The following is a 54,705-nucleotide window of genomic DNA, read 5'->3' as shown; positions in this document are numbered from 1 at the left end:
ACGAATCAAAGCAAAACTAAAAGGACTTAGTCCTGTGCAATACAGAACTAAATCCCTTCAATAAATATAGTGTCCAACTTTTTGGGGTCAGTACACCTCACTAATGAAGCTTAAGAGCTTTTTCTTATCGCTGATTCATGCTTTTCATCACACGTTTAATATCACGATCTTGGTCTCGGCGTTTGATGGACTCACGTTTATCATAATCGTGCTTCCCTTTAGCCAATCCAATGAGCACCTTAGCAAAGCCATTTTTCAAATAAACTTTGAGGGGAACTAAGGTCATGCCTGTCCCTTTGAGCTCGTTTTCTAATCTCGCGATTTCTCTCTTTTTGAGAAGGAGTTTACGCGTTCGCTCTGGCTCTTGATTCCAAATATTGCCTTGTTCAAAAGGAGCAATATGAACATTCACAAGCCAAGCTTCACCGTTTTTTATCTGAGCATAGCCATCCTTGAGCTGAATCCGAGCAGCACGGACAGACTTGATTTCTGTCCCTGTCAGCACAATACCAGCCTCAATGGTATCAACAATGCTGTAATCATGTCTGGCTTTCTTATTTTGCGCCAGAAGAGTGTCATCATGTTTAGGCATGGAAATCCTCCAATCCTATCTTGATTTTTTCTTTTGCGAACGTTTAGCAGCGTCTTTGTAGAACGGTTTCTTACCTTTTTTCTTAGCATCTCCATACGACTGTCTATCACGTGAGGATTGGTTACGGTCAGAAGAGGACTGATCACTTCGACGTCCTTTTCCGTTACGGTCACGATCATTTCGCTCCTTGCGACGATTGTTATCACCACGATCACCTCGAGAGCCACGACGTTCTTTGTTACCCTTGTCATCTCGACGTGGTCTGCCATTTCCACGAGGTTTGCGGACAAGAGATTTATCAATCTTTTCGATAATATCAAAGTCGCTTGGGAGATATTCAAAGTCAATATCTCCTGTCTCTTTATCGGCACGAACAAGTTTAATACGGATTGGTTGACCAACTTTGAAGACCTTACCTGACTTCTCACCTTGGAGACTCATCGTGCGTTCGTTATAGTTGTAAAACTCTGGCAAGGTTGTGATATGAATGAGACCCTCGATGGTATTTGGCAACTCGATAAACATACCGAATTTGACCACGCTGGCAACGACCCCATCAAACTCCTCACCCACATATTCTTCCATATATTCCGCTTTTTTCATAGCCTCAACCACACGCTCAGCATCAATAGCACGGCGTTCTAGAGTTGAAGATGAGGTTGCCAATTCTGGAATCACTTGAGCAAAGTGGTCTTGCGTTTCCTGAGAATTATTCTTAGTGTACTCACGAATCATGCGATGTACCAAAAGGTCAGGGTAACGGCGGATTGGACTAGTAAAGTGCGTATAGTACTCTGCGGCCAAACCATAGTGTCCATGGTTGTGCTCAGAATAGCGCGCTTGTTGCATCGAACGTAGCAACATCATATTGAGGACTTCACTTCCAGGCTGACCTTCGATAGTCGCCATGAAATCCTGCAAGGCTGATTGACTGAGTTTATTAGCTGTTCCGTGAACCTGAACACCAAATAAAGACGCATAGTCGATGAATTTCTGTAACTTCTCAGCCTTAGGCTCTTCGTGAATACGATAGATGAATGGCATTTTATTTTTGGCAAAATGCTGGGCGACGCACTCATTTGCTGCGAGCATGAAGGATTCAATCATACGCTCAGCTGTTCCACGTTCACGCAAAACGATATCAACTGGCATCCCTTTGTCGTTCACAATGATTTTCGCTTCTGCCGTGTCAAAATTAAGTGCCCCACGACGCACACGCATCTTCTCTAAAATCGCATGCAATTCTGACATGTTGTTAACCGCATCAACAATCGGAGCATACTCAGCAAGAGCCTCCTCATCACCAGCCAGCATGTCATTGACACGAGAATAGGTCATACGGAAGGTGGTATTGATAACTGACTGGCAAATTTGGTAGTCAACCAGGCGGCCTTTATCATCAATCTCCATGATAGCTGATTGGGTCAGGCGATCAACATTTGGATTTAATGAGCAAATACCATTTGACAAACGCTCAGGCAACATTGGTACCACACGGTCAGTAACGTAAACAGAAGTTCCACGAGCAACCGCTTCACGGTTAAGAGCAGAGCCTTCGGTCACGTAGTAAGAAACGTCGGCAATATGAACGCCTAGTTCAAAGTTGCCATTGTCCAAACGTTTGATATGGACCGCATCATCCAAGTCCTTAGCATCAGCCCCATCAATGGTAAAGGTCACTTCGCCACGAAGGTCCACACGACCAATCAAGTCCTCTTCAGAAGGAGCATCTGGCACGGCATTTGCTTCAGCCATAACATCCTCAGGAAATTCTGAGACGATATCCATAGACTCCAAAACTTCCAAAACATCGATGCCGACATCACCTTGATGACCGATAATATCACGGACATTTCCGACAAAGTAGTCGTGGTGACGGTTTGGGTATTTTTCGATATCAACCTTGATGATTTCAGTACCATCAAGGACAACAGGTTCTTTCTTGATATAGATTTTCTGTTGAATTTTTTGATTCTTAGACTTGATATAGCCAGCATAGTTAGGCTTATCATCATCTAGGATAAACTTGCCGACCACTGTTTTTAAGGCGTGGTCAACAATATCAACCACACGCGCTTCTGCTGCAGTACCTTTTAGACGGTCTGCTGGTTTTTTAATAACAACTTCAACAGTATCGCCATCAATGGCATGTCCCACATCGTTACGTCCAATGAACATATCATCTTCATTGTCATCAACAAAGAGAAAACCAAATCCTGCTTTATTGGCACGAAAAACACCTTGAACGGTGATTTGTTCCTGCTTGTCACGTTTCGGTCTCAAGGCAATACTGCCGTCATCTGAAAAACGCAACTCACGTTTACTCTCCATTTGAGAGATCGTTTTAATCAACTGTGGAAAATGCTCACTGCCTGCCATACCGAGGCTAGCTGCCAAATCATTGATGTTTGACTTACCATTTTCCTTTAAATAAGTAATAATTTGTTTTTTCATTTTTTGAGGCCAGATTAATCCAGCACTCTCCTCTCTTAATAATGTGATACTCATAGAGTATTAGCTTGGTGTTTCAACACCTGAGGTAGTAATCATAAAAAAAGAAGCCTGACACCATGGGTCAAAGCTTACTTTAGTTACTTGATAAAATTGCAAGCACTAGGGCAATTGCTAACCAAAAGAAAACTAGAATTGCTGTAAAACGTTGCATAAAAGCTTCGAAACCACGAGCTTTTGTACGTTCAAAAAGTGCTTCTGAACCACTGCTATCAAATACATTACTACTTGGATTTTTTTGAGGTTGCATAAAAATCGCAATCACCAACAAAACTGAAATCACAAGAAGAACTGTTAGTAGTAAGTTATACATGATTTTTCCTCCACCTAAGTCAGTACCATTTTACCATAATCGCTACTAGGATTCAACATGTAAGGTGACTTTTCTCTCTTTGGGGCAATATTTGGGAACCTGAATCTTATCAGGATGCGTCGCTTTATTTTTACTGGTCAGGTAGTTTTTACTACCACAATCACTACATTTTAAATTGATTTTTACTCTCACACGATATCCTTACTTGTTAAATACTGTCTAAAATTTAAGAAACTCCAAATAAAATTGCTAAACACAATAGCGCTTGTCACAAAGAAAACCCATCGATAGCCTAGCCCTGTCGCTACAGCCGAACCAATAAAAGGTCCTACCACTTGGCCAAGGTAACTAAACATCTGATTGTATGAAAAAATACGAGAAAGCCCTTCTTTGGGACTAATCTTAGTCAAGAGCGAATTCACGCTAGGCATCAAGGCACCTGTCCCAAACCCGTAAAGAAAGCGTAAAAGTCCCAATTGCCAAGGGGTCTGCGCTAAACCGCATAAAAAATACATGGTAAAACTGTAAGCCAAGGCTAGTAATAACAAGCGATGATTGCCTATCTTGTCTCCTACTTTCCCTAGCCAAGAACTAGACAAGAGACTGGAGAAGCCCATAGATGACACGATAAGACCAGATACAAACATGAGATTCTCAGTCTCTCCTAAATGCCTAACATAGAGAGCCAATATAGGAGACACTGACTGAGCAGAGATATAGATGATCATACTCGTCACAAACAAGCCTAGCAAGATTTTCTTATCTTTAACTTGACCAATAACCTGCCTTGTCGGCATCACTTCTTCGTTGTCTAACGGTTGGAAATCTTCTTTTACCATAAAGATGGTCATGAGATTACAGATTAATAATAGAATACCTACCAGCAAAAAAACATTTCGCATGCCCAGCCACTCTGCTAAGGTTCCTCCGATAAGAGGACCTATCAAAGTCCCTGCTGTCACACCTGTTGCCAAGGTTCCAAGGGCGTAGCCTGACTTCGACTTGGGAGCTTGACTGGCTACCAAGGCCGTTGCATTGGGAACATAGCCAGCAAATAAACCATTCAACAGACGTAACAATAAAAGCCAGTAAACATTTGAAATAAAGGCAAGCCCTCCCATGGTAAAAGCCATGACTAAACTAGCTCTAATCATCATAGGCTTTCGTCCATAACGATCAGCTAATTTTCCCCACAAAGGTGACACCAAAGCTGAAGCCAAGGCTGATAGGGCAACCGCCAGACCAGCCATAAAAGCAACCTGATTCTTAGGAGTGCCTAACTCCTCCACATAGAGTGCCATAAATGGCATGACAAGTGAAAAGCTTGCCCCGGTCAAAAAATTACCAAGCCAAGCTACACGTAAATTCTGTTTCCAATTAATGCCGTTGATAACAAGTCATCTTCTTTCTCGAATAATATGTTTTATTATAGCATATTTTTCAAAGAAAGACAGAAAAAGCTTGACTTCTTCTCCTTTACTCAGCCTTGCAATAAGAGATCAATCTGCTGATAAGTCTCATCCAAACTCCCGCTATTATCAATCACATGACTGGCTTGCTTTTTCTTCTCAGCTGTGGGCATTTGGCTATCGATTCGTTTCTGAGCTTCTTCTCTAGTATAGCCATTTCGTGCCATCAAACGCTGCAACTGCGTCTCTTCATCAACTGCTACCAACCAAATCTGGTCAAACCAATCCACGTAGCCCTGCTCAATCAAAAGAGGAATATCCATAAAAATAAGTGGATCCGTTTCAGCTAGCTCATCTCTCCTTTTTGCCAATTCTTGCCGAATAATTTCTCCTTGTAAGACAGCAGATTTTTCTAAATTCTCCTGACTGGAAAAAATCATTTCTGCCAAGACAGGACGGCTGAGCTGACCTGTCTCATCTAAGATACCATCTCCCAGCCAATCTAAAAGAGCCTGGTAGAGACGCCTTCCCTTTGCCTGCAAGTCATGAACTACCTGATCGGCATCAATAACGGAGAAACCTTTTTCTCTTAGATAATTGGTAACGGTTGACTTTCCAGAAGCGATACCTCCTGTTAGACCGATTATACGACTCATAACTTCTGACACTTAGGACAAAAATGACTGCCCCTACCTTTCAACTGTATTTTAACAATCTCGCACCCACACCTCGGACAAGGCTGACCTGTCTTGCCATAAACCTGGTGATAATCCTGCATAGTGCCGTCTTCTCCCAAGGCATTCTTATAGGTTCGAATGGTTGAGCCACCCTTTTCAACAGCCAAGGCTAAGATACGAATCGTCTCCTCATGAAGTCGCTTAATCTCCGCTTTCTTAAGACTCGAACTAACACGAGCAGGGTGCACACGCGCTGCCCACAGGACCTCATCCACATAGATATTGCCCAGGCCTACAACCAGACGCTGCTCCAAAAGATAAGGCTTAATGAGTTTTTGGGAAGATAGCAGAGCTTCTTCGAAGTCTTTTAGCTTAAAGGCTTCCTTGGTAGGCTCTGGACCTAATTTTTTCTTGCTAAAGAAGACTTCCATTTCAGATTTTGGCATGAGCTCCATGGTCCCAAATTTTCTAACATCCTGATAAACCAGAGTCGAACCATCTGCAAAGGTGATAAAAGCATGGTAATGCTTATTAGTAGGAACCTGATCTAAAAAGAGTAAAAACTTTCCTTCCATTCTCAGATGAGAAATCACTACTTGCTGTCCAAAATCAAAAATCAGGTATTTCCCACGACGCCTCATCTTTTCGATAGTCTGTCCTAAAAGAGCCACTTCAAATTCCTCAGCTCCCGTTAAAACCAATCTAGGGTAGCTAATCTTAACGTCTTTTATACGTTTGCCGACAATCAGCTTTTCTAAGCCACGTCTGACCGTCTCTACCTCAGGTAATTCAGGCATAATTTTTCTCCTTTCCTACCGTTTGCCATAGTTTGCGATAATAAATAGACAAGATAAATGATACAACTGCGATAATCAAATGTAAAATGACCCTGCCTTCACTAACAATATAACATAGGAGTGAACGCCTCATAACTTGGTCTTTCATCTACACTTTTAAGAATAGGAAAGTGTTCCAACATACTTAGCAATATACAAAGCAGTAGACCAAATGTAAAAACACTCCAAAATATAATAGCGCCCTCCGTTCCATAAAAAATACAATAATCAGCTAAAGCAGAACTCAAAAGATAATATGGTTATCAGTACAAACACCTGATATTTCTCTTTCATCATTCCTTCTTTACCAGACCATCTCAAATCAAACTTGAAAGCAGTAAGAGCTATCATGATCAAGTTTGAAACAAATAGGATATCACCTTGTCTTCTTCTCAAAAAGATTGATAGACTCGATAGACAGGCAATGCTGCCCCTCAAAGGTCAAACAGACTAGCCACGGCATCAAGCCTTTTATCTTCTCAAAATCAACGTAAGAAAAACTAGGGTCAAAATAATGGATAATGGTGCTGAGAGCTGTTCCGTGACTACCGATGACAAGCTCTTGCCCTGCAAAATCCACCAATAATCGCTCCAAGGCTCGAATATTTCTCTCCTGAACCTCGCTCAAACTTTCGCCACCTTCTAGCTTGTAAGAAAAATCTTGCCATTGCTGTTCTGAAAAGCTTTTAAAATCAGCAATCCATTGGTCTGTGATACGACGTTCCCTAAAATCATCATCAACCTGAATTGATAACCTCCTACTCTCCGCAAAGGGTCTAATCGTCTCAACTGCTCTGACATAAGGACTGGAAAAAACAGCCGTGATAGGCTTGTCCTTCAAAAAGTCCGAAACCAAGTGTCTATCTAACAAACCTTTAGCTGACAATTCGCGTTCGTAGTCGTTGTGATTATCGTAGTTAGGATCCGCATGCCTGACAAAATAAAGTTTTGTTACCATTTTCCCTCCTAATGTCCTAAGGCAAAGCTATCAGCAAAATACTCTGTCAACATCAGGCGATGCTTATCACTGATAGTGACTTCTTTAGCAATCGCCTCTTCTGAGAAAAAGCTCAGTTTCAAAGTTTCTTCATTTTGAAAACCGATAATATCGACCTCTTCCAAGGCTCTCATCTCATAGATGACAACCAAAGTCTGAACCTGATCACCGTTCGGATAGACTTCATCAAAATGACTATAAATATTTAGCAAACGGATAGCCTCCACCTTGATGCCAGTCTCTTCAAAAAACTCTCGCTCCGCAGTTTCCTTGCTTGACTCCCCCAATTCCATAGCGCCACCTGGAACAGCCCAGGTTTTCTTATCGCCACGTAATTGAAGAAGGACGCATCCTTCCTGATCAGCCAAAATACCACCTGCAAAAGCTAGTAAAACCTTGTCATGACCAACTTTTGAACGAATATAAGAAATGTAATCCTGTGTCATCTGGTCTCCTTAAAAGAAAAATGTCTGCAAAATATCAGCTGTATCACGCTCATAAAAGAGTTCCGATACCTTCTCCTCAAAAAAGATAGGGAACGTATCCTCCATACCATCTGCCAAGTCAATCAAACCAGCATCAAGCTCCGCCTTGGTCACCCCTTCCTCTGATGAGGTTAGCTCACCAGTGAAACGATTGGCACGATAAAGAAAAACCAAATAACGGATGTTATCCTTTCTGGTATAAAAATGTTTGATCCCCATTAACTTGGGGTTAGAAATACTAAGTCCAGTTTCTTCACAAACCTCTCTGACAACAGCAGCATGCAAGCTCTCTCCGTCTTCGATATGACCACCTGGAAAAACAGCTCCTGCCCAATCATATCGCTTAGGGTCACGGATTTGCATGACAAAACGCCCTGCTTCATCCTCTATCAGGCACATGTTGGTTAAAATCACTTCTTGACTACGTGACATTGGGTTCCTCCTAAGACAAAGAGACTGTCAATCAGTCTCTTTTCATGTTATATTTCGAAAGCAGTCCACTGGACCTACCTCGCCTTTGGTTCGGCTTAAAAAGGTCTCCCAGACCTTCTTCGCTCTCTTATATCCCTAGCTCAGACCTAAAACAGTCCACTGGACCTACCTCGCCTTTGGTTCGGCTTTCAAGGTCTCCCAGACCTTTCTTCGCTCTCTTATATTCCTAGCTAAGACCTAAAACAGTCCACTGGACTTACCTCGCCTTTGGTCCGGCTTTCAAGGTCTCACAGACCTTTCTTCGCTCTCTTATATTCCTAGCTCAGACCTAAAACAGTCCACTGGACCTACCTCGCCTTTGCCTCGGCTTAAAAAGGTCTCACAGACCTTCTTCGCTCTCTTATATTCCTAGCTCAGACCTAAAACAGTCCACTGGACTATTTTAGTACTCTTTCTCGTTATAGCCAAAGTCGGCGAGGTCGAGTTTTTTGTCACGCCAGTTTTTCTTGACTTTGACCCATGTTTCAAGATAGACTTTATCTCCTAGCATGATTTCAATGTCACGGCGGGCCATTTTTCCAATCTTCTTGAGCATGGCTCCTTGCTTACCGATAATGATCCCTTTTTGGCTGTCACGTTCCACCATAATTGTCGCACGGATATGAACCTTATCAGTGTCAGCATCACGTTTCATGGAATCAATGATAACAGCAACTGAGTGAGGCACTTCCTGCTCCGTCAACTTGAGAATCTTCTCACGAATCATCTCTGACACTAAGAAACGCTCTGGATGGTCAGTAATCTGATCCTCTGGGAAATATTGGAAACCTTCTTCCAAATTCTCTGTCAAAATACGCAACAAGGTGTCCACATTATTGCCTTGCAAGGCTGAAATTGGGATAATTTCCTTAAAGTCCATCTGACTACGAAAATCATCAATCTGCTCCAAAAGCTGGTCAGGATGCACCTTGTCAATTTTATTGATAACCAAAATAACTGGGATTTTAGCAGCCTTCAAACGCTCCATAATCATGTCATCGCCCTTACCACGTTTCTCATCAGCAGGCACCATGAAAAGAACCGTCTCTACTTCACGCAAGGTTGAGTAGGCAGACTCCACCATGAAATCACCAAGAGCCGTTTTAGGTTTGTGAATCCCTGGTGTATCGATGAACACAATTTGCTCATTTTCAGTTGTGTAAATCCCCATAATCTTGTTACGAGTCGTCTGAGCCTTATCAGACATGATAGCGATTTTTTGTCCCATCACGTGGTTCAAAAAAGTTGATTTCCCAACATTTGGACGGCCTAAAATAGCCACAAATCCAGATTTAAAAGACATTCCATCTCCTTCATTTTAAAATAGCAAAGCCCACACCTTGGGCACAAAAATAATCATACCAACAATCAGTGCCAAAATCGAAACCATAAGCACAGCTCCTGCTGCCATATCTTTAGCCTTCTTAGCACGCATGGAAAAATGATAGTCACTGGCTAGATCAACAACATTTTCAATTGCCGAATTGACGATTTCAAAGGTAATCACCAAAAAGACACACATGGCTAGTAGTATCCACTCTAGTGCTGAAACCCCAAAAACAAGACCAGCTAAAACAACCAAAAGAGCAGAAACAGCATGCTTTCGCATATTACGTTCTTCAATAAAGGCAGTTTTAATCCCCATGACAGCAAATTCAAAGCTGTTTAAGAAGTTGGTATTTTTCCACTTTTTCTTAGCCTCTTTAGGTTCAATTTTCCCTGATTTTTCGTAAATCTTAACCTTATTCTCTTGTAAGTCCATAGGCAGTCAATATCTCTTCTTGTAAACCAAACATTTCTTTTTCTTCTTCTGGTGTGTAGTGGTCGTAGCCATTGATATGAAGAAAACCATGAACAGCTAAAAAGCCCATCTCACGTTCAAAAGAATGACCATAATCTTCTGCCTGCTCCTTAGCTTTATCAATAGAAATAAATAGTTCACCGATATAGCTATCAAACTCATCCATCATCTCAGCCAATTCAGGATTTTCCGCCAAATCCTCTTCATCAAATAAAATTGGTGTCTCTGGCTTGTACTCCAGACTGATCACATCCGTCGGACGGTCTGTGTCTCGGTATTCCAAATTCAATTCATGACTACGTTCATTTGTGACAAAGGTCACTGCCATTTCCTTGTCTTCCTTACCAGTCTTTTTCGCTGCAAACTCCAAAAGGTCTAGCGTTTGTTTTTTTATTTCCTCAGAGACTTGACCAGTCTCATCAATCATTTCAACATACATACTTTTCAATTAAGGAGACTCTCCAAATAGATTGCCCCTTTCTGTCCTTTCTCATCGTTTATACGCTGTCATCTAATAGCTTACTAGTCATATTATAGCATAAAGAAAAGGAATTAGCTTGAAGAGACAAGTAATCCCTTTGACTATCATTCATTCTCATTATTTTTCTCTGGCAAATCTCCAATGACTTCATAAGAAGTCAAGCCAGAGGCTTTTTCAGCTATTTCGGATACTTCTTTTTGGAAAATAGCTGCGCGATCATCTTCATAGGCCTTGATGATTTCAGCGACAACCGGATGACGCACGACATCCTTAGCTGAAAAATGCACAAAATCAATGGCTTTGATGCTCTGCAATTTCTCAACAGCATCAATCAAACCTGACTTAACCTTACGAGGAAGGTCAATCTGACTGGTATCCCCATTGACAATCATCTTGGAATTAAATCCCAAACGCGTCAAGAACATCTTCATCTGCATAATGGTCGTATTCTGAGCCTCATCTAAGATGACAAAAGCATCATCCAGGGTACGTCCACGCATATAAGCCAGCGGGGCAATTTCAATAATCTCACGCTCCATGAGACGAGTCGTCTGCTCCTTACCTAAAATCTGATAGAGGGCATCATAAACAGGACGAAGGTAAGGATCAACCTTCTCTTTCAAGTCACCAGGAAGAAAGCCCAAGCTCTCACCAGCTTCAACCGCAGGACGTGTCAAAATAATCCGTTTAACCTGTCCACGCTTGAGTGCAGTGACCGCCAAGGTAACCGCTAAGAAGGTTTTCCCTGTCCCTGCAGGTCCAATCCCAAATACCACATCATGAGACTTGATACTATCAACATAAACCTTTTGCCCAAGGGTCTTAACACGAATAGGCTTCCCAGAATTATCCTTGATAATTTCTTCTTCATAGAGGGCGATAAATTGATCAATCGTACCTGATTGAGCCATTGATAGGGCTGTTACGACATCCGAAGTATTAACAACCATGCCGCGCCCCACTAAAACTTGTAGAGCCTGGATGGTTAGTCTAGCCTCCTCAACCGCCTTCTCGTCATCACCAAGAACTTGCACCCTCTCTGTCCTTGCATGGATAATCACCTCAAGATTATCCTCGATAAGTTTGAGATGACGCTCGTTACTCCCAAAAAGAGCCAAAACATCATCTGGATGATTAAGTGTAATATCAACAGAATACTCTTGCAAATAGAGTTCCTCTTTCTTTCATCTTTTTAAAACCATTATAGCAAAAAATCACGCCCTTGCGTGATTTTGCTATCTATTAACCATTAAATGATACGTGAACGTGGTCATAGTGATTTTCTGTCACACTACCACGGTCTGGCATTGGATTCCAAGTATTAGCTGGACCATAGATATTATTGTATGGTGAGTAGAATCGTTGCTTCCAGATGATGTATGAAATACCTGCTGATGACATGTTATCAATAGCGTATTGAGCAACTTGATCACCTAAAGCTGAGCTTTCAGGCACCATCACGTCAACTGCCAAACCTTGTCCGTGATCTTGTGGATCACCTGCTCGGTAACCACCGATATCAGAGATGCCAAAAGTATTGGCAACTGATTGTGCAAAGGCTGCAGCTGGAGCCTGCATATTTTGAGTATTGATAGAAACATCACTTGTTGTTTCTGCAGTTGTTTGAGCTGCTTCACTCGCTTCAATGACTTGATTGATAGCTTCTGTCACAGGTTCTGTTGTTTCTGCATAAGTTGATGCTTCTGTTGTTTCACTGACAATCGCCTGTGTCAACTCTTGTACTGTTGTTTCTTGAGGCGCTTCTGTTTGCTCACTTGTCTCTGATGGAGTAGCTTCTGTTGTTTCTACTACCTCTTCAGAAGCAGCAGTCGCTTCTGTTTGCTCGCTTGTTTCTGCTGAAGTAGCCTCTGTTGTTTCTACTGCCTCTTCAGAAGCAGCAACTTCACTTGTCGCTGTCTCTGAAGTTGCTGGTGAAACAGTTTCTTCTACTTGAGATGAAATTTCTGTTGTTTCAGTAGGTGCTACCTCACTTGTTGCAGTTTCTTCTGCCACTTGTTCTGGTGCCTCTGTCACTTCCGAAGTTACTTCAGTTGCTGGTGCTTCTGTCGTTTCGACAGTTTCTGTACTAGCAGCTGTCTCTTGAACAGCACTTGTTGCTTGGTCTTCTGAGCTTGCTTGCGTATCAGTAGCTTGTGCGATAGCATCTTCTACTGGAGTTGTTGTTTGAGCATAAGCTTCCTGCTCCTGCGTTGTTGTATCAACAATTGCTTGAGTCAAATCAGCTACGCTAACTGTTTGATCTTCAACAACAACTTGATTTGTCTCCAAATCCGCTGTTGCTTTAACAGTTTCATTTGATTGAGCTGCTACTGGTGTTTCAACTTCAACAGTAGCTACTTTGTTATCTTCACTATAGGTAGCTGTCAATACAGTCTCTGGGAAAATTAAGTTAATATCTGTAATTTTATTAAGATTTCCTAAGACATTAACATCAATATTCATTGCTTGTGCAATCGTGCTAAGCGTATCACCATATTGAACAGTGTAGGTCACTTTGTTTCCTTCAGTGATAAGACCTGCTTTGATTTCTTCAACAGAGCGTGGTTTCCATGATGACTGCTCATCAGCATTGGCATGACCTGCAGCAAACAATGACAAGGCCACTGTTGAGTAAAGCAAGGACTTTTTACTAATTTTTTTCGATATCATATCTCTTCCTCTTAAAGTTTTATGTACTACTATCATATCATAAAATACTTATAAGGAAAGGATAATTTGACTTTTTAAATAAATTGCTATTTTTGGTAGCTAGTCGTCAATTTTGTCATCAAATACTAATAATTGTCACATACTGTCATTTTCAACCCTTATGGGTCTGACAAGTGATCTGATAATTCCTTAATGTCCCAAATAATCTTCCCAAATCCGGTCAAACTGACCCAGATTAAAAGAAAAACTGGCTTGGTCTTCTAAATAACGACTAATTTCCTCAAAATCATCTGTGTGCTTTGGAAACATGGTCTCCTCAAAAACTAAATCCGCCAAGACAGCAACAGGTTCATTTGATTTAGGATTACGCTGGGTCATCAACCAAGTATAAAATGATTTTCTCATTGGTCTTTCTCCTTCCAATACTGTTCTAAAAACTGATGTCTGAGTGCACTACTTTGAGCATAGCGATTGGGATTTTTACGATAAAAGGCTTGATGATAATCTTCTGCCGGATAAAAAAGGCTGAGCCGGCTCAATACGGGTCACGATTGGCTTAGTAAAACGACCTGATGCTTCTAAAGAAGCTTTTGATTGCTCGGCAATATCTTTTTGAACATCATTTGCATAAAAAATAATAGGACGGTAATTGTCTCCACGATCCTCGAATTGCCCAAAAGCATCCGTTGGGTCTGTCTGAGCCCAATAAATTGTTACCAGGTCTTGATAGGTTATTTTTTCAGGATCAAAAATAATTTCCACCGCCTCTGTATGCCCTGTTGTTTTTTGGCAGACTTCCTCATAAGTCGGATTTGGAACATGTCCAGCCGTGTAACCAGATAAGACTGATAAGACACCATCTCGTTCTTCAAAAGGCTGAACCATACACCAAAAACACCCACCCGCAAAAATAGCTCTCTCCATGTGACACCTCCTAGTGGTCCTGACAGGATAACTGGCTAGCTGCTTTTTTCCGTAGGTAGGATAATTCTTAACCGACTTCAGCCATCACACCATATAACTGTCAATTAGTACAAATCAATATGCTACATTGTATCAGAAAAAAAGATACTTGTCGCTTAAAAATCCTCTAAAAAAGAACCTGAAGCTAAGCTTCAAGTTCTTTTAAGATTTGTCAAAAATTATCTGTAAGTAATACCGTTACGGTTGACATAGATACGGGTACCATCTGCTAGAGTTGCCCATGAGTTGTAAACACGGCTACCTGAGTCAGCATCATAGTAAGCGTACATGCCGTTACCAAGAGAAACAAAGTCACCTTTAACTTGTTTACCATCAGTTCCGAAGTACAATTGTTGTCCGTAGATCGTTTGAGCACCTGTTACAGCAGCACCATCTTTTCCAAGATAGTACCAATCATTGTCGCCAACACGAACAAACTTACTTACGACCATTTCACCTGAATTGGCATCGTAATAGTGAGTTTTACCTGATTCGTCCGTAGCAACATTACCTTTAACTTGTTTGCCGTCTGCTGCAAAGTAAAGGTGTTGACCATTGATCACTTGTGCACCACGTACCACATTACCATCTTTATCTGCATAGTACCAAGCACCTGCTACTGAGAAGAAGCGTTCTTTAACTTGAACTCCTGATGCTTCAAAGTAAAGATTTTGACCGTTGACAGTTTGGAAACCTGTTACAGCGACACCTGTTGCACCAAAGTAGAACCAACCTTGGCCATCGATGTACACAAATTTATCAGTAACAAGAACACCTGAGTTAGCATCGTAATAACGAACACTTCCTTTGGCATCTTTAACAGTTACACCTTTAAGTTGTTTACCATCTACTGCGAAGTAAAGTTCTTGACCTTTAATACGTTGAGCACCTGTTACAACGTAACCTTTAGCATCTGCATAGTACCAATCATCTCCTACTGAGAAGAATTTATTGATAGCTTTGACACCTGAGTTAACGTCAAAGTAGCTGATCTTACCAGAATCATCTGTCAAGAAGCCTTTAACTTGTTTACCGTCTGCTGCAAAGTAGTAAGTCTTACCATCTTTTGTCAATTGACCTGTTACTTGCTCACCACGTGAGTTGAAGTAATACCAGTTGTTATCGCCAGTAGTGATAAATTTAGAGTAAACTTTGTTACCAGATTCTTTATCGTAGTAGTTTACCTTACCATTTGCATTTGTCACAAACTGACCTTTAACTTGAACACCGTCATTGTCAAAGTAATTAACGTTTCCGTTGATAGTTACTTCACCTTTAACAGCTACTCCTGTCTCATCAAAGTAATACCACTTGTCACCATCATTAGCAAATTTATTGGTTACCATATTACCTGAATCAGCATCAAAGTAATAAAGGTTACCTTTGGCATCCGTGATAAAGCGACCTTTTACTTGGTTACCGTTAGCAAGGAAGTACTTAGTCGCACCATCAATTTCAGCGAAACCAGTTGCTAGAGATGAATCTTCGTAGAAGTAGCGCCAGTTAGATGTTGTTACTTTCTCACCAAGTTCGTTAACACTTGTTTCTTTAACTTCTTTCCAACCAACAGCTGTGCTACGTTTACCTGTCTTACCATAGTAGTATGTTGTACCATCTTCTTCTGTCACAGTAACATCAGTAAGAAGGATACCATTTGGCAAGAAGTAATAGTTAGCACCATCAATTGTTTGAGCACCTGTTACGATATAACCATCTTCATTGAAGTAGTATTGGTTACCGTTGAAAGTAACAAATGATGAGACTGCCTTGTTTCCAGATAGTGAATAGTAAGTCATACCAGTTCCATCATAGTAGAAACCAGTCTTAGCATTTTCAGCACCTGTCAATTGAGCAGGAAGGAAGACACCGTCTTTTGTAACTGTGAAGTATTGGTTAGTTCCTTCATCGCTAAGAACATAGCCTGAACCACGGTTAAGGATGTTAGTACCGTTGAGGTATTCTGCTTTCCACTGTTTGATTTTCACTGATGGGTCAATGGTTTGACCTGTTGACACCATGATGTCAGTGAAGATACTTGGGTAAAGTTTTTGAAGTGTTTCTAAGAACTCACCACCGTATTTAGCTTGGAAATCAGTACCTGAAGATTTCGTATTAGCAACGTAAAGTTTGTTGACAAAGTTAGTGTCTTCTGTTTGATCACCATAGTTATCAACACGTGTTGCAGTTACAACTTCTTTACCTGGCAAAGCATACAATTGGTCTGGAACCCAGTCAGCAATAACTTGCACACCAGCTGCGTGAAGGGCCTTGATAGCGTCACGAAGATCCTCTTTAGAACCGTATTTGTTATCCTTAGACATCGCTAAGTCATAACGGTCTGTGAAGGCATAACCATTTTGAATGATAGAATCAAGGAAGCTACCATCTGTAGATGACACATATTGCGGTGCAATTTCAAATGATGTAATACCCCAAGATTTAAAGAGTTCTGCATTTTCAGCAATCAATTTATTAGTGTATTGACTTGGAGTCTGTACAAAATCTTGGAAGTTTGAGAAGCCTTCGTAGATAACTTGTGCTTCTAAAGCTGCACTTGATGTGTAAGTTGCTTCACCATTTGTTTTTTCTTCAGTTGAAGCTGCTGCAAGAACGTATTGTGTATCTGTTGCACCTACTGGAACCCATACAGAAAGGTAACCACTCATATCTACAGTAGAGAAGCCTTTGATTTCATCTGCAGTAAATGTCAAGTAACCTTCAGCATCTGTTGTTTTAATCACAGTTGTATCAGCATCTGTCAATGATGATACAATACCATCTTTAGTTCCTAACAACAATGGACGGTAGTTTTGGTTAGCGTGGGCTGCACCCATGTTAACTCTAAGGACTGCATCTGATTTAAGCTCTAACTCAGGGTTATTTGAAATCAATGTCAACATACCTGAAGTACGTCCATATTGACCACCGTCTGTATCAGTTGAAGACATCAAGTCTTGTCCATAACGAACAGACACATAAACACCATTGTTATTGCTTGCTACATTACCATCTTCGAGGCTAGCATTGGCATCCAAGTAGCTAATGTAAGATGTTTGACCACCTGCTACGTATTTTGAACGTGCTTGAAGAAGTGTTGTGATTTGGTCATAGTATGGTGATTTTGTTGCCATATATTGACCGTCATCAGTGTACAAATCTCCATAGTAGACACGTGTTGCAACCCCCATTGTTTGCAACATCAAAGCGTAGGCTGCTGGAATATTGTAGTGAGTGTATTTTTTAGTTACACTTCTCATGTCTTTGTTGTATTCTGCAAAGGCATCAGCCAACTCTTGTGTCGTATAAGTGTAAAGTGAGTGCTCAGGATCACCTGACATATCTTTTACAATTTGTCCGATAATAGTTTGCACCTCTGAGTCATGGGCACGAACAAAAACATAACCTGCATCATTAAGTTGGTCATAAGATGTCACATTTGAACGGTCTGAGAAACCATAGTAGCCACCGTTGATAAGGTCACTTAATGAAGCTGTACGTGTTTCACCACCAGTGCTTGATGTCACCGGACGTGTCAAAGCATAAAGAAGTGACAAACGTAATCCGTTATCCATTGACAATGCTGCTGTATTGTTATCTTTAACATAACCTGGGTCATTTTGTGACCAAGCTTCCAAGATTGAGATATGAGCTAGAGCATTGGCTTCTGACTCATCAACTTTGAATGCTGCACGATAGTAGTTCGTGAACAATTGAAGCATGTCTGCATCAACATTATCTACCGCATCAACACGGATACCATCGAAGTTAGCATCATCATCACCAAAGACGATAGAACCCCAGTTTGCAAAGTAGTGAAGTTGGTTTAGCATTTCAGCTTGAACAACTGGATTTGAGTTATCAACGTCATTTGATAGCAAGAACTCATATCCGCCTCGTCCACCGTTATCGTTACCCTTAGTGTATTTAATCTCACCAGTTACCTGTGTCGGTGTGCGGTTAAGAAGACGGTAGTCAGAGTTAGCCCATTCTGTTAAATCGCTATTAACATACAAAAGAGCTCCATCTTGCAAATGGCTATCAGATGGTGATTCTGATTTTTTATTCCAACGATCTTGAGTTGTGACAAATGAATTGATCACTTCACGTAACCAAGTTGTTGTTTCTTTGGCAGTGATTGTTTGTTCAATCTTAACTTGAATTGCTTTTGCTGCCGTGTTAAGAATCACTTGTTCTTGGTCAGCAGTGTAATTTGCGTCCAAACCAAAGTAATCAGACATTTGGTTCAAGTAAGCAACTTGTGTGTCAACATCTGGCCACCATGACATCAAAACTGGACGGAAATCATTTTCAGTTGATTCAACCCAAGTTGTACCATCTTCAAGAATTGATGCTGGACGATACCAGCTATCAGCAGTCAAATAACCATCAACCAATTCAAAACTCTTCTCAGAAGAATCATAAGCACGGTTGTTGCTTGTAAAAGCATCTGTAAGATTTGTCAAACCTTGTGTGAATGAGTAAGTTGATGCACTTGTCAATGCACCCTCTTCATCAAAATACAAGAGTTGACCGTTAACAGTGATTGCAAAGTTCTTCTTATAAGAACCATCCTCTTGAACATAGTAGTATTTACCATCAACAAGCTTGATGTTACTCAATGACAAAGCTGCTTCTTTTTCTTTATCAGAAATCGCTGTTGTTGTTTCAGTAGTCGATGCTGCTTCAGTTGCTGTTGTTGCAGTTGTTGCAGCTTCTGAAACTTCTGAAGTTTCCTCTGATGTCGTTGCTTCTGAGGTAGTTTCAGAAAGTTCTTGACTTGTTTCTGAAGCAAGTGTTGTTGCAGCTTCTGATGTTGCTGTTGTCGTTTCAAGTGCTGCGGTCGTTGAAACGCTCTCTTCCGTTACTGTACTAGTTGTTGACAGGTCATCTGCTACAAGTGTCGTTGTTGAGTCAGTATCTGATGTTACTGATTCTGCAGATACTGTCGCTGGAGCTCCACCGACAATTCCTGCGAACGCAACTGTAGCTACGCTAAGAGTTACCCAATGTTTTTTAACTTTGTGTAACTTAAAACGAACTTTTTTCTCCATTTTTAGCCTCCTATAGTCAATAAAGATGTAAACTCAATAATGGTTTTCTTAAAAAACACCCATTATCTTAACTATAGATTATATAGGATATTAGTCACACTCTTTATTTCTTTGCCTATATGGGACAGACTAAAGTTTTTGCAAATCTTTTTCTAATGTTTCTACTACCGAATAACACTCTAAACTCTTCAAAACACTCAAACATTCTTGAATGTCAGACATAGCATTAGAATAACCTAGTCGGTAAGAATAGAATGCTCTGTTAAATTTAATCAATATTTTTTCATACACATAGGTATCTGGAATATCGATATGTTCTAAATAGGTAATGAATCGTCTTGCTAATTGAAGGTTGTCATCTAGAATACAAATTCTAATCACCTTTAACAACATGCGTTGCACAATGGTTCTATTTTCTGGAACATTTGAGTAAAATTGTGTTCTTGCCAACATTTCACTAGCAAAGACATCCAACATATCCGCTTGGAAAAAATCAACACAAACCGTAAACAAATTCAACTCGTAACTTCCCCACTCATCAACAGAAAAAAGGTAATCCGTTAAAAATTGTAGTTCTGTTGCCTTTAACATTCTATTATCATGTAAAAACAGATAATGGGCTTTAGCAGCAGTCAAATTTAATTGGTATTTTTTGACATTAGGATTTTGCTTTTGAAGATTTTGACAGTGACTGACAATCGTTTCCAACTTAACAATATTATGACTCTCAATAGCTTTCGACAAATTTTCAAAAAACTGCAAATCATCTGAAAGGTTGTAGTTTTGACTAATCAATAAAAACTCATTGACAGTCGTATTCATCCTATTGAGGCATTCATAGAAGATATTGATAGTGACGTTACTGATCCCTCTCTCGAATCGTGACAACTGTGACACTGATACAATACCTTCTGAAACCTCTTGCAAGGACATATTTCGTGATAATCGAATTTCTTTAAAAATTTTTCCAAAATCTTGATGTAACTGTTCTTTTGTTTGCATATACGCTCTCTCTCCCCTATGCATTTATTAAATAGTTTTATCAATTGATAATTTATTACATTTACGACGCTTTAATAATCTCTCCTTTTCTAAAACATGATTTCCTTTTATTTTAGCACAAATATTAGTCTCGTCAAATCATTTAATTGAACAAAGTTCTTTATTGTTATATCAATTCTATCATAACACCTTCTTTTATGTCATCAAGTATTTTTAGATCTTCTCTCTAATTTTTTATTCATATTCTCATCAAATCAATAAAGATGATTTTTATAAAAATTGAAATGAAAAAGTAATATCACTTACATCAGTGTTTTCAAGCTTTCATGATATTATATTGCATATCTGAATATTTTTTGCATTAAAAAAAGTTAAGAATGAAACATCCATTCTTAACTTTTCCATATTAGTTCCGAGAAGCAGTCAATTCTGTTCCAAATTGATCTTGCTTAATTTTTTTAGCTTTCATCAAGCCACCGAGTGCTTTTTTAAACTGACCTTTAGAAATGCCGAAAGTTGCCTTGATATCTTCTGGAGATGATTTATCGTTCAGTGTCATAAAACCACCATTTGATTCTAGGTAAGTCAAAATCATCTGAGCATCATTTTCTAGCATTTCAAATGAACGTGGTTTAAGAGAGAGGTTTAGCGTGCGGTCAACCTCTCTAAAGCCGATGACACGAGCATCTAATACCTGACCTAGTCTTGGCTCACTGTAACGTTCAGAAGGATGAATAAAACCAAGCATATTGTTCTCAGGTAGGTAAACAAAAGTTCCTGTCAGTTTGAGGCGATAAACGACGGCAGGCCAATTTTGATTTTGCATGTTGTTGTAAGCAGGACCAGCCATCTTTTGGAAGACCTCTGGCTCTGCTGGAATGCCCCAGATGCGGTCTTTTTTATCGATATCTAGTCGAATGTAGAGCTTATCACCTTTCTTTGGCCAAAGCTCCTTAAGTTCAGGTAGAACATCTAAAGAAACAACAATTTCCTTGTCTGGAATGCCTGTATCCACAAAAACACCCAAATCACGACGAACATCAGTCACCGTTCCCCAACCGTAAGAGTCTTGCTGACTCTTGATCTCTTTGGTTGTCAAGCGTGGTTTTTGTTTTTGATCCGTGTAGGCAAAGCCTGTCACCATATCACCGAGTTGGTGTGCTCCCTCTTCCTTTGATAAGGCAAATGTAACACCATCTTTTTGAACAAAATAGAAAGATGCATTTTCATCTGTCACCAGAGCTGTAATCGTTTGTCCTAATAATTGATTCATTTTATTTCCTCTTAAAAAGGGAGTGGATGCCCACTCCCTACATCAGTTGCTTAAACTTAGACAGTAAGCAATTCTTTTTCTTTTTCTGCTGTCATGCTGTCGATTTTCTTAACAGCATCATCAGTTGCTTTTTGGATATCTTTTTCAAGAGTTTTCAATTCATCTTCTGTGATTTCTTTGTCTTTCTCTTGTTTTTTAGCGTCATCCATAGCATCACGGCGAATATTACGGATCGCAATTTTGGCATTTTCACCAACTTTTTTCACTTCTTTAGCCAAGTCCTTACGTGTTTCTTCTGTAAGTGCTGGGATAACCAATCGAATCACTGAACCATCATTTGCTGGGTTGATACCAAGATCAGATTCGTTGATCGCACGTTCAATATCTTTAATTGAACCTTTATCGAATGGTGAGATCAAAAGAACACGTGCTTCAGGAACTGTGATTGAAGCCAATTGGTTAAGTGGCGTTGGTGCGCCATAGTATTCGACCTCAATACGGTCTAAAAGACTCGCATTGGCACGTCCTGCACGAATTGATGCAAACTCACGTGCAAGTGATTGGTGTGATTGTTGAAAGCGTTCTTGCGCTTTTTCGATAATAGCGTTAGCCATTTTAGTAATTCTCCTTATGTATGATGTAGTAAGAGACCTAAACTCACTAGATAAACTAGCTAAAAAGAAAACAGACATAAAAAGTCTAGAAGAGTCTCCCTTTTTGGTATGGTCTCTAGCTCTATTCTAATCAATGTTAGTAGATAACTTAGTTTGATTTATTTGAAACAGTTGTACCGATTTGCTCACCGAAGACAACACGTTTGATATTACCTGGTTCGTTCATATTGAACACCACGAGGTCAATATCATTATCCATTGATAGGGTAGAAGCTGTTGCATCCATGATTTTAAGACCACGCTTGATCACTTCCACGTGTGTCAATTCATCAAATTTAACAGCATCTGCATTTTTACGTGGATCATCATTATAGACACCATCAACACCATTTTTCGCCATAAGAATAGCATCTGCTTCGATTTCAGCTGCACGAAGAGCTGCTGTTGTATCTGTTGAGAAGTATGGTGAACCGATTCCAGCACCGAAAATAACAATACGTCCTTTTTCAAGATGGCGAAGAGCACGACCACGAATGTAAGGCTCAGCAACATTATTCATCGCAATTGCTGTTTGCACACGAGTATCAATATTCAATTGATTTAAACTGTCAGCCATAACAAGGGCATTCATAACAGTTCCTAACATTCCAGTGTAGTCTGCCTGAACACGATCCATACCTGCTTCTGCTGCTGGCTCTCCACGCCAAAGATTACCACCACCGATAACAAGGGCAATCTCTACACCAGAAGAAGCAACTTCTGCAATTTCTTTGGCCATTGCTTGAACAGTTGGAAGGTCAATTCCGACACCACGTTCACCAGCAAGTGCTTCACCTGATAATTTAATTAAGACACGTTTGTACTTAGGTTGTCCCATTTTTAACTCCTTTTTTAATTTTACAGATAGTATAACATCTCCGACGAGTTACACATCATTTCTATCCCTACTATTTTATCATAAAATAGCTCAATCACCTAACAAAATGAAGAAGCCTTCTAGAGAATTTCATAACGTTTCAGTAGGAAAGCAAAACCTTGACAATAATTTCCAAACACTCAGAGTACCAACTATAAAACCTTGAACACGTAGTTGATAGTACTTGACTCCTGGTCTTAGACATAGCATTCTTCTCAAAAATCTGTTAACTCTTATAGGATAACATCAAAAAAATCTAAGACCTAAGTCTTAGATTTCTTTTATAATAAACTACTGATTAAAGTGAGTTTGTATCAACTTTGATACCTACACCTTGTGTAGTTGTGATTGTAAGGCTTTGGATGTAAGTTCCTTTTGCAGTAGCTGGTTTAGCTTTAACGATAACATCGTTGAAAGCTTTGAAGTTTTCAACCAATTTGTCTGCGTCAAATGAAACTTTACCAACGATAGCTTGAACGATACCAGCTTTGTCAGCACGGTAAGTGATTTTACCACCTTTAGACTCTTCAACTGCTTTAGTAACATCCATAGTTACTGTACCAGTTTTAGGGTTTGGCATCAAGTTACGTGGTCCAAGGACACGTCCAAGACGACCTACAACTGCCATCATATCTGGAGTTGCGATAACCACGTCAAAGTCCAACCAACCGTCGTTGATTTTTGCAACAAGTTCTTCTTCACCAACGAAGTCTGCACCAGCTGCTTTAGCTTCTTCAGCTTTAGCACCACGAGCAAATACAAGAACGCGTTGAGTTTTACCTGAACCGTTTGGCAATACCATTGCACCACGGATTTGTTGGTCTGCTTTACGAACATCAATGTTCAAGTTGTAAGCAACTTCAACAGTTGCATCAAATTTTGCAAAGTTAGTTTCTTTTGCAAGAGCTACAGCTTCTTCTACGCTGTAAAGTTTTGTGCTGTCGATTTTTTCAAGAGCAGCACGTAATTGTTTGCTTTTTTTAGCCATTTTAAAATTCTCCTTGTAATGTGGTCTTAACGATTTTCATCTCCCACGTCACTCATCAAATTACGATGAAGTCTTGCGGGTAATAGGGGTTTCTTACTGATTAGTCAGTAACAGTGAATCCCATAGAACGAGCAGTACCTTCGATCATACGCATTGCAGACTCAATGTTTGCAGCGTTCAAATCTGGCATTTTAGTTTCAGCGATTTCTTGTACTTGTGCACGAGTTACTGAAGCAACTTTAGTTGTGTTTGGAGTACCTGAACCTTTTTCAACACCTGCAGCTTTTTTCAAAAGAACAGCAGCTGGTGGTGTTTTACAGATGAAATCAAATGATTTATCTTCATAAACTGAGATAACAACTGGGATGATCATACCAGCTTGATCAGCTGTACGAGCGTTGAACTCTTTTGTGAATCCCATGATGTTGATACCTGCTTGACCAAGAGCTGGACCAACTGGTGGAGCTGGTGTCGCTTTACCAGCAGGAATTTGAAGTTTTACGATGTTTTCGACTTTTTTAGCCATTTTATAAAATCCTCCTGTTGTGGTTTTGGCGGTAATTGAAAATTTTTACCTCCCACAAGTATGCTTTAACACATACCCTTACTATTATACAAGATTCAAAATAGAAAGCAAGGATTTTCTATTCTTTTTTCCTTAAAAAGTTTACAAGTTTTTTAAATAGAGATAAAATAAGGGTATGACTATTTATACTATCATCGCAATTTTATTGCTATTCTTAACACCACTCTTTGTGATTGCTATCATTCGCCTCTTTAACCTGACACAGTACGGTATCAAATTTCCTGATCTCACTCTTCCTCTTTATGCCGTTGAGATTATTTCTATTTCTACCCACTTCTTTGCGAATAGCGTTATTTTCTATTACCTTATGGTAATGGCTGTACTTGCTAGTGGTATTGCCCTTGGATTAAGCCGAAAAAAACGCATCCTTAGTTACCGTCGTTGGCTCAAAATCTTCTGGCGTTCAGCATTTTTAACAACTACTCTCTTTTATATCGTAACCCTAATCCTCAGTTTTATCCTCTAATGCAAGCAAAGCCCCACTCTAAAGTAAATAGAGTGGGGCTTTTTTGTATGGAGAGAGGCGTCTTGACAACATTCATCGAGATAAAGATGAAAGCTCAAGAGTTCCTATATATAAAAATAATATGCCTCCAAACAAATAGCTTTTCTATCTGCAATAAAGGGATTGACGTTCCAATCTCAATAAAATTGTGCTTGTTTTTCTAAGCATTGGTCATAAGGACTTTTCGTGGTTTGGTTCCTTCAGCCGGTCCGATAACGCCTGCCTCTTCTAGTTCTTCCATCAATCTTGTCGCGCGATTAAAACCGACTGAGAGGCGGCGTTGTAGCATGGAGGCGCTAGCTTTTTGGGTTTCAAGCACAAGCGCTTTAGCTTCTTCAAAGAGGGGATCTCCCTCGTTAGCCCCGCCATTACCAGAAGTTGAAAAATCACTCTCTGTTACTTCTCCAGGATCAAAAGCATCATCGTACTGGGCATCTGCCTGGCTCTTGATAAAGCTTACGATGCGCTCTACATCATCGTCTGAGATAAAGGAGCCTTGGAGGCGGACTGGGTGATTTTCATCGATAGGCTTAAAGAGCATATCTCCTCGACCGAGGAGTTTCTCAGCGCCATTTTCATCCAGAATGGTACGGCTGTCCGTACCAGAAGAAACGGCAAAAGCGACACGAGATGGCACGTTAGCCTTAATCAAACCTGAGATGACATCAACAGAGGGACGTTGGGTTGCAAGAATCATATGAATCCCAGCGGCACGCGCCTTCTGTCCCAAACGAATGATGGCGTCTTCAACTTCTTTAGAAGCGACCATCATCAAATCAGCCAACTCATCTACGATAACTACAACAAGCGGTAAGGGAATTTGCTTTTCTTGGGACTGGCTGTTCCACTCCTCCACCTTAGCATTATAACCTGCAATATTACGGACACCAAAGTGGCTAAAGAGTTCATAACGATTTTCCATCTCATCAACAACCTTTTGTAGTGCCTTAGCTGCCTTGCGAGGATTGGTCACTACTGGAATGAGAAGGTGCGGAATATCATTATAGACAGACAACTCAACCATTTTGGGGTCAATCATCAAAAATTTAACCTGATCAGGTCGTGCCTTCATCAAAATCGAAGAAATAATACCGTTGACCGCAACTGATTTACCAGAACCTGTCGAACCTGCCACTAGCAAGTGGGGCATACGCGCCAAATCAAAACTACGAGCTGAGCCATTAACAGCTTTACCCAACGGCACTTCCAAAAGTTTATCTGGATCTGTTTTTGATTGTTCCCAGAGCTCTCGAAAGGACACGGTAGCAATCTCAGAGTTGGGAACCTCGATACCCACGAGAGATTTACCTGGAATCGGTGCTTCAATACGAACATCCTTGGCGGCCAAAGCCAGTGCCAAATCATCCGCTAGATTTGAAATACGATTGACACGAACGCCAACAGCTGGCTTGATTTCATACTTGGTGACTGACGGTCCAATCTCTGCACGTTCTACCTTGACACTAATCCCAAAACTCTTGAAGGTGTCTTCCAATATCCGAATGTTATCGCGAACAATTTTCTTTTCTTTAGACTGGTTTTTAGGTTTGTCAGGTGCAAAGAGGTCAATAGATGGCAACTTGTACATGAGCATCTGCTTGACTGTGAAATCAACCGAAACAGACCCACTATCAGTTTGCATGCTATCATCAAACTGATCAATGTTGATTTCTTCTGGGTAAGCAGGCTCATCGTAAACAGGGAAATCCTGTTCTGGATATCTAGACGCTGCTGGTATCTCTGGCTCATAAGCGAGAATCTCTGGTTCCTGATAGGTCTCAGGTAAATCCTCAAAATGAACTGGATCATCCACTGCCTTATCATAAAGAATCTCACCGGTCTCATCATCCACAACTAATTCTTCCAGTCGTCTAGCTTCTTCTGCTTTGGCTTTTTCCTTAGCTTTTTGCTCTTCCTCTGCCTGACGGAGTTCTCGCTCAGCAAATCGTTTTTGCCTTCGTACTTCCATCTCGTCACCCAGCGCATGCCATTTTTCAGAAAAATAAGCCATCAACTCCTCGATACCGTATGGGCTCATCACAAAGGCACCAAATCCAATAAACAAAAGACCTATCAAGAAAGCACCGATATTAGTGAATAAGAAAGCGGTTGGTTTGTAAAGGATGGCTCCCATCATACCACCACCCAAAAAATGACTCACCTTAAAGCCAATCAAATCATCTATAACCAATCTCATGCTGCTTGATAAGACTTCTTGACCGGACAATGTCGTAAAGGTGAAAAGATAAGCATGGTATTCTAAAAGAAGACCTATCGCCGATAAGAAAAGGCCTGTCCCTAGACCCTGTACTTTTTTAAATAGACGAAAGGCAAAAAGGTAGAAAAGCCAAACTGCAATCACTGGATAAGCTAGACTACCCACAAAGAAACGTACCATATTATAAACTGTCACCCCAAAAATCCCCAGTCGGATCACTCCGAAAAAGAGGACAAAAGTAATCGAAAGAGCTGTCAGCATCCGATTAAGAGCTTGTCGTTTTTCTAAATCTGCCTTAGTTGGGCGCTTTTTTCCTGTCGCTGCCCGTTTTTTTGTATTTTTTTTAGCCATAATGCCATTATACCATTTTTCAAATGAATGCCGATTGAAAATCATTCTTTTCAAAAGTCAACTGAAATCTTAGCCTTCAATAGGAAAAACTGGAAGGCTTATGATAAAATAAAAGAAAAACTAAAGGAGTTACTATGAAAAAAATCACCCTTATCAGCCTTGCAAGCATTGCTTTACTAGGACTTGCTGGTTGTAGCAGTCTGACTCGTGCCATCAAAGGTGACCAATACCAAGCATCTAAAAGTGTGGCTAGCTCAAGCAGTGAGACAACTCAATCAACGGATGAAGCCTTGCAAAAAGCTCTCAAAGCCGACAGCTCTGCCTTTCCACAATTGTCTTCAACCGTTGCAAGCGATGAGGCACAAGTGACCCTTCATACTTCTAAAGGAAGTATTAGCATTAAGCTCTTTCCAAAGTACGCTCCTTTAGCTGTTGAAAACTTCTTAACCCATGCGAAAGAAGGCTACTACAATGGCTTGACCTTTCACCGTGTTATCGCAGACTTCATGATTCAGTCTGGCGACCCTAACGGTGATGGTACTGGTGGACAGTCTATTTGGAAGGGGAAAGATAGCAGCATTGACTCAGGAAATGGCTTTAAAAACGAGACAACACCCTACCTCTACAACCTGAGAGGTGCTTTGGCTATGGCAAATGCCGGTACAGATACCAACGGGAGTCAATTTTTCATCAATCAAAATAAGACAGACCAGTCTAGTAAACTGCCAGATACTCTATTTCCTCAAGCCATCATTAACGCCTATAAACAAGGGGGAAACCCTAGCCTAGATGGTGGCTATACTGTTTTTGGCCAAGTCATCTCTGGTATGGATGTCGTTGATGCCATCTCATCTGTGGCGACTGATAGCAACGACAAGCCTACAAGCGCTGTCACTATTAGTGACATCACCGTCGATAAAGATTATAGCTTCAAGTAATCAAAAAACGAGATTCAGAACGAGAAAGCTTACCTCAAGAGCTTAGTAATAAATTAAGTCTTGGAAAGCTTTTGAGTGTTCTGGTCTCTTTTTTGAATCTTTTTATAATATCTTCTAACAGACCTAATGATCAAATTAAGAGGGGTAAGCTCTTGTTTTTAGCAAGTATTTTTGAGATTTTTGTTATAATAGAGTCTAGTATTAAGGAGAAAAAATGACACCTAATAAAGAAGACTATTTAAAATGTATCTATGAAATTGGTGAAAGAAAGGAAAAAATTACCAACAAACTCATCGCAGAGATGATGCAGGTTTCTGCTCCTGCTGTGTCTGAGATGGTCAAAAAAATGCTGGCGCAGGATTGGATTTTGAAAGACAAAGTTGCTGGATACCTCCTAACTGACAAAGGGCAACTCCTTGTCACCGACCTTTACCGTAAGCACCGCTTGATCGAGCTATTTCTCATCCAGCATCTCCACTATTCAACTGATGAGATTCATGAAGAGGCTGAAGTGCTCGAACACACTGTATCAGATCATTTCATCGATCGCCTAGAGATTTTACTAGGGCATCCAGATTTTTGCCCACATGGGGGAACTATTCCTAAAAAAGGACAGCCCTTGATTGAAATCAACCACCAAACACTAGCAGAAACACAGCAAACCGGTAACTATAAACTCGTTCGCTTTCACGATAATTTCCAATTGCTCAAATACATGGAAGAACATGGGCTTGAAATCGGTCTGGAATTTGAACTGACAGAAATTGACCCTTACGCTGCCACCTTCACCTTAGCTTACAACGAAAAGAACCTCGCCATCCCCAAGCTCATCGCAAAAGAAATCTATGTCTTAGCACGTTAAAAGGCCTGACGATAATACGTCAAGCCTTTTTCTATTAGCCTTAAGCTAAGACTTCCAAGAAACGTAGCAAGATAGCTGCAGACTGTTTGCCTGCTTGAATGATAAATTCATCAAAGGTGATATTGGCATCATGTGCTGCTGTATCACTCATCGCACGTACAACAATGAAAGGACGTCCAGTCGCATAAGCCGCTTGTGCAATCGCTGCGCCTTCCATTTCAACGGCTAAAACCTCTGGAAAGGCAGCTTTGATCGCGTCAATCTTTTCTTGACCTGCAATAAATGAATCACTAGTTGTGATAAGACCAATTTTACTGTCCTGATGAACTTCTGCTAAAACAGCCTGAAAAGTCTCAACAAAGCGACTATCAGATTCAAAGTAAAGAGGCTGCATAGACATTTGACCAAAGTCGTAGCCAAAGGCTGTCAAGTCGACATCGTGATAGGCTAGTTTATCAGCCACAACAACATCTCCAATTTTTAAACCACTAGCGACAGCACCTGCAGAACCTGTATTGATCAGGGCATCTACAGCAAAGTGGTCCACTAAAATAGCTACTGACATAGCTGACATGACTTTACCAACACCTGATTGTACGAGGACAACTTCGTGATTGCCCAACTGACCAGAGTAATAGGTATGATTCAACACAAGTTCTTGTGTCTTATGCTCCAAATGCTCAACCAATAGGTTGAGTTCTTCTTCCATGGCAGCAATAATTCCAATTTTCATAGATTTTGTTAACTTCCTTTAAAATTTAAAAACAGCCCAAATGAGTAATATCACCAAGAGAATCACAATCACCAAAACACGGTTAACCTTGGACTGAAAAGCACTTCGCTTGGCATTTTCAACGCGACGACTTTTAACGAAGGCTGTCTTTTCTCTAGTATCATGTCGTTCTTGAGACAGACGGTGACGGTCCAAGATGAGCGTATCCTCATCATCAAAAGCCTCTGAGTGCTGCTCATAATCACCAGCCTCAGCGCGGGCAATAATCTCATCTGTCAACAGCGGTTTTCCCATAGCTTAGTTTCCTCCAAAATGCAGGGCAAAATACTGAAGGGCAATCAGGGTCTTCGCATCTCTGATAGCTCCAGAGGCGACCAAGTCCATACACTCCTCATAGGTCAACTCAAACAACTCCAAAACTTCATCATCATCCTGAGGACGTGGATTTGGTACCTTCTCAAGATTATCTGCTAAATAGAGCTTGATTTTTTCGTCACAAAAGCCGATAGCTGTGTAAAACTCATAGAGGAAGGTCAAGTCAGCTGTATAACCTGTCTCCTCTTCTAACTCACGCGCAGCAGCTTCCATTTCAGAACCATTTTCTCCCACTTCAAGTTTACCAGCAGGAATCTCATACGAAATAGCCTCAATAGCCTTGCGGTATTGCTTCACAATAACAATTTTTCCTTCTGGAGTCACAGCCAAAACAGCTACAGCACCTTTGTGAAAGACTAGTTCACGCTTAGACTCCCCAAGACCATTTGGCAGAGCCACGTCATCTACTACAACCTCAAAAACATGCCCCTTAAATATCTCCTGGCGTCGAATGGTTTTTTCTTCAAACTCCATCATCAACCTCCTCTTAGGTTTTATTTTTGGGAAGGATGGTGCGGTTTTTCTTTGGCATATCCTTCTTTATTGATTTGACGTCCACGTCCAATAGCAATGCTGTCTGATGGAACATCACTTGTTATGGTAGAACCAGCTGCTGTTAAAGCATTATCTCCAATTTTCAGCGGTGCGATAAGAGTTGAGTTACTTCCAACAAAAACATGGTTACCGATAGTTGTTTTATATTTCTTTTGACCATCGTAGTTGACAGTAATGGTACCGGCACCAAAGTTGACATCAGAGCCAACTTCAGCATTACCGATGTAAGTCAAATGACCTGCTTTGCTATTTTCCCCAATAGACGACCCTTTGACCTCAACAAAGTTACCGATATGAACGTCCTTAGCAAGACTTGATCCTGGACGAATATGGGCGTAAGGACCAACCGTCACGCCATCAGCCACCTCAGATTCCTCAATCATTGAATTCGTGATAACAGCCCCCGCACCAATCGTGGCGTCAACCAAGTAAGTGCCATTTGTTAGAACAGTCTCGCTACCTACCTTAGTCTGACCTTTGAGGGTAACATTGGCTTCAATCAACACATCTGGAGCAATCTCAACATCAACCTCGATGTAGGTTGCTTCTGGATTTTGGAAAGTCACCCCGTTGATCATGTGTGCCTTGTTGATACGGCGACGCATGACAGACTCAGCTGTCGCCAGAGCAAGACGATCATTAACCCCAAGACTTTCATCGAAGTCACGAAGGACATAAGCGCCGACCTTCTCTCCTGCTTCACGGAAGATAGAAATAACATCTGTCAAGTAGTACTCGCCTTGGGCATTGTTGGTATTGATATTTTTAAGGGCTTCAAAGAGGCGTTTGTTGTCAAAAACATAAGTTCCTGTGTTGATTTCTTTAACTTGTTGCTCAAACTCTGAAGCATCTTTTTGCTCAACAATCTTAGTCACTTCGCCACGTTCGTTGCGGATGATACGACCATAGCCAAATGGATCCTCAGCTGTAGCAGTCAAGATAGTCGCCACATTTTTATGGCTAACATGGAAATCAATCAATTCTTTGAGGCTTTCACCTGTGATAAGTGGCGTGTCACCAGCAATCACAAGGGTTTGACCTTCAAGTCCTGCTAGTTCTTCTTCTGCCATCATGACAGCGTGACCGGTTCCCAGCTGCTCTGTTTGAAGAGCAAACTGTGACTGTCCTGCTAGAACTTCTTTAACCAATTCTGCCTTATGCCCGATGACTGTTACGTTTTTAGCTGGTTCAATGGCTGAAACGGCACGAAAAACGTGCTCAAGCATGGTAATACCAGATACCTTGTGGAGAACTTTTGGTAAATCTGATTTCATACGAGTACCCTTACCCGCAGCTAGAATAATTGCGTAATTTGACATATTCTTTCCTATCTCTCATCTAAATAATCTAAAATTTCGTCTTCTATTATAGCATAAATGCCTTCAGTAAGCTAAATTTCCTAAGCAAACACCATTAGAAATTCATTTTATAATAAAAGATATAATCAAAAGCCATCTTTTTTAGAGAAAACCAAGTCTATTTGTTGCCTAAGATAGACAAGCTGATTGACTCAGCCTTAAATGATTCAAAAAAACGTTTGAGACAGCAATTATCTCAAACATCTTTAACACTCTTTCTCACATCGAAGCGACTGCTTCTTCCAAAACTTCCATGACTGCTCGGCTATGTTCTAAAGCTGCTTGTTGAGTGACAAAGTCTCCCTTAGCAACCATATCTCGAAAAGCTACAAACTCACCGTACATGCGGTGGTTAAGGCTATTTAGGTTGATTAGGGCAGGGCTGGCACCATTGAGGCTGAGACAAACTTCTGGCATGCTATTCGTTGGTCCCAAAACGGACAAGGACCCCTTGTTGCCCTGAATGGTTGAGCGAATCTCAGCGCCACAGTCCTTGGCTCCAATGCAGACACACTTGAAACTTCCATAATCCATGACTAGCATCCCCGACGTGTCCACCCCACGCTCTACATTGGCAAGGTAACGCACCTTTTTAGGTTTACCAAAGAGACCAACAACCAGATGAATATTATAGATATTGAGGTCACGCAGAGCTCCTCCACCTTGCTTAGAATCAAAGGCTGGCGCAATTTCACCTCGTTTGAAAGCATCGTAGCGCGAGCTATACTGAGAAAAATTACACTCGACAATCTTAATATCTCCCAGTTTTGGTAGATTGGCTTTGAGGTAGGCAAAATTCTCCAGGTACTGGTTAGTGATAGCTTCTAGTAGAAGAAGCTTACGCTCATTAGCCAAGCTAGCTAGTTCTTCAAATTCATCTAGACGCAGAGTAAATGGTTTTTCACAGATGACGTGTTTACCTGCCAAGAGGGCTTGTTTGGCATAATCAAAATGCGTGTGATTGGGCGTTCCGATATAAACGGTATCGATTTCTGAACTCTGCAAAATCTCCTCGTAATCGCTAGTCGCAACCTGCATACCATACTGATCTGCTAACTCACGTGCCTTCTCAAGAGATCTTGGCGTCGATAAAATGCCCACCAAATCAATCCCATCAATCTCTTTTAAAACAGGCAAGACTTCCTTGACAATCATACCTGTGCCTAAAAGTGCTAATTTCATCTTTTTTCCTCCTAGATTATGATAAAAATTTGTCATTAAGACTTTTGTAGCATTGAAGAAATCATCAGCACTACATCATTTAAGACAAGTCTTCCAACAAATCAGCTGATCAAAATCGCCGATGCTTCCTTTTCTTACCCTTATGGTAAAACTTTCAAGAACCTTGTTCAATTTTTAGGATAAACTACTTCGAATTCTTCCAAAACAAGCTTGGAATCCTCCGTAAAGGTTAAACCATTCTCTTCAAAATAGGGATTAAAGAAATCAAGGTGAACCTGCCTCCAGTAATCTAGGCTTCTATCACCCTCGCCTTCCTTATAAGCATGTTCTGCCGAAACCTCTTTAAAAGGAATAATCCTTACCTGCTTAATTACAATGATACAAATAGCTTGATCCTGTCCATCCAAAACAACATCATAAGTGCCAACTTGGGGCAACGGTTCGTTATCAATCTCATACAAATCATAGGCTGAAGCCGTTGCTGTCTTTGTTCCCTCTAATACCAGCTGGGCTAACTGATCCGGGTTTGCACCAAATGCCCAAGCATCAATCTCATCTCCAATAGATGGATTGATTTGTTTGTAGTCGTTCCATATTTCTTGTGGTGTCATCTCATCCCTCCGAAGCAATCCCTAAAATAAACTTGATTGCTTTGCGATTTTTTCTTTGCTTTTTGAAACCTTCACGTAAATCCAGAATATAAACTGTCTAACCTAACCAACTTCTCAGATAAACTGACTCGGGTTTGATTTTGCCAGAAATCCCTTTGACTTCTCATTCGCTTCCATCATCCTATTCAAACTCAGTACGTAGCCACCATGTGTTACCATAACCAAACTCGATATATTTTTTCATTTCAAACTCCAACCACCATCAATTTTGACGATCTCTCCCTGCATGGACTGCATGTGTCCGCTGGCAAGAAAGGCTGTCAGCTCTGCGATTTCACTTGGGTCTGTCCAACGTCCGATAGGCGTCTCACTTGCTACCCAGTCTGCCAAGCCTCCTGGCTCAAAGTCAGCTGCTGTCATGCCAGTCTTAACAGCACCTGGTGCAATACCAAAGACCTGCACTCCTTCTTTGGCATAATCCAGGGCAAGCTGACGCGTAAAACCAGCTAGAGCGTGCTTGGAGCTTGTGTAGGCTGCACCTCCCCCACCTGCTAAAAATGAGGCGATAGAGCACATATTGATGATGATACCTTCTTTTCTCGCGACCATATCTGCCAGATAATGGCGGACAATCTTCACCGTCGCAAAAAAGTTCGTTTGAAAAACTCTCTCTATCTCTTCATCACTCACTTCTAGTAGAGGCATATAACCATCTAAAATGCCTGCCGTATTGCACAAGATATCCACAGACGGCACAAAATCATAAAGCGTCGCAAGATCACCCGTCACATCAAGCTGTAAAAAATGAAAACTAGGATGGGACAAGTTTGGTTTAGCTGACTTGTCCACACCATAAACAGCGTAGCCATTTTCCAAAAAAAGGCTTGCCTGAGCAAGCCCTATCCCACTAGCCACGCCTGTGATAAGCACGCGCTTAGTCATAAACTTCCACCCAATCCTCAGCTAACACGTCGCAAGGTGTTGGGCTCCACATGGAAAAGCCCTCTCCCTCACCTGTTACATTGATGAGAAAATAAGGTGTCGCCTCAAGTTTTTGACCATTGACCTCGATAGTATCAAAGAGCTGAACATAGTTTTCTGCTCCTCCCCAACCTGTACGCACGTATTTTTTCTTGGCTTTTAGCCCTGGTAGTATCTCTTCAAATGTCATGATTGTCTCCTTAATTGTCTATAGGTATTATCTAAATAAGTTTCGTTTGACTCTTACTGACGAGGACCTTATCGTCAAATGACACATATCTCTCTTACTTCTAAGTTATTTTAGTAAAGCTATGTGACTTACCAATCAATCTGACCTTCTTATCAATATTTCCAGTCAGACAACGCACATACTCAAGTTCACTCACTCCGTGATATTGATGAATTAGTCCTGATAAGTACTCAACTTCCATATTATTTTCTGACCAGCCAATGGATTTTACCATTCGGGCTGTTACTTGTTTACGTTCCATACCATGTTTCCTACTAACCCAGATTTTTCACTTAAACTGATTAAATGAATCCATCCCCTTCACTTGTTCTTTCTTCTAAAGCTAAACTGCCACTGTTTCATGTAAAAACCTAAGACAATCCCCCAGATCATCCAAAGAACCAATGTCAAGACAATAACCCAAAGCCAAGACATATTATCTTGTGTGAAAAGCTTGGGTAATGTGACATTCATCCCGAAAAAGCCAGTGACGATACTAGGAATCGTTAGCAAGATAGACAACTTGGTCAAGACCTTCATGGTATCATTCAAGTCGTTGTTTAGGACGTTATTATAAGTTCCTTCCAACTGTTCGATAATCTGAGCTGACAGACTAGTCATCTCCATTAACTGACGTGCCTCGATGTGGGCATCCTCCAGTTGCTCCAAGTCTCCTTCTGTTAGTTGCTTATAGAAAGCTTGTCCTTGGAGTTGTTCCAATAGCAGAGCGTTTTGCTTGCTGGCAGAAACAAGATAAACGAGACCAATCTCTAAGTCAGACAATTCGAGCAAGCTTTGCTTTGAAGTCTGACGACGAAGCTTTTGATTAACGAGGTGACGCTCTCTGTTCAAACTCTCTAAAACTGGAAAATAAGTTTTCGAAATCAAAAACAACATCGTAAACAGCCCCTCAAACAAGCTAGCTTCTGGTCTTCTGCGAAGAGCCTCTTCAAAAGTTGGGAGAAGATAGTCTGTCTCAGGTCCAAAAATAGTGACCAGCTGGTCTTTTTTGACAAAGAAACTAACTGGCGAGGTCTGATAAGTCATGGACTGACCATCTCGCAGGGCATTGTAAATAAGAAGGAGTTCTTTATCAAACTTGTCATACTCAAGGTGAGCTAACTCGTTCTTATCCAAAGCATAACTGATAATCTCAGTATCCATCCCTAACTCTTCTTTCAGTAGAGCCAAGTCTCCTTGACTTTGAGCCTTGGCTGCAACCCAAGAAAAGTTAGTCATTGTCATGTATTTCATCTCTTGACTTTCCCTTTATCTCTCACCTGATACAAAAATTAAAATGAACGGTATTTTATCCTTTTCTTCCAAGAAGAAACTAGAGTCTTTTATCTTCCTAATAGCTTCTTAACCAATTGAATCGCCTGACGTTTCATCGGTCTCGGGTAATAGCGGAAGGTTCCCATCTTACGGACAATATAACCATTGAAATTTTGTTTGAAACGCAAGACACCATCACTACCATCAAAGATACCTTGGATCCCCAAGAAAGTGTAGAAGGTGATTCCACGCTTAATACTTTCTGACATCACATGTTCCTGCAAGGCCACAGGAGCATAGAATTTGTTGAACTCAGTCAGTGAACCACTAAAGAGATAGACAGATTCCTGTGGTGTGTAGATAAAGAGACTAGCTGCCAGGCTGACATCTTCTTGTCCATATTTCTCTAAGAAATCACGCGCCTCTGATTTACGGACTTCAAAAGTCTCATATTGATGTTTCAATTCCTTCAGGGTTCTATGCTTTTTACATGAGTTTGACCCGGCAGCCAGTTCAGCTTCAATAGCATCAATACTCACCTTGAGTTTATCTTGATCTTTGGTCAGGTTGTCAAGGTAATCTTGGAAGTTAATGGTTGCCAACATAAACTCAGCCTTGTCTCCAAAGCTATCATAAAAAGCTTCGTAATAATCAAGTGGCTTATCATCATAGTCACGGCGCTCAGATGTTGAAGAGGTAATTTCCTTAAATAAGTGTAACTCTGATCTTTCCAGACGACGAATTTTGATTCCAAATGAAGCCGTTTTATTCGCTAAAGGACGCCCTTTTTTACTGTAAGATTTACGAAGGGTTTGAAGGGTTAGTCCAGATAGATCTTTAACATAGTGCCAATCAGGTTCTCCCCCTGGATAGCCCGTCTGCAAACCATCATGTTGATAGCCAAGATCTGTAAAATCACTAATCAGCTGTGCTCTTTCATCATCAGCTGGATTACCATCACTATCGAAAGTCTGGTAAGTGTCATACGGTTTAACCACCAATTCTAGAGCGCCTTTCTGTTTGGCATAGACTGCCAAAGCTTTATAAAAAGGAGCTAGGTAGCGGCTATCCTTGGAAGCTGGTCCAGAATTGATTTCCATCATCAAACCACCAAACATCGGTTTTGCATAAAGCACCGCCAAAACTTGCACTTCCCCATCAGCTTCAAATCCAAGATAAGTCACTTGATTCCCTCTTTTTTCCAGAAGGGTACCCATCTCAACAGTCTGCATAAAAGAACAAGCTGGAAAAGACGTTAAGGCTTCTTGATAGTCTTCTTTTGTTAATTGTTTTAAACTCATGAATGTCTCATTTCTTTGGAATTATTCGTCTACTAGTATATCAAAATTTTTACTTAAGCGGAGATTTTCACCCTTTAAAGGATCTTAAAAAACGCTTTCCTCTTCTTTCTAAGAAATGCTCTATCAACCTATTTCTATCACATCAACCCGCCTGTATAGAAATAACATCTCCTGTCACCTAATCTAGAAAAAGAACCCCTGCACTCAAAATGAGTGCAAGGGTTCATCAACGATGACCTACTTATGCGTCGTATCCATTTGGATTTTGGCTTTGCCATTTCCAAGAATCACGCATCATATCGTGTAAGTCCTTCTGTGCTGTCCAACCGAGAATTTCTTTTGCCTTGCTGGCATCCGCATAACAGGTTGCAATATCACCTGGGCGACGCTCTTTAATGACATAAGGGACGGCTACTTGATTTTCAGCCTCAAATGCTTTAACAAGATCCAAGACACTGTAACCATTTCCAGTTCCCAAGTTGAAGATTTGTGTGCCAACTTGTTCAAGATTATGTTTAAGAGCTAGGCTGTGACCATTCGCCAAATCAACAACGTGGATATAGTCACGGACACCTGTCCCATCTGGAGTATCGTAGTCATCTCCGAAGACAGAGAGCTCTGCCAATTTCCCTACCGCAACCTGAGTGATATAGGGCATCAGATTATTAGGAATACCATTTGGAGCTTCTCCAATCAGACCTGACTCATGAGCACCAATCGGATTGAAATAACGTAGTAGGGTCACTGACCACTCTGGATCAGACGCAACCACATCCATCAAAATCTGCTCCATCATCACTTTTGTGTAACCATAAGGATTTGTTGCTGAGGTTGGTAAGTCTTCTGTCAACGGTGAGACATTGTTCATGCCATAAACCGTAGCACTTGATGAGAAGACAATATTTTTGACCCCTTTTTCTTTCATCACTTCTAAGAGGCTAATGGTACCTGTAATGTTATTATGGTAGTACTTTAAAGGTTCAGAAACAGACTCACCTACTGCCTTAAAGGCTGCGAAGTGAATGACAGCATCAATCTGATGCTTTTCAAAGACTCCTCTTAGAAAATCTTTATCTAAAATACTTCCTTCATAAAATGGAAACTTTTGACCAGTAATACTCTCTAGACGATTTAAAACCTCTGGTGAACTGTTTGAAAAATCATCCACTAGAACAACTTCGTACCCAGCTTTATTAAGTTCAATACTAGTGTGGCTACCAATAAATCCAGCACCACCTGTTAATAAAATTGCCATATTCTCTCCAATCATTACATCAAACTGTGTTTGCAACTATTCTTTTATTATAGCAGAAATTCAATCAAATAGTCATCTTTTTGCTTAAATTTTAAAAATTTTTAATCAACCGTGATACTCACCATTGTACTGAATCAAGGTAACATCATCAACACCTGCTACATTTTGAATCTTATCGGTGAAACTAAGGTTGTCATCTTTACAGAAAACTTCGATAGATAGCTCTGTTTGACCTCTACGGCTAGTTTTTGATTTAACAAAGTATTTTAATTTTCCGAAACTTTGGAAGATAGCTTCCTCAGCTTCCTTATCATGGTAGTGAATCACGGTAATATAAACCTTACCAGACTGTTGGTAGTAATAGAAAATCACAAACAAGGCAGTCATCACAACAGCTGCTACAATCGCTAAAAAGTACATCTTAGCGCCGACCGTTATCCCTGTTGTAATTGCCCAAAAAATATAGAGCAAATCCATGGGATCTTTTATGGCAGTTCGATACCTAACAATAGACAAGGCACCGACCATACCGAGGGAAATCACAATATTTGAACTAATTGCCAAGGTTACCATACAGGTTAGAACAGTCATACCTACTAAGGTAATCGCAAAGCTCCTTGAAAAGACTACTCCTGTATAAAATTGACGATAAATCATATAAATAGCAACCCCCATCAAAATGGAGATGACTAAAGCAAGCATAATCTGCCACAGGTCCTCACCAGTATAAGAACTGACAAAGGATTTTTTCAAAACATCTTGAACACTCATTTTTCTCTCTCTTCTGTTTCATTGTCGGTCTTACTTAGACCCATTTTCATACCAATAATTGGTAAAACTGTGCTTATAGTTCGATTTGTCATAGCAGAGGACATATTTTGATACCGCAGTATACTCCGTTGCATCAGCTGGTACGATTGCCTTGACGATATCAGGGTAAAACTCCGTGTACTTAACTTCCATAACCAACTTGTCTTCTTCTAAAACTTCCAAGGTAGGTAGGCTCGCATCAAAGATGTCAAAACTGCCAACGGCTGCACGAACATTTTCATCAAAGGTGACACGAACTGTTCCCGCCTCAAGAATCCAAGGCTCACGCTCATAGTCAACAATCGTCCGTGGGCGCATCTGATTGCTTACACATTCCACATAAAATTCTTGACACAAGGGGTGTGGGCTTGTTAGCAAGAACTGATAGTCCCCATCTAAAATCTTATAGAACTCTTCTCTCGTTAAAGGAGCATCTTCCTTGTAAATATAGGCACCATGTTTTTTCTTACGTTCCAATTTGATGACATCATCAGTAAAGTTATAGATACGAATACGGTACTTCTTCCTCATAAGAATCCCTGCTTCTTTATCCTCGTAGGCACTATTCCAATAATCATCAAAGTAAAGACTTCGAATCGTGTAGCTTCTCTCTTTCACATGCTTATCAAGATGCAAAATATCTTTCAAACGCTGCCTAATGAGGACTTGGTCCTTCTTAGAAATCAGGTACTTCTGCTCATGACGAAAAATTTCTTTAGTTGAGTTCATAAACATCCTCTTTAATTGTTCCATCAGTATCAATAAAGATAGATTTTACACCTGTTACTTTATGCGACTCTGACGTCACATAATAATCAAAGGCATATTGAGATTTACCTGATGTATTGGTTGCTTTAACCCTAATATAATATTGACCTGCAGCAGGCAAATCTGTTGTTACTGTGGTTAGACTAAGATTATCTTGTTTGAAAATAGTCGATGTAAAGTTATAATCCGTTGACACCTCGACTGTGTAAGTAATATCCTCTTTTCCAAAATCATAAGAAGCATCCCAAGTAATCTTCATTTTATTACCCACTTCTTTTGTCGGAGTACCGATAAAGAATGGCATTGGTGTCTCAAAACTATCATAAAATGACTGTCTATTTTGGGCAATTTCACCCGGTAAGGCATTGAGTATCTCTTGATATTGAGTCATATTGACACCCAACTTTAGACTATCTGGTGATTTGTTAATAAAAGGACTCACAACTGTAGACAATTCTGTGGATAAACTAGTAATCTTTTGATCTGTTAAGTAATTCTGACGCAAATCCTCAATAGCTGCTGTCAATTCTTTACGAAAACTTTCTGTCTTCAAGGCACGTCTAAACAGAAGATTTCCCCAATAATTACTAACTCCAGTCTCCCAAGCAGCATCTCCTGGGTTCCCTTTAATCTGATACTCTGTTTTAAATAAAGAACCGTCATTATCCCAAGGAATAAAATACCAACGTTCAGAATTTAATGGGCTATAGAAGTACATGTTACGGTTTTGCGTATCATGATTTCCCATTAAGATATTAAAGGCCATCCAATAAGCTAAATTGGTACGATCAAGATTCTCATCTAATACTTTATCAAAGTCCAAACTAGGGTCATTAACTTTATCAATTAAATCAAGTAATTTCTGATGATCATCCGAACCTTTTATCTCTAACTTTTCTTCAAATGCTTTTTTATCGTATGTGGCATCACTACTCAATTTGATAACGTCGTCTTTATAAAATTCAAACTGATTGATCTTATACAGCTGACCACTGGTGTCCAGATTGTGAGCTTTTTTACCAGCATTATTGAGTTGCTCAACCTGTGTATAAAGCCCATAGTCAATAAAGTCATTTGGAGTCGTGCTATTAGGATCTTTAACATAGAGGTGAACAAACTCTGTTCGTAAACTCAGAAGTTGTGGGATATCCTGCAGTAAGGTATAAGCCATCATATTTCGAAATCTTAACCCTTCTGTTTGGTGCTTGTTAAGATTTATAGTGGTTTGACCGTAGTAGCTTCCCTTATCCTTCTTAATAGCTATCTTATAATTCTTTTGTGGATTTCGACTTGACGTTTGACCACGTACTTGGACTGTTACATTAGGCGTCTGGGCATCGTAGCCCAAGGTTCCTGCCTTAGGACCATTTTCATCTCCAACTTGTAAAATAGCATTGACTTTATAGCGGCTAACTCCCATCTTGTCATAGTCGTAGACAGATAAACCATTGACCTCAGACCAAGTGTGATTAGTATTATCAGACTGACTTCCTGTACCAATCGTTAGATACATGGTTTTGACATCCGTTCTACTGGTTGTTTCATAGAGAGCCGTATTATCTGCCAAATGATAATTCTTATCATCATAAGTATTGACTTCTTTTTTCGTCTCAGTGACGGTTTGCTTGTCATTTGAAGATTGACCTGATATCAGCTGAGCCAACACGACTAATACAATAGTTGCTAGAAGGAGACCGACAACTCCCAATAGGCTTTTATTTTTTCTCATTTTGACTCCTCTTACTCTCTCTCGTTGCTTCTATCATGTGCAAAGGTTTGTACAGCTTTTTGGTTTAATCGCTGCGCTAAACAATGAAAGAAGCCATCTTTTTCTTCCTCAACGAGAGGAAGTCTTCCTAGAAATTGGTACAAAACACGATGATTTAAATCTTCCATCTGAAGCCACATCATCATAAAATAAACAGCATTTCCAATCAAAAATCCAAAACCAAAAAATACTGGATTGGCAAGTAGGAAAAATAAGGTGGCAACTGTAGATACCGAAGCAAATACTAAGGTTCCCTTAAAACTTCCTGCAATATTCCCAAAATACTGACTGGAAAGATTGATGACATTAGCCATTCCATAAATCGCATAAGAAACACAGAGAATTCTAAAGTAACCACTGATTGTATTATTAAACCCTAAGGGTAGGGCATTTAAAACCACTGTTCCCAGAGAAATCATCACCATCGTTACCATGAGTTGGATCCAGACGGTCTTTTTGAGACCTCTATTAAGGCAGCCTGTCATCTCTTTTTCAGCCTGTCTCAGCTGAGTCAGACTAGCACCACGTGTAAAGCTGGTGTAGTAGTTACGATAAGAACGGTAAAAATCAACTTCTAAAGAGACGATAAAACTAATCGTAGTCGCTAACATGGTCAGTGACGCTAAGAAGAGCGTTAAATCATAGTAAGGAGCGATAAAAAAGAGACCCTTCACACGCTGTCCAATCGGACTAAACCAGATGATAATAATATGACCAATCAAACCAACTTGAGTCAAAAAACCACTCCAAGCCAGTTGCCAAAAATCATCAAAATAAGCTAAGAAATCAAATAAATGATGCCAATCAATAGTCCTTGGAAAATGATGGTACAACAGTAGCGTTGACTGAACGTTAAAGCCAGCATAGCCCATCACAAGACCTGAAATAACTGCCGCAACTGGCGTTAACCCTAATATCAGAAAGAGACCTCCCATGACAAAAGTTAGGACGATGGTTACACCAAAAGCCTTTATTATCCCAATATAATCTTGAAGTACTGTTAAGTAATTCATGGCATTCCACGATAACAATAACTGACAAAATAACAACCAGGCTAAAAGACCATAAAGAATCCCCAAGCCAGATACGATAATAAAGAGACCATACAAGCTAGCTCCAATAGCCAATACAACTCCCTGACTACCCCAATAAGTTGCCAATAAAAGACTCAAATCCTTGTGAAACAGGCGGTCAGAAACAAAACGTGATACAACAGGTGCCGTGATACCATTGACCAACATTGATGCTAAGATACCATAGGTTAATATGGCCACCATCAAGTTACGATCAGTGATATGAAAGTTAGCAATAGCTGTCAACAGATAAGCCGCAACTAGAACCAACTCTCCCAATATCAGAGGGACTAGGGTGACAATACTTGCGTATGAAAAAGCTCTGACTTTTGACTTGTAAGATTGGTCCTTGACGATTTTATTGATAGCAAATCCAATCCCAGCCATCACATCACCTCCTGGTACATACGACGATATTGGTCAATCATCAATTCATATAGGTAATAACGCTCAGCACGTTTTTGGGCAATCTCTCCCATCTTAAGACGCAACTGACGAGATGAACACATTTTTTCCATCGCATGCGTCAAACCCAGGCGATAAGTTGGAGGAACACAGTAACCTGCAATCCCTAACTGATCGTCTTTATTTCCCTCAAGCAATTCACGGCAACAACCAACCTCAGTTGTCACACAAGGGCGACGGGCAGCCATTGATTCGATGACTGATAGAGGCTGGGCTTCTGAAATACTGGTTAGTATCGTGAAATCTAATTTCTCCATATAAGAAATCACATCAACTTGTCCTGTAAAGATAACATTCCTGATGTCAAGTTGTTTCACCAAGTCTAAGCACTCACGGTTGTACTCCTCATCATCAACTGCTCCCATAATATGGAGTCTAGTTTGAGGATAGGTTTGAGACAGCTCATAAAAAACATAGAGCATGGTTTTGATATCCTTGATTGGCGCAATTCGAACAACTGCACCAATATCCACCCAGCCATCTTCTTCCTTGAGAGGAATTGCAGCAAAGCGATCGTAGTGAATACCATTTGAAATCACACGACACTTTTCAATGTTACAACCGACCTCTTCTTGGATAGTCTTAGCTTTCTCATACAGACTCGTCACAATCTCTGCTCGATCATAAATCAGATTGGACAGCATATAAAAATAACGAATCCACTGACGTTTCATACTCGGTAAAACCCAATCAGAACGTAGGATTTCCTCTTCGCGTTCGCGCGTGTAAATACCGTGTTCTGTTAACAAAAGCGGTGCCTTGTGTTGATAACTTCCTAGAGAAGCCAAAAGTCCCGCATAGCCTGTCGCAATCGCATGATAGGCATCAGCCTTGGGCAAATCCTGTGTCATGAGATACAATACCGTCAACAACATTGACCTTGTTGAATGAAAAATATCTGCGAAGGACTGTTGATTGTGGTGCTCTTCCACACACTCTGTCAACAATTCTAAGAAGGTAGGGCTCTCCAGAAACTGCATTGGATTAACCTTACGATCGTTAAAAATCCTAAAAAGAACATCCCAATTAGGTGACTGACAAGCGATAAGCTCTTTAAGTGCTTTTCTCTCTTCCTCACTAAAGCCTAAGGCTTGACTATTATCGTTACTAACAGATAAGGCGCTGTCCAAGAAAATTTCTTTAACCTCAACAACATTATCTGCTAGATCATATTTAAACTGCCCTCTCAGGCTTTCATTTGAACCAATCGTGACCAATACAAATTCATGTTCGGTCATCTCATTGATGTAATTATGCATCCAGGAGGAAACCCCTCCGTGAACGTAAGGATAACATCCTTCTAAGACTAAACAAATCCTCACTTCTTTTCCTTTCAAATCTCTATATCATCTTACTACTTACTACTTAACAGTTTTACGAGTCATTTTTACGTCAGCTTGATGTGCTCTAAGGAGGTAAAGGTTCTCTCCAACCTTTTTCAAACTTCCTCCTGTCGTCTTACCAATGTCTCCCTCATTGATACGAACCATAAAGTAAGCCTCATCCACTAGATGATCGATGTGAAAAACAAAGGCATCTTGACGAACTTCTTTTGTCACATTGACACTAGCAAAACGCTGAATACTGCCTCCCATCTCAGATTCCGTCTGGTTACGAATCATAGGGGCTGCTTTGTAAAGCCAAGAAAATTGGCGTGAAATATTTTGGTACATTTTTTTCCAACCCATCTTGGCTCCACGATCAACATCCAAAGGATCATCTGGGTGCACAAAATGATGACTAACCATGTGGAAATTCAACTCTGATAGCATGGTTAACTTGATGTAATCATCGATAACAGTTCCGGATGAAATCCGAGGTTCTTCCACAATACCGTCTTTTGCGACATCAAATTCTTGGGCATACTCATGTCCAAGGGTGGTATAACTTGAAGCAATCACGCGGATTTGAGGGAATTTATCAGCTATCAATTGACGTCCCTCAGGCGATAAAATATTGGACGGTGGTACATAAACAGATGACCTTATCCCTGGAAAGACATAGCTGGTAAAATTAGCCAACTCCGTCAATGATTTTTCCATAGCATTGACGTCTTTCCATTTTTTATAACTAAACTCTCCATTATAATTCACATAAGGTAGACTTAAAGGTTGGTGGTTGTAGCCGTGATAGCCGATTTCGCCACCCATTTGGAGCAATTGATTTCCAAAATAAGTGAATCGCGACGTATCATTTTGACGCTTTTGACTACCTGTCGTATCATCTTCATAGTTTTCAATCACAACACCTGTGTATTTCAAACCGTACTTATCAGATAACTTGACCATATTTGGCCACCAAATATTGGTGTAAAAATCAGATACCGACATATTGTAATCCCTAGAGATATAAGTAGCATCTCCACTAGGAACAGGGGATGGAAAATCGTCTAGCGTAAATGCCGAAGAATTAATCACTGGGTAAATACCCACATCAGATAGCAAGGAGTAAGAGGAAGTATAGAATCCTCTCATGGATTGCTCGTAAATCCCAAAGTTATCCACAACAACGCGACCAGTTCCTAAACGATAAGACCAAATCAAAGGAACCTTTGAATCATCGGCTGTCTGCATATAGACCTTAGCATCTTTGGACAAACCAACTGACCAAGACGAATCGTAGCCATTTTCAATGGCATAAGACTGACCTCCGCCTAGCATAAAGCCTTTTTTGATAAAGATAGAGCTGACAAGTGCATTTGAATAGCTTGAGGTATCAATACCGATTTTTTGTTCAATAAGACTAACTAGGGTATCTTTTTGAAGCGTCATAGCAAACATCACATTGCCACCTGCTTCGACCCAGTCCATGATATCCAACACTCTTTGCCCCAAAGGTTCGATATTGGGGGTCAAGATAGTCACTGTCTGATAATCTGCTAAATTGAAAAGCGATTCCTGAGAAATATCCACATAAGTCGTCGCCACGCGCATATCTTCAAATATCTGCTTAAAACCAGGTAGAGCTGCCTGTGACGTTTTATTGGTTGAATCATAAATAGCCAAGTTGGTCGGTTTTACCCTTGCCAAGGCCTCCTGCTTTGACTGAACCTTCTTATCGTCCAATAAGTAAGCATCATGATTCGTTACCTGATACTGGATTCCTTTTCTCTCCAAAAATAGGCCACCTGCAATTACTATCAGTAATCCAAAAACAATTATTAGGCTGGTAAATTGATAGCCTTTTTTCCTAAACATATATCTTCTCTCCCTGACTAGATAGCAAGCGAGTAACAAAATCTCTATTTTCTGCTGAGAAATAGACCCTCTTTTGCCTTACCGTTTCTAAATAAAGCGATAGTTCTTCTTGATTTTTTTCCAAATAGAGTTTTTGAAGGTGCAAGAGGCAAGTCTCCTCCGCAAATGGAAATTGCTTATCCATATCTAGTAAAAGACTAGACAAACTCTCAAAATCGCCAGCTTCTATCAGATAGTTCCCTAGAGTAACGAAAAGCCCCTTCTCTCTCACAAGCCCCTCCTGAAGCAAGGTCTTGACGCGACTGATATACTGGTGTCGTAATTGCTGAGCATAGTGCCCTTCTGCAATGTGACTCTTTATATAAAGGTCTAAGAATCTGGTATAAGCTAGCTGGTTCGCAACTGTAGGGGCTTTGCGGACCTGTTCTGTTAGCTGACGCAGTTTGGTGTCGTACTTGGCTGTCAACTCAGATAAAATCGTTGTCGCGTAGTGAACCACTTCGACATCATCATTTAACCTTGCCGTTTGTAACAGAGGAACGAACCGTTCTGCAGACTCGAAAATTAAATCAATCAATAACTCACGCCTAACACTAGAGGTATTTAAAAGCAAGGCTTCCCTAAAAGGAACAATTCCTTTAACATCAAAATCAGTTATAGCACTCTCTAAAGCCTCTAAGGGCTGGTCCTCACTTAACCAAGGTACAATCTCATCAAAATGGGAAGGTTCTGGTCTTTGCCTCTCCTGAAAGATCCAGTACCATATCAAAACGCCCAAGATAGGCAGTAAGAATCCTACCACAACAAGAGACCGAGTTAGTGAAAAATTAACTTTATTTACCTTATATAGGCTAAAAAGAACCAAGACGATATGTAAGACTAAAACGATAACTAGTAACATATCCACCTCCTCAGAGCATAAGCTGTTCCAGACGAATAGCTTCTGCCGCATCCTCAACACTCTGAGCAGATAACACTTCATATCCCTCAGCGATAGAGGTTGAAGTGTCTGCTCCTTGACTTAATGTCAGAAGCATCAACTGGTCCTCTCCTTGTCCCAAGGTATCAAAGGCACCTAAACTAGACTCAGCTCTTTTTACGACGTTCTTGTTAGCCTGGGACAGCGTAAGTACCCTATAAGTATCTCTCAGACTGACCTTCTCATCTAAGGCAAGGACCTTCCTTCTAAAATCTTGGACTGTTACCACTGTCTCTTGAGAAGAAGCCAGCTGCCTACTTTTTAGTAGGCAGGACTCAAATGACTGCTCTGCAAGCTTTCCTGTCACCTCAAATAGATTTTGGTGGTAGAGATTAACCTGCTCTAAGCCAACTTGCGTCACCACAATAACATAAGACTGACCACCATAACCTAAACGAAGGAGGTAGTTTGGATAATCCAAGCGTAGGTGCTGATTGATCCAGACCGGTTGACAATCAATCTCGCCTAGCAAGGTCCTTAATTTATCAATCGGATAAAGCTCTTTAGAATCTGACAAAGTATGTAAAAGACGTGTCACTCCCTGACCCTTTTCCTCATAAAGGAAGATCTCTCTTGTCTTAAATTTGTCCGACAAGTGATTCATAAGTGTTAACAAGAAGAATTCTGGGTAGGCTGTATCTAAGCTCTTCAATAAACTTAGTACTTGAGCATAACTCTCTTTTTGTTCCAAAACTTGATAGGCAAGTTCTTTCTTATCATCTAGCAGGTGCTGTGAAAAAGTCTGCTCTAACTGCAACTCTTCTTCAAGAGCCTCTTTAGATTCCCTTAATTGCTCCAATTGTCCCAACTTCTGATCCTTAATCGTTCCAGCAAGCATACCAGCAATCAAATAAATCATATAAGGTAGCCAATTGAGCGGTTCAAAAAAGAGAGTGGCTAGGGTAGAGCCAGTGTGTAAAGCCTGACCTAAAAAACCTACGATAGCTAGCACTGCAGCTGACAAACCGTATGGAGTCCCCAATGTTATCCCTACCAAAAGCACCGCTACAAAACGAAAATCCAAGTGACTGGCATAAAGACGACTATCAACGCCATACGATAACCCTTCAGACACAAGCCAAATGACCAATAAATAGAGAAACTTTACAAGGTGAGATTGATTGTCTAAGCGATTTAGTAACTGTTGAGCCCCCTTTCCTGTCTCCTTTGTTTTAGCCCCCTCTCTATAAAGAGTAGGGTCCAATTGATCGACGGTTTCTAATAGCGATAACTGTGGAAACCAGCCATAGGTTTCTTTTAACCAAGCATTCGTCTCAGTCATTTCAATGACAGGAAGGTCCTCTTGACAGAAATCCTCCAAGCTCACAGAAACCCCTAAACCTTTTGAAAGAGCTTCAAGCACGTCTTTATAGGTTAAGGCTAGGCTATCGTGCATCATAAACTCACTACTAGAATCCTCTTCCCAGTAATCTAGTAAACGATAGACTAACTTCACTAAGTCATGACTAGCCACGTAGTAGCAAATCTGGTCAGGATGATAAGCTACCTCAGGGTGGGTCTGATTGATAAGATGTGAACAAAGCTTATAAAGGCTATCGCCCTCAAGCGTCTCATCATAGAGAAAGAGACTGGTCAAGAGCTTAAAGTCAAAACCTTCCTGACTAGCAGCCATTTGGCAAAGGTCAACTGTATAGTTTAGAGACAAGGAACGACTCGTTTCCTGATGGAACAATAAATCTGGTCCTACAACATAAAGAAATCTGACAGCCGAGCGACCTTTTAATGCATCTAAAATCATTTTAAGCTGCGCTGCTTCATCTAGCTGCTCCTCAGCAGCATTTAAGGATTGTGATAAATAGATGACCGTATCAATATCAAAACGATCAATCACACGATCTATAGAAGTAGACCTCTGACGAGGAATCACAGTAAGTCCCCTTCCTGTATCTACCTCAGAAGCCTTTAATTCCCCCAAAACAAAAACATGTGTTTCTAAAAAGAAAGCGCTTAAATCCTCTCCTGAGATATAGCGCGTATTACCTGTCACTAAAATTGCCATCGTTTCTCTTCCTTTTTCTCCTAATTGATAACATCTTAATTAACGCGAATATTATATACCAAAGGTTAGCATATTATTACAAAAATGTCAATTTATTTGAAAATTCTTTACAAAAAAATACCCTATATTACAACTTTTTATACTTTTTTTCAGTAAAAGACCTTCTTTTTTTCTGAAAAAAAGCCATTATCCTAAAAAATATTAATATTATAGCAGCGACTACTCATTATTTCCAAACTGAATTGACATTTTAATAATAAGGATTCATCAGCCCAATCTCTCGATAGCAACATTTGAGTCATTAAAAAACAAGAAATTATTCTCATATTTGAAAAAATAATTTCCTAATGAATGACTTTAGAGGCAACAAAAAAGTTAGCTCTCCTTATCTTTAGGATCACTAACCTCAATACGCTATATTCTTGCTTAAAACAAACTAATCTCTCTCGAGGACTCTTGACCCTCCATCAGTAGTTTCACAGCTGGTTTGTCAGTCATAGGGTCGATAATAGCCAAACGTAACTGCCCTCTCAGATTGCCATCAGCTGTCACAAAAGATTTGGGCAACTCATTAGTAATCGTCTGACTCTGATCTGGTAAAATTTTCCTTAAATCCATTGAAAATGGTGCTGAGTCTAGTACCTTACCTGACGAATCGACGACTTGGAGACGAACGGACCAGTCTTTATAAAACGGAGCCTGCCCTGCATTATGCCAAGTCAAACTGAGCGTTTTTTGTTTTCCATAACCCTTTAAAACAGCCTTTGAAATCCATAAACGATAGCCCAGGTCGGATAATAACTGGTAATAGCCTTCAGAATTTTTTTCAGCCACTTTAGGTCCTAAAAAACTGGTGTGGGACTGTCTAACCCACTTTCGCGTTTCTGACAATCTTGTGGACATTAGCGTTTTCATACTAATGCCACTCGTCAATTCACCACCGACTGGTGCTGATTGCCAATAATCTGACATAGCTACTAAAACCGACTCTCCTGTCTGATTATAACTACCTCCAGATTCTATCCATTTTAACCATTCTTTGGTATCTGAGATAGAGCCTGCCATGTCATTATAAAGCCCCAATCCATTTTTCTTTGCAGTTGTAAAGGGGCGACGCATGAGAAATTGACTGCCTGTAAAATCAGCTGTCAGCCAAGGACTGACAAAATTTTCCAACTCTGCGAATCGAGGAAGAGAGGGCACTCCCTCAGCAGTATTCACATGCCACTCTCCCCAGTGTCCTACACCTCCAAGCTCAATATAGGCGATAAACCCATCATCACCCCAACGCTGAGCCATTGCCTGTACAGCTTTTTTATAATAGGACTGCAACTTTTTATCAGCATAATTAGGCGAAAAACCTTTTCCATAAGAAGTACTATACCAAGCTCCAGGATGATCTAAACTTTCATAAAGCCAGTTAGGAATGTCCTTATGTTTCTCTTCTGTTGGATAATCTAAAATAAATCGAAAAACCACATGCTTCCCTTCAGAGCGCCAGCGATCAAACTGATTTGCCTTCTCAATAGCCTCCCACTGAAACTGCCCCTCTTTAGGCTCAAGCTCAGCCCAAGTCACATCCACATAAAGTAGCTCAACATCCTTAGATACTTCCTCATCAGTCGCTTGTGGAGCATACCCCATCAAAGGATTACCTATCACCTTTGTCGAATAAGTATAGGTTTGTTCCTTTTTGTGATTGAGATAGCCAGAAACCAAAACCAAACCCAGACCTCCTAAAATAAGCATGACACATAAAACTACCACGTACTTTTTCATTACTCTCCCTCTAACACCTCGTTCGGTGACGCTGACCTATATTATAACAAGCTAAAAATAAGAATACAAGGTCAGAAAGCAAGGTCTCATAAATGCAAAAAAAGAAGCCAGAACAAACGTTCTTAACTTCTTCACCTTGTTAGACTATTTTCAAGATACACTTCTCTGAAGTGAGCCTGAAAAAAGCTAATTTAAGTCTATGTTGTTTTACCCAATCACACTACCGTTTGGTACCGATGGATCAACCGTTAAAACAGTCAGCTTGCCGTCATGCTCTGCTGAGAGAATCATGCCTTGACTGACATATTTTTTCATCATTTTACGTGGTTTGAGGTTAGCAACGATTTGGAGTTTCTGACCGACCAATTCTTGCTCGTTTGGATAGAATTTTGCAATACCTGAAAGGATTTGGCGATCTTCGCCATCACCTGCGTCCAAACGGAAGCGAAGCAATTTGTCAGAACCGTCAACTTTTTCCACTTCTTTTACTTCTGCCACACGGATTTCAACAGCATCAAAGGTCTCAAACTTAATCTCATCCTTGCTTGACTTGAGCTCAACTTCTTCTGGATTCCACTCATTGTCAGTTTCTGGTTCATCAACCTTCATTTGGCTCTTAATGTAAGCAATCTCTTCTTCCATGTCTAGACGTGGGAAAATTGGTGTCCCTTTAGCTACAACAGTAACATCAGACGGAAGACCTGCTAAATCAAGGTTCACAAGATCAAAGCTTGCACCTAGACCCAATTGCTCCATGATTGCATTTGATGTCTCCATCATAAATGGTTGAATGAGATGAGCTGTCACGCGCAGACTTGCTGCCAAGTGCGCCATAACAGCTGCAAGGGCTTCTTTATCCCCTTCTTCCTTAGCAAGTACCCAAGGTGCTGTCTCATCGATGTACTTATTAGTACGTGAAATGATTGCCCAAACTGCTTCAAGAGCTTTTGGATAATCGACAGCATCCATGTATTTATGGTAGCTAGCAATATTATCAGCAACAACAGCTGCCAAATCAGCATCGAAGTCAGTGACATTTTCTTTGTAGGCTGGAATTTGCCCATCAAAGTACTTGTTAATCATAGCAACCGTACGGTTGAGGAGGTTTCCGAGGTCATTTGCCAACTCATAGTTGATACGGCTAACGTAATCTTCTGGTGTGAAGGTACCGTCTGAACCAACTGGCAAACTACGCATGAGGTAGTAACGAAGTGGGTCAAGTCCGAAACGTTCGACTAACATTTCTGGATAGATAACATTTCCTTTAGATTTAGACATTTTACCATTTTTCATGACAAACCAACCGTGAGCAACCAGTCGGTTTGGCAATGGCAAATCAAGCGCCATCAAAATAATTGGCCAGTAGATAGAATGGAAACGTAAAATGTCCTTACCAACCATGTGATTGATTTCTGGATTGACGGTGAAATCCCACGTTTTGCCGTCTTCATCCGTCCATGATTTTGTGACGGTTTGATCAAGCCAAAACTTGTCAAAGTTAGAAGAATCTGCTTGACCATAGCCAAGAGCTGTCGCATAGTTAAGAAGGGCATCAATCCACACATAGACCACGTGCTTTGGATTTGACAGAACAGGTACACCCCAAGTAAAGGTCGTACGAGACACCGCCAAGTCTTCTAAACCAGGCTCGATGAAGTTTTTAAGCATCTCGTTCATACGACGGTTTGGACTAATAAAATCAGGATGCGCTTTGAAGAAAGCTTCTAGATGTTTTTGATATTTGCTGAGTTTGAAGAAATAAGACTCTTCTGAAACCAACTCAACTTCATGACCTGATGGTGCCAAACCACCAATAACCTTACCTTCTTCGTCACGATAAACTTCTGCTAACTGGCTTTCTGTGAAGTATTCCTCATCAGAAACAGAGTACCAACCTTGGTATTCCCCAAGATAGATATCACCTTTTTCAAGCAAACGCTCAAAGACCTTGGCAACCACTTCTTCATGGTAATCATCTGTTGTACGGATGAATTTGTCATAAGAAATATCCAAAAGTTCCCAGAGTTCCTTAACGCCAACAGCCATACCATCAACGTAAGTTTGAGGAGTAATGCCAGCTTCTTCTGCTTTTTGCTGAATCTTCTGACCATGTTCATCAAGACCAGTCAAATAGAAAACATCGTAGTCCATCATGCGTTTGTAACGCGCTAAAACATCACAGGCAATTGTTGTGTAAGCAGAACCGATGTGCAATTTACCAGAAGGGTAGTAAATCGGCGTTGTAATGTAGAATGATTGTTTTTCAGTCATTGTCAAATCCTTTCATGGCTAATGAAACCATTTTATAATTCCCTCAAATAAGGAGGGAGTGAATACTTTATTATAGCACAAAAGCACAAACAATTATAGCTAGTCTGCACCAAGTCACGACAAACGCATGAGATACTCCATTTCATTTTCTGAACGACAGAACCTTTTTTGACCTAAAGTAGTCGGCTTAGATATTTGTCAAAGGATAAA

50 protein-coding genes and 1 pseudogene are annotated in these 54,705 nt (G+C 40.5%); 3 read left to right on the top strand and 48 right to left on the bottom strand.

From position 1 onward, the window contains the following. Nucleotides 1-124: 124 nt before the first annotated feature. The 24 genes and pseudogenes from smpB to rplK all read right to left on the bottom strand — a co-directional run bounded on the left by smpB (nucleotide 125) and on the right by rplK (nucleotide 24,576). Nucleotides 125-592: an SsrA-binding protein SmpB gene (smpB, locus tag JOC31_RS03140; RefSeq protein WP_205016731.1), complete on the bottom strand. Its 468-nt coding sequence runs from the start codon at nucleotides 590-592 to the stop codon at nucleotides 125-127. A gap of 15 nt (nucleotides 593-607) precedes the next feature. After that, nucleotides 608-3,046: a ribonuclease R gene (rnr, locus tag JOC31_RS03135; protein WP_205016730.1), complete on the bottom strand. Its 2,439-nt coding sequence runs from the start codon at nucleotides 3,044-3,046 to the stop codon at nucleotides 608-610. Nucleotides 3,047-3,179: 133 nt separating this feature from the next. Further along, a complete protein-coding gene (gene secG, locus JOC31_RS03130) occupies nucleotides 3,180-3,416 on the bottom strand; it encodes a preprotein translocase subunit SecG (protein WP_205016729.1) in 237 nt (78 codons plus the stop codon). A 45-nt stretch (nucleotides 3,417-3,461) separates the two neighbouring features. After that, entirely contained in the window at nucleotides 3,462-3,608 is a 147-nt protein-coding gene (rpmG, locus tag JOC31_RS03125; protein ID WP_205016728.1) for a 50S ribosomal protein L33, read from the bottom strand. Continuing rightward, on the bottom strand, nucleotides 3,605-4,798 hold the full coding sequence (locus JOC31_RS03120) for a multidrug efflux MFS transporter (RefSeq protein WP_205016735.1): 1,194 nt from the start codon (nucleotides 4,796-4,798) through the stop codon (nucleotides 3,605-3,607). Before JOC31_RS03120 ends, rpmG begins: the two co-directional genes overlap by 4 nt. Nucleotides 4,799-4,896: 98 nt before the next feature. Further along, nucleotides 4,897-5,481 carry a dephospho-CoA kinase gene (gene coaE / locus JOC31_RS03115; protein WP_205016727.1) on the bottom strand — a complete coding sequence of 195 codons (585 nt, stop codon included), beginning with the start codon at nucleotides 5,479-5,481 and terminating at the stop codon, nucleotides 4,897-4,899. After that, nucleotides 5,478-6,299 carry a DNA-formamidopyrimidine glycosylase gene (gene mutM, locus JOC31_RS03110; protein ID WP_205016726.1) on the bottom strand — a complete coding sequence of 274 codons (822 nt, stop codon included), beginning with the start codon at nucleotides 6,297-6,299 and terminating at the stop codon, nucleotides 5,478-5,480. Before mutM ends, coaE begins: the two co-directional genes overlap by 4 nt. Before the next feature lie 415 nt (nucleotides 6,300-6,714). Continuing rightward, nucleotides 6,715-7,296: a histidine phosphatase family protein gene (locus JOC31_RS03105; RefSeq protein ID WP_205016725.1), complete on the bottom strand. Its 582-nt coding sequence runs from the start codon at nucleotides 7,294-7,296 to the stop codon at nucleotides 6,715-6,717. An 8-nt stretch (nucleotides 7,297-7,304) separates the two neighbouring features. Next, nucleotides 7,305-7,781, bottom strand: a complete 477-nt coding sequence (locus JOC31_RS03100; protein ID WP_205016724.1) for an NUDIX hydrolase — start codon at nucleotides 7,779-7,781, stop codon at nucleotides 7,305-7,307. Nucleotides 7,782-7,790: 9 nt separating this feature from the next. Next, the gene (locus JOC31_RS03095; protein ID WP_205016723.1) at nucleotides 7,791-8,252 is read right to left on the bottom strand and encodes an 8-oxo-dGTP diphosphatase; all 462 of its coding nucleotides are present in this window, start codon (nucleotides 8,250-8,252) and stop codon (nucleotides 7,791-7,793) included. 442 nt (nucleotides 8,253-8,694) lie between these two features. After that, nucleotides 8,695-9,594 (bottom strand): GTPase Era, encoded by a 900-nt coding sequence (era, locus tag JOC31_RS03090; RefSeq protein WP_205016722.1) that lies wholly within the window; start codon nucleotides 9,592-9,594, stop codon nucleotides 8,695-8,697. 15 nt (nucleotides 9,595-9,609) lie between these two features. After that, nucleotides 9,610-10,053, bottom strand: coding sequence for a diacylglycerol kinase family protein (locus tag JOC31_RS03085; protein ID WP_205016721.1), 444 nt, complete (start codon nucleotides 10,051-10,053; stop codon nucleotides 9,610-9,612). Continuing rightward, on the bottom strand, nucleotides 10,034-10,531 hold the full coding sequence (gene ybeY, locus JOC31_RS03080) for an rRNA maturation RNase YbeY (protein ID WP_205016734.1): 498 nt from the start codon (nucleotides 10,529-10,531) through the stop codon (nucleotides 10,034-10,036). The genes JOC31_RS03085 and ybeY overlap by 20 nt, the downstream gene beginning before the upstream one ends. Before the next feature lie 146 nt (nucleotides 10,532-10,677). After that, on the bottom strand, nucleotides 10,678-11,739 hold the full coding sequence (locus JOC31_RS03075; protein WP_205016720.1) for a PhoH family protein: 1,062 nt from the start codon (nucleotides 11,737-11,739) through the stop codon (nucleotides 10,678-10,680). A 76-nt stretch (nucleotides 11,740-11,815) separates the two neighbouring features. Continuing rightward, on the bottom strand, nucleotides 11,816-13,243 hold the full coding sequence (locus JOC31_RS03070) for a LysM peptidoglycan-binding domain-containing protein (RefSeq protein WP_205016719.1): 1,428 nt from the start codon (nucleotides 13,241-13,243) through the stop codon (nucleotides 11,816-11,818). Between the two features lie 189 nt (nucleotides 13,244-13,432). Beyond that, on the bottom strand, nucleotides 13,433-13,648 hold the full coding sequence (locus JOC31_RS03065; RefSeq protein WP_205016718.1) for a YozE family protein: 216 nt from the start codon (nucleotides 13,646-13,648) through the stop codon (nucleotides 13,433-13,435). Continuing rightward, nucleotides 13,645-14,167, bottom strand: a pseudogene (gene msrA, locus JOC31_RS03060) (peptide-methionine (S)-S-oxide reductase MsrA). Before msrA ends, JOC31_RS03065 begins: the two are co-directional and overlap by 4 nt. Nucleotides 14,168-14,385: 218 nt before the next feature. After that, nucleotides 14,386-19,257, bottom strand: a complete 4,872-nt coding sequence (locus JOC31_RS03055; protein WP_205016717.1) for a glycoside hydrolase family 70 protein — start codon at nucleotides 19,255-19,257, stop codon at nucleotides 14,386-14,388. Between the two features lie 129 nt (nucleotides 19,258-19,386). Continuing rightward, entirely contained in the window at nucleotides 19,387-20,259 is an 873-nt protein-coding gene (locus tag JOC31_RS03050; RefSeq protein WP_205016716.1) for a helix-turn-helix domain-containing protein, read from the bottom strand. Nucleotides 20,260-20,665: 406 nt separating this feature from the next. Further along, nucleotides 20,666-21,532, bottom strand: a complete 867-nt coding sequence (gene cvfB / locus JOC31_RS03045) for an RNA-binding virulence regulatory protein CvfB (RefSeq protein WP_205016715.1) — start codon at nucleotides 21,530-21,532, stop codon at nucleotides 20,666-20,668. Between the two features lie 56 nt (nucleotides 21,533-21,588). Beyond that, on the bottom strand, nucleotides 21,589-22,146 hold the full coding sequence (gene frr / locus JOC31_RS03040; RefSeq protein WP_205016714.1) for a ribosome recycling factor: 558 nt from the start codon (nucleotides 22,144-22,146) through the stop codon (nucleotides 21,589-21,591). 148 nt (nucleotides 22,147-22,294) lie between these two features. Continuing rightward, nucleotides 22,295-23,023 (bottom strand): UMP kinase, encoded by a 729-nt coding sequence (gene pyrH, locus JOC31_RS03035; RefSeq protein WP_205016713.1) that lies wholly within the window; start codon nucleotides 23,021-23,023, stop codon nucleotides 22,295-22,297. 337 nt (nucleotides 23,024-23,360) lie between these two features. Continuing rightward, nucleotides 23,361-24,050, bottom strand: coding sequence for a 50S ribosomal protein L1 (gene rplA, locus JOC31_RS03030; RefSeq protein WP_205016712.1), 690 nt, complete (start codon nucleotides 24,048-24,050; stop codon nucleotides 23,361-23,363). Between the two features lie 100 nt (nucleotides 24,051-24,150). Then, nucleotides 24,151-24,576, bottom strand: a complete 426-nt coding sequence (gene rplK, locus JOC31_RS03025) for a 50S ribosomal protein L11 (protein WP_205010613.1) — start codon at nucleotides 24,574-24,576, stop codon at nucleotides 24,151-24,153. Between the two features lie 175 nt (nucleotides 24,577-24,751). Between rplK and JOC31_RS03020 the strand changes: the two genes are divergently transcribed. Then, a complete protein-coding gene (locus JOC31_RS03020) occupies nucleotides 24,752-25,102 on the top strand; it encodes a DUF3397 domain-containing protein (RefSeq protein ID WP_239551633.1) in 351 nt (116 codons plus the stop codon). Between the two features lie 199 nt (nucleotides 25,103-25,301). On the opposite strand, the gene JOC31_RS03015 is transcribed toward JOC31_RS03020, so the two are convergent. Next, entirely contained in the window at nucleotides 25,302-27,710 is a 2,409-nt protein-coding gene (locus tag JOC31_RS03015; protein ID WP_205016711.1) for a DNA translocase FtsK, read from the bottom strand. 134 nt (nucleotides 27,711-27,844) lie between these two features. Here JOC31_RS03015 and JOC31_RS03010 point away from each other — a divergent pair, with 134 nt between their 5' ends. Next, nucleotides 27,845-28,648 carry a peptidylprolyl isomerase gene (locus JOC31_RS03010; RefSeq protein ID WP_205016710.1) on the top strand — a complete coding sequence of 268 codons (804 nt, stop codon included), beginning with the start codon at nucleotides 27,845-27,847 and terminating at the stop codon, nucleotides 28,646-28,648. A gap of 214 nt (nucleotides 28,649-28,862) precedes the next feature. Continuing rightward, on the top strand, nucleotides 28,863-29,510 hold the full coding sequence (locus JOC31_RS03005) for a metal-dependent transcriptional regulator (RefSeq protein ID WP_205016709.1): 648 nt from the start codon (nucleotides 28,863-28,865) through the stop codon (nucleotides 29,508-29,510). A 40-nt stretch (nucleotides 29,511-29,550) separates the two neighbouring features. Here JOC31_RS03005 and JOC31_RS03000 read toward each other — a convergent pair whose 3' ends face one another. The 23 genes from JOC31_RS03000 to metG form a co-directional block, all read right to left on the bottom strand. Beyond that, nucleotides 29,551-30,243, bottom strand: a complete 693-nt coding sequence (locus tag JOC31_RS03000) for a 5'-methylthioadenosine/adenosylhomocysteine nucleosidase (RefSeq protein WP_205016708.1) — start codon at nucleotides 30,241-30,243, stop codon at nucleotides 29,551-29,553. A gap of 18 nt (nucleotides 30,244-30,261) precedes the next feature. Further along, on the bottom strand, nucleotides 30,262-30,537 hold the full coding sequence (gene macP / locus JOC31_RS02995; RefSeq protein WP_205016707.1) for a cell wall synthase accessory phosphoprotein MacP: 276 nt from the start codon (nucleotides 30,535-30,537) through the stop codon (nucleotides 30,262-30,264). A 3-nt stretch (nucleotides 30,538-30,540) separates the two neighbouring features. Then, a complete protein-coding gene (locus JOC31_RS02990; protein ID WP_205016732.1) occupies nucleotides 30,541-31,092 on the bottom strand; it encodes an NUDIX domain-containing protein in 552 nt (183 codons plus the stop codon). 20 nt (nucleotides 31,093-31,112) lie between these two features. Further along, the gene (gene glmU / locus JOC31_RS02985) at nucleotides 31,113-32,492 is read right to left on the bottom strand and encodes a bifunctional UDP-N-acetylglucosamine diphosphorylase/glucosamine-1-phosphate N-acetyltransferase GlmU (RefSeq protein ID WP_205016706.1); all 1,380 of its coding nucleotides are present in this window, start codon (nucleotides 32,490-32,492) and stop codon (nucleotides 31,113-31,115) included. Nucleotides 32,493-32,750: 258 nt separating this feature from the next. Then, nucleotides 32,751-33,713, bottom strand: a complete 963-nt coding sequence (locus tag JOC31_RS02980; RefSeq protein WP_205016705.1) for a Gfo/Idh/MocA family protein — start codon at nucleotides 33,711-33,713, stop codon at nucleotides 32,751-32,753. A 167-nt stretch (nucleotides 33,714-33,880) separates the two neighbouring features. Further along, nucleotides 33,881-34,324 carry an ASCH domain-containing protein gene (locus tag JOC31_RS02975; protein WP_205016704.1) on the bottom strand — a complete coding sequence of 148 codons (444 nt, stop codon included), beginning with the start codon at nucleotides 34,322-34,324 and terminating at the stop codon, nucleotides 33,881-33,883. Nucleotide 34,325: 1 nt separating this feature from the next. Beyond that, entirely contained in the window at nucleotides 34,326-34,409 is an 84-nt protein-coding gene (locus JOC31_RS10005; protein WP_338058826.1) for a hypothetical protein, read from the bottom strand. Nucleotides 34,410-34,564: 155 nt separating this feature from the next. After that, the gene (locus JOC31_RS02970) at nucleotides 34,565-35,266 is read right to left on the bottom strand and encodes a 3-oxoacyl-ACP reductase (protein ID WP_205016703.1); all 702 of its coding nucleotides are present in this window, start codon (nucleotides 35,264-35,266) and stop codon (nucleotides 34,565-34,567) included. Beyond that, the gene (locus JOC31_RS02965) at nucleotides 35,259-35,495 is read right to left on the bottom strand and encodes a DUF2829 domain-containing protein (RefSeq protein ID WP_205016702.1); all 237 of its coding nucleotides are present in this window, start codon (nucleotides 35,493-35,495) and stop codon (nucleotides 35,259-35,261) included. Before JOC31_RS02965 ends, JOC31_RS02970 begins: the two co-directional genes overlap by 8 nt. A gap of 100 nt (nucleotides 35,496-35,595) precedes the next feature. Next, the gene (locus JOC31_RS02960) at nucleotides 35,596-35,796 is read right to left on the bottom strand and encodes a hypothetical protein (RefSeq protein WP_205016701.1); all 201 of its coding nucleotides are present in this window, start codon (nucleotides 35,794-35,796) and stop codon (nucleotides 35,596-35,598) included. 59 nt (nucleotides 35,797-35,855) lie between these two features. Then, nucleotides 35,856-36,779, bottom strand: coding sequence for a magnesium transporter CorA family protein (locus JOC31_RS02955; RefSeq protein ID WP_338058825.1), 924 nt, complete (start codon nucleotides 36,777-36,779; stop codon nucleotides 35,856-35,858). Between the two features lie 98 nt (nucleotides 36,780-36,877). Next, nucleotides 36,878-38,110, bottom strand: a complete 1,233-nt coding sequence (locus JOC31_RS02950) for an aminoacyltransferase (protein ID WP_205016699.1) — start codon at nucleotides 38,108-38,110, stop codon at nucleotides 36,878-36,880. A gap of 241 nt (nucleotides 38,111-38,351) precedes the next feature. Beyond that, nucleotides 38,352-39,365, bottom strand: coding sequence for a UDP-glucose 4-epimerase GalE (gene galE / locus JOC31_RS02945; protein WP_205016698.1), 1,014 nt, complete (start codon nucleotides 39,363-39,365; stop codon nucleotides 38,352-38,354). Nucleotides 39,366-39,470: 105 nt separating this feature from the next. Then, complete coding sequence (locus JOC31_RS02940) at nucleotides 39,471-40,136, bottom strand: DUF4956 domain-containing protein (protein ID WP_205016697.1); 666 nt, start codon at nucleotides 40,134-40,136, stop codon at nucleotides 39,471-39,473. Between the two features lie 30 nt (nucleotides 40,137-40,166). Then, nucleotides 40,167-40,904 carry a polyphosphate polymerase domain-containing protein gene (locus JOC31_RS02935; protein WP_205016696.1) on the bottom strand — a complete coding sequence of 246 codons (738 nt, stop codon included), beginning with the start codon at nucleotides 40,902-40,904 and terminating at the stop codon, nucleotides 40,167-40,169. Continuing rightward, nucleotides 40,891-42,672 (bottom strand): CotH kinase family protein, encoded by a 1,782-nt coding sequence (locus JOC31_RS02930; protein ID WP_205016695.1) that lies wholly within the window; start codon nucleotides 42,670-42,672, stop codon nucleotides 40,891-40,893. Before JOC31_RS02930 ends, JOC31_RS02935 begins: the two co-directional genes overlap by 14 nt. An 11-nt stretch (nucleotides 42,673-42,683) precedes the next feature. After that, entirely contained in the window at nucleotides 42,684-44,171 is a 1,488-nt protein-coding gene (gene pelG / locus JOC31_RS02925) for an exopolysaccharide Pel transporter PelG (protein ID WP_205016694.1), read from the bottom strand. Then, complete coding sequence (pelF, locus tag JOC31_RS02920; protein ID WP_205016693.1) at nucleotides 44,171-45,571, bottom strand: GT4 family glycosyltransferase PelF; 1,401 nt, start codon at nucleotides 45,569-45,571, stop codon at nucleotides 44,171-44,173. The genes pelG and pelF overlap by 1 nt, the downstream gene beginning before the upstream one ends. A 39-nt stretch (nucleotides 45,572-45,610) precedes the next feature. After that, the gene (locus tag JOC31_RS02915; RefSeq protein ID WP_205016692.1) at nucleotides 45,611-47,446 is read right to left on the bottom strand and encodes a DUF2194 domain-containing protein; all 1,836 of its coding nucleotides are present in this window, start codon (nucleotides 47,444-47,446) and stop codon (nucleotides 45,611-45,613) included. Further along, nucleotides 47,439-48,347, bottom strand: a complete 909-nt coding sequence (locus tag JOC31_RS02910) for a hypothetical protein (RefSeq protein ID WP_205016691.1) — start codon at nucleotides 48,345-48,347, stop codon at nucleotides 47,439-47,441. The genes JOC31_RS02915 and JOC31_RS02910 overlap by 8 nt, the downstream gene beginning before the upstream one ends. Nucleotides 48,348-48,357: 10 nt before the next feature. Then, nucleotides 48,358-50,445, bottom strand: coding sequence for an NAD(P)-dependent oxidoreductase (locus JOC31_RS02905; RefSeq protein WP_205016690.1), 2,088 nt, complete (start codon nucleotides 50,443-50,445; stop codon nucleotides 48,358-48,360). 426 nt (nucleotides 50,446-50,871) lie between these two features. Continuing rightward, nucleotides 50,872-52,224: a DUF4832 domain-containing protein gene (locus JOC31_RS02900; protein WP_205016689.1), complete on the bottom strand. Its 1,353-nt coding sequence runs from the start codon at nucleotides 52,222-52,224 to the stop codon at nucleotides 50,872-50,874. Nucleotides 52,225-52,431: 207 nt separating this feature from the next. Beyond that, nucleotides 52,432-54,495: a methionine--tRNA ligase gene (gene metG / locus JOC31_RS02895; protein ID WP_205016688.1), complete on the bottom strand. Its 2,064-nt coding sequence runs from the start codon at nucleotides 54,493-54,495 to the stop codon at nucleotides 52,432-52,434. Nucleotides 54,496-54,705 lie beyond the last annotated feature (210 nt).

The organism is Streptococcus saliviloxodontae (assembly GCF_016908655.1).
In the GTDB taxonomy this organism is placed as follows: Bacteria; Bacillota; Bacilli; order Lactobacillales; family Streptococcaceae; genus Streptococcus; species Streptococcus saliviloxodontae.
The sequence above is the reverse complement of the archived record's forward strand: the minus strand, read 5'-3'. Positions and strand labels throughout refer to the sequence as shown.

Coding starts and splice junctions, on each gene's coding strand:
- JOC31_RS02965 (WP_205016702.1), bottom strand. CDS start 35,495: ATGACATTTGAAGAGATACTACCAGGGCTAAAAGCCAAGAAAAAATAC.
- JOC31_RS02990 (WP_205016732.1), bottom strand. CDS start 31,092: ATGGAGTTTGAAGAAAAAACCATTCGACGCCAGGAGATATTTAAGGGG.
- smpB (WP_205016731.1), bottom strand. CDS start 592: ATGCCTAAACATGATGACACTCTTCTGGCGCAAAATAAGAAAGCCAGA.
- pelG (WP_205016694.1), bottom strand. CDS start 44,171: ATGGCTGGGATTGGATTTGCTATCAATAAAATCGTCAAGGACCAATCT.
- rplK (WP_205010613.1), bottom strand. CDS start 24,576: ATGGCTAAAAAAGTCGAAAACATCGTAAAACTTCAAATTCCTGCTGGT.
- JOC31_RS02915 (WP_205016692.1), bottom strand. CDS start 47,446: ATGTTTAGGAAAAAAGGCTATCAATTTACCAGCCTAATAATTGTTTTT.
- JOC31_RS03085 (WP_205016721.1), bottom strand. CDS start 10,053: ATGGACTTACAAGAGAATAAGGTTAAGATTTACGAAAAATCAGGGAAA.
- JOC31_RS03055 (WP_205016717.1), bottom strand. CDS start 19,257: ATGGAGAAAAAAGTTCGTTTTAAGTTACACAAAGTTAAAAAACATTGG.
- JOC31_RS03005 (WP_205016709.1), top strand. CDS start 28,863: ATGACACCTAATAAAGAAGACTATTTAAAATGTATCTATGAAATTGGT.
- JOC31_RS03100 (WP_205016724.1), bottom strand. CDS start 7,781: ATGACACAGGATTACATTTCTTATATTCGTTCAAAAGTTGGTCATGAC.
- JOC31_RS03050 (WP_205016716.1), bottom strand. CDS start 20,259: ATGCAAACAAAAGAACAGTTACATCAAGATTTTGGAAAAATTTTTAAA.
- JOC31_RS03010 (WP_205016710.1), top strand. CDS start 27,845: ATGAAAAAAATCACCCTTATCAGCCTTGCAAGCATTGCTTTACTAGGA.
- rnr (WP_205016730.1), bottom strand. CDS start 3,046: ATGAAAAAACAAATTATTACTTATTTAAAGGAAAATGGTAAGTCAAAC.
- JOC31_RS02905 (WP_205016690.1), bottom strand. CDS start 50,445: ATGGCAATTTTAGTGACAGGTAATACGCGCTATATCTCAGGAGAGGAT.
- JOC31_RS02900 (WP_205016689.1), bottom strand. CDS start 52,224: ATGAAAAAGTACGTGGTAGTTTTATGTGTCATGCTTATTTTAGGAGGT.
- JOC31_RS02930 (WP_205016695.1), bottom strand. CDS start 42,672: ATGAGAAAAAATAAAAGCCTATTGGGAGTTGTCGGTCTCCTTCTAGCA.
- mutM (WP_205016726.1), bottom strand. CDS start 6,299: ATGCCTGAATTACCTGAGGTAGAGACGGTCAGACGTGGCTTAGAAAAG.
- JOC31_RS03015 (WP_205016711.1), bottom strand. CDS start 27,710: ATGGCTAAAAAAAATACAAAAAAACGGGCAGCGACAGGAAAAAAGCGC.
- glmU (WP_205016706.1), bottom strand. CDS start 32,492: ATGTCAAATTACGCAATTATTCTAGCTGCGGGTAAGGGTACTCGTATG.
- JOC31_RS02975 (WP_205016704.1), bottom strand. CDS start 34,324: ATGACACCACAAGAAATATGGAACGACTACAAACAAATCAATCCATCT.
- JOC31_RS03065 (WP_205016718.1), bottom strand. CDS start 13,648: ATGAGAAAATCATTTTATACTTGGTTGATGACCCAGCGTAATCCTAAA.
- pyrH (WP_205016713.1), bottom strand. CDS start 23,023: ATGGGACAACCTAAGTACAAACGTGTCTTAATTAAATTATCAGGTGAA.
- JOC31_RS02960 (WP_205016701.1), bottom strand. CDS start 35,796: ATGGAACGTAAACAAGTAACAGCCCGAATGGTAAAATCCATTGGCTGG.
- rplA (WP_205016712.1), bottom strand. CDS start 24,050: ATGGCTAAAAAAAGCAAACAATTACGTGCTGCTCTTGAAAAAATCGAC.
- frr (WP_205016714.1), bottom strand. CDS start 22,146: ATGGCTAACGCTATTATCGAAAAAGCGCAAGAACGCTTTCAACAATCA.
- JOC31_RS02950 (WP_205016699.1), bottom strand. CDS start 38,110: ATGAGTTTAAAACAATTAACAAAAGAAGACTATCAAGAAGCCTTAACG.
- metG (WP_205016688.1), bottom strand. CDS start 54,495: ATGACTGAAAAACAATCATTCTACATTACAACGCCGATTTACTACCCT.
- JOC31_RS02970 (WP_205016703.1), bottom strand. CDS start 35,266: ATGACTAAGCGCGTGCTTATCACAGGCGTGGCTAGTGGGATAGGGCTT.
- JOC31_RS03070 (WP_205016719.1), bottom strand. CDS start 13,243: ATGATATCGAAAAAAATTAGTAAAAAGTCCTTGCTTTACTCAACAGTG.
- JOC31_RS02910 (WP_205016691.1), bottom strand. CDS start 48,347: ATGTTACTAGTTATCGTTTTAGTCTTACATATCGTCTTGGTTCTTTTT.
- JOC31_RS02940 (WP_205016697.1), bottom strand. CDS start 40,136: ATGAGTGTTCAAGATGTTTTGAAAAAATCCTTTGTCAGTTCTTATACT.
- macP (WP_205016707.1), bottom strand. CDS start 30,537: ATGGGAAAACCGCTGTTGACAGATGAGATTATTGCCCGCGCTGAGGCT.
- cvfB (WP_205016715.1), bottom strand. CDS start 21,532: ATGAATCAATTATTAGGACAAACGATTACAGCTCTGGTGACAGATGAA.
- JOC31_RS02955 (WP_338058825.1), bottom strand. CDS start 36,779: ATGACAATGACTAACTTTTCTTGGGTTGCAGCCAAGGCTCAAAGTCAA.
- secG (WP_205016729.1), bottom strand. CDS start 3,416: ATGTATAACTTACTACTAACAGTTCTTCTTGTGATTTCAGTTTTGTTG.
- ybeY (WP_205016734.1), bottom strand. CDS start 10,531: ATGTATGTTGAAATGATTGATGAGACTGGTCAAGTCTCTGAGGAAATA.
- JOC31_RS02935 (WP_205016696.1), bottom strand. CDS start 40,904: ATGAACTCAACTAAAGAAATTTTTCGTCATGAGCAGAAGTACCTGATT.
- JOC31_RS03095 (WP_205016723.1), bottom strand. CDS start 8,252: ATGTCACGTAGTCAAGAAGTGATTTTAACCAACATGTGCCTGATAGAG.
- JOC31_RS02980 (WP_205016705.1), bottom strand. CDS start 33,713: ATGAAATTAGCACTTTTAGGCACAGGTATGATTGTCAAGGAAGTCTTG.
- JOC31_RS03105 (WP_205016725.1), bottom strand. CDS start 7,296: ATGGTAACAAAACTTTATTTTGTCAGGCATGCGGATCCTAACTACGAT.
- JOC31_RS03000 (WP_205016708.1), bottom strand. CDS start 30,243: ATGAAAATTGGAATTATTGCTGCCATGGAAGAAGAACTCAACCTATTG.
- JOC31_RS03020 (WP_239551633.1), top strand. CDS start 24,752: ATGACTATTTATACTATCATCGCAATTTTATTGCTATTCTTAACACCA.
- galE (WP_205016698.1), bottom strand. CDS start 39,365: ATGGCAATTTTATTAACAGGTGGTGCTGGATTTATTGGTAGCCACACT.
- era (WP_205016722.1), bottom strand. CDS start 9,594: ATGTCTTTTAAATCTGGATTTGTGGCTATTTTAGGCCGTCCAAATGTT.
- coaE (WP_205016727.1), bottom strand. CDS start 5,481: ATGAGTCGTATAATCGGTCTAACAGGAGGTATCGCTTCTGGAAAGTCA.